Genomic DNA, 57098 nt, shown 5'->3' on the forward strand with positions numbered 1-57098 from the left:
CGCAACGGGGGCACCCAGATCGGTGTCGCCGTCCTTGAACTGCACGGTGCCACCGGCCTCAGCCGGAGCCACGTTCGCGGTCAGGTCCACCGACACGCCCGTGTTCGCGGTCGCCGGCGCGGCCAGCGTCGTGGTGGTGGCCACGTCAGCGTCGGTCACGTTGACCACACTCGCCGCCGAGGTCGAGGTGATGAACCCGGTACCGCCGCTGTACACCGCGGTGATGCTGTGCGCACCCGACGTGGTGAACGTGTGCGGCAGAGTCGCCACACCCGCGGTCACCGGCACCGGGGTACCGATGTCGGTCGCGCCGTCCTTGAACTGGACGGTGCCGCCGGCCTGGTTGGGGTCGACGTTGGCGGTCAGGTCCACGGACACGCCCGTGGTCGCCGTCGCCGGCGCGGTCAGCGTCGTGGTGGTGGCAACGTCAGCCGCGACCACGTTGACGGTGGCCAGGGGGCCACCGCCCGCGTTCAGCGGGCCATTCTTGGTGTCCGAGGGGACGCAGCGGGTGGGTGCCCACTGGGTGCCGAGGAGGCTGGCCTTGGCGAGCAGGGTGTACCAGTTCTCGTTGTTGTTGTACAAGGCGGCATTGCCGGCGGTCCGCACCTTCGGCTGGATGACGCCGGGGGCTCCGGCCACGACCGTGATGTCGACGGCGGGCAGCTGGAACCAGCTGTCGCCAGCCGTATTGGGGGTGCCGTTGAGGTTCAACTTGGTCTTCGGCGCGACGATGCCGCCCTCGGAGTTGGTGCTGTTTTGCGCACCGTTTGCGATCACCGCGTTGTTTCCGGACAGGCGGATGATCGTACCGTTCGCATCGGCGGCGCCGGCGGTGTTGACGCGCAGCACGTTGGGGGCGACGCCAGACAAGTTAAAGCTGGTGCCGGGCACGACCGCGGCGCTGACGAAGGTGGAGTTCGCCGGGATCGCGTAGTCGGCCTTCAGGCGCGTGATGTTCGTCGTGGTGGCGCCCGAGTCCTTGTCCGGGTAGGCCGACGCCAGGTTCTGAACCCGGTAGGTGAAGGTCTGCCCTGCGTTGACCTGCGCCGGCGCGTCGACACTGACCGAGTACGCCGTCGGCTTGTCCACGTTGCCGATGATCGACGTGGCCGCGCAGAAGTCGGTAAACGGCACGACGGTGACAACAGCGGAGGCGGGGCTGCCAGTCAAGGCAAGCCCCGCGGCTACAGCGACGGCCCCGGTGCATGCCACCGTCCGTCGAATTACTGGTCGATTCATAGGGAGAGGGTCTTTCGTCAGGGGTTCGCCGATGTCGGGCTTTTGACCAACATCGGCGGCGCGGGGGGGCGCGCCGGAAACTTAACAGGATCGTAACGAGGATCACAAGACCTTCTTAAAGACGAATGATTCACATTCGCGAAGTGCCACATAGGTCTTCGCCGATCGAGAGAACGTGTTACAGAAATGAATCGGCGAGCGACCCATACGCAGCGCCGATACTCGCAGTAACACGTATCCACACCCATTTCCGACGGGGTGAACGTGTTACAGAAAACGAGTCGGCGAGCGACATAGCACTTCGCGATCGCGACACGCTGCACACTGGTTCCGGATCCGTCGGCCGCATCAACCGGCGCCCAGGGACTCATCGGAGCCGATGGCTGGTAGCGGATTTCCTATCCGTAGAGTATAATGCGCGCTCGGTTGCGAGCCGCGCCCGTACCGCCGCAAGCCGGCGTTCGCACAAGAACGAAATACTCCGCGAGACCGAAGAATCGACGGGCACCGCCTGGCACTGGCTCAACCCCCGCCCGAATTACTAAGCATCACAACGAGATGCAGTCGACGCCGGGAACCGCCCGTAGCGGAAGCGTCCGCACAGCGGGGCTACGCCCGGTTAACGTGGCGATACGGCAAACGCCACAGGAAAGCGCGCACGCGCCACCGCCCTACACAAGTTGAAGCGGATCTCCACCGGAATCTGTCGCGAAACAACGTCTACGAATCCCACCGGCGGCCAACACCCATGGCTTCTCGTTCGAACGACGTTCCTCATTGGCGTCAGGGGTGGTGCACACGGACACCTTGGGCGCAGTAGGCGGTCCCTCGCTGACAGTGCGGTACGGCCTCACCAAGGACATCCACACCTACAACGTCGCGAAGATCAACTCGCACGAGATCGTCGCGATGTGGCACGACGCCAAAACGCGACGAAACTATCGGACAGCGTCGGCTACATATTCCGTGGTCCCGGTTGGCGGCCTCAACCGACCTTGGAAACCCTCAGCAGTCGCATTCTTCGAACTGACGCTAGAAGATTGCGACCCGCGACATACGCCGCGCCCTAAACGTTAAACCTGAACTCCACCACGTCGCCGTCCTGCATGACGTACTCCTTGCCCTCCATCCGGACCTTGCCGGCGGCCTTGGCCGCATTCATCGACCCCGCCGCGACGAGGTCGGCGTAGGAAACGACCTCGGCCTTGATAAAGCCGCGCTCGAAGTCGGTGTGGATGACGCCGGCCGCCTTGGGTGCGGTGTCACCCTTATGGATGGTCCAAGCGCGTGCTTCCTTCGGTCCGGCCGTCAGGTAGGTCTGCAGGCCGAGGGTGTGGAACCCGGTGCGGGCGAGGGCGTGCAGACCCGGCTCGGTCTGCCCGATCGAGTCGAGCATCTCCTGCCGGTCCTCCTCGTCCAGCTCGAGCAGTTCCTGCTCGACCTTGGCATCGAGGAAGACCGAATCGGCGGGAGCGACGGAGGCCCGCAGCTCCGCGACCTTCGCCTCATCGGTCAACACCGCCTCGTCTGCGTTGAACACATAAAGGAACGGTTTGGTCGTCAGCAGGTGCAGCTCACGCAGCAGCCCGAAATCCAGCTGGTCCTTCACGCTGAACAGGGTCGTACCCGCTTCGAGGAAAACCTGAGCCTTGACGGCTTCCTCGTGCTGGGGCTTGAGTTCCTTGTTCTTCTTCGCTTCCTTCTCGAGCCGCGGCAGCGCCTTCTCGAGAGTCTGCATATCGGCGATGACCAGCTCGGTCTCGATGATCTCGATGTCCGACGCCGGGTCGACGCGGCCGTCAACGTGCACAACGTCGTCGTCGGAGAACACCCGGACCACCTGGCAGATCGCGTCGGCCTCGCGGATGTTCGCGAGGAACTTGTTGCCCAAGCCCGCGCCCTCCGAGGCACCCTTGACGATGCCGGCGATGTCGACGAACGACACCGTCGCAGGGAGGATCCGCTCGGAACCGAAAATTTTGGCCAGCTCCTCCAGCCGTGGATCCGGCAGCTCCACCAGGCCGACGTTGGGCTCGATCGTCGCGAACGGATAGTTCGCGGCGAGCACGTCGTTGTTGGTCAGGGCGTTGAAAAGGGTGGACTTGCCGACGTTGGGCAGGCCGACGATCCCGAGGGTAAGGCTCACGGTATTCGGATTCTACGGGCACGCGAATCCTCCACCCACCACGATGGTCGTTATGGCGGATTGGGACGGCACGGCGTACGGCGATATCAGCGAACTTCAGCGCGCGATGGCGGCCGAGTCGCTATCGCTCGTGAGCCTCAACGGGAACGAACAGGTGCTCGACGTCGGCTGCGGCGACGGCTATGTGACCGCCCAGATCGCGGACCTGCTGCCGGAGGGTTCGATCCTCGGAATCGACCCAAGCCCGCGGATGATCACCGCCGCGCGGGCACGCTCCGCGCCTCCGGACCAGGGGCTACGGTTCGAGACGGGCGACGTCACGACGATGACCTTCGACGCCCAGTTCGATGTGGTCGTCTCGTTCAACGCGCTGCACTGGGTGCACGACCAGCCGGCGGCGTTCGGCCGTATCGCTGCAGCGTTGCGACCGGGTGGCCGGGCCCTCGTGGTGTTCGTGTGCTCCGGAGACCGCCGCACTGTCGAGCAGGTCGGCATGATCGTCGCCGAGGATCCGCGCTGGTCGACGGCGTTCAATGGATTCGAAGCGCCGTTCGAGCACCCGAATCCGGATATGTTCGACGCGATCGTCGACACCGCCGGACTGCGGGTCGTCGAGAAGAAGGTGATCGACCGCAGCTGGGATTTCGGTTCGCGCGAGGCTTTCGAGCGCTGGTGCCGGGTCGGCTTCTCGGACTGGACCGCGCGGATTCCACAGCAGGACGTGGACGATTTCATCGGGGCCGTCGTGGACGAATACGAGAAGGTCATCGGCCATCCGGGTCGGTTCGGGTTCATGCAGTTGCGGGCGTCGCTGCAACGTGCCTAGGGCATCGCCGTCTCCCCCTACGCTGAGCACGTGCGCCTACTCATTGCCAACCGCGGCGAGATCGCGCTGCGGATCATCCGCACCGCTCATGATCTCGATCTCGACACCGTCGCCGTGCACAGTGAAGACGATCTGGACAGCCCGCACGTGCGCGCCGCGACCGAGGCGATCGCACTGCCGGGCACGGGTGCTTCGGCCTATCTGAACATCGCCGCAGTCGTCGACGCGGTCAAGCGCAGTGGGGCCGATCTGGTGCACCCCGGCTACGGCTTCCTCAGCGAGAACGCAGCCTTCGCCCGCGCGGTCCGCGACGCCGGCGCGACCTTCGTCGGACCCGATCCCGAGCACCTCGAACTGTTCGGCGACAAGTCTGCGTCCCGCCGCGCCGCTATCGCCGCCGAGGTGCCAGTGCTGGCGGCCACCGATGGCCCGAGTAGCGCCGATGCGATTCGCGCGTTCTTCGCCGACCACCCCGACGGAATCATGGTCAAGGCACTCGCTGGCGGCGGTGGACGCGGGCTCCGCGCGGTGCGCGCCGCGGACGCCGTGGATGAAGCGATCCGGGCGTGCGCGGCCGAGGCGCGCGCGGCCTTCGGCAGCGACGAACTATTCGCCGAGGCACTAGTCCCCCACGCCCGCCACATCGAGGTACAGATCGCCGCCGATGCCCGCACCGTTGTGGCCCTGGGCGACCGCGACTGCAGCGTGCAGCGCCGCAATCAGAAGGTCATCGAGATCGCGCCCGCACCACAACTCGACGAGACCCTGCGGCGCGCACTGCACGACGCCGCGATTGCCGTGTGTGCCAGCACGAACTACCGCGGTCTGGCCACCGTGGAGTTCCTGGTCTCCGGTACCGGCGCGAGCGCCGCATCCGAAACCGGTTTCACGTTCCTCGAGGTGAACCCGCGGCTGCAGGTCGAACACACCGTCACAGAGGCAGTCACCGGCCTGGACCTGGTCGCGGTCGGCCTGCGCATCGCCATGGGCGAACCGCTCGACGGCATCGCCCTCGCCGGATACGAAGCCCGCGGCACCGCGATCCAGGCGAGGGTCAATATGGAGACGATGTCGGCGGACGGATCCGTTATCGCGACAACCGGCACGCTGCACGCCTTCACACCGCCCAGTGGTCCGGGCGTGCGGGTGGACACCTTCGGCCGACCGGGCCTGTCACCGAGCCCGCGGTTCGATTCGCTGCTCGCCAAGGTCATCGTGCACACCGCGAGCGATTCACTCGCCGCCGCCGCACGCAAGGCAGACACCGCGCTCGCGGAGTTTGTGATCGATGGTGTGCCAACCAATCTCGAGTTCCTGCGGGCGATCCTTCGCGACGACGAGTTCCGCGCCGGCGCTGTCGACACCGGCTACCTCGACCGCCGCGGCAAGGACTTCGTGTCCGAGGTCGCGATGCCGGCCGCGATCTCGGCAACCGAGATCGATCTCCGGCCAGGTGAATTCGCGCTGCGTGCCCCGATGGCGGGGACAGTTTTCGAGGTCGCGGATGAGGGCGCGGAACTGGCCGCGCACGAACCCATCGTCGTGCTCGAGGCCATGAAAATGCAGCATGTGCTCACCGCCGGAACCGGCGCGCGAGTGCTTCGCATCCTCGTCACCCCGGGCCATACCGTTCGGCCGGGCGCTCCATTGGCGCTGTTCACCGCTACCACTGGTGACACCGAAATCGATGCGGTGCAATCGGATCTGGACGACGTGCGGCCCGATCTCGGCGAGATACACCGACGGCACGAGGTCACGCTCGATGCCGCCCGACCCGACGCGGTCGGGCAGGTGCACGCGCGCGGCAGGCGTACCGCCCGCGAGAACATCGCGGATCTGGTGGACGAGGGCAGCCTTGTCGAGTACGGCGCGCTGGCCATCGCCGCTCAGCGTGCCCGCCGCAGCGAGGAAGACCTGATCGCCAATACCCCCGGCGACGGCATGGTCTGCGGTATCGCGACGGTCGGCGCAGACGAATTCGGCCGCGACAAAGCACAGGTCGCCGTGCTGTCCTACGACTACTCGGTGCTGGCTGGGACGCAGGGCGCACGCAACCATGCGAAGACCGATCGCATGCTCGAACTGGCGGCCCGCAAACGACTCCCGTTGGTGTTCTTCCCCGAGGGCGGCGGCGGGCGGCCCGGTGACACCGATATCCCGCCGGGCGCGTCGCTCGACGTGCCGACCTTCCGGGCCATGGCCGCGCTGCAGGGTCTGGTCCCCACGGTCGCTGTTGTCTCGGGTCGCTGCTTCGCCGGCAACGCCGCGCTGGCCGGCGTATGCGACGTGCTGATCGCCACCCGCGACGCCAATATCGGAATGGGCGGTCCGGCAATGATTTCCGGTGGCGGGCTCGGCGAGTACCGGCCCGAGGAGATCGGCCCGATCGACGTGCAGCGCAACAACGGTGTCGTGCATGTCGTGGCCGATGACGAGGCACACGCGGTCGCGGTCGCCAAGCAGTACCTGTCGTATTTCCAGGGCTCGGTTGCGGATTGGCAGGCGCCCGATCCCCGGCTGGCACGCCATGCCATTCCTGAGAACCGCCTGCGCGCCTACGACATTCGTCGTGCCATCGAGGCGATCGCGGACGTCGGCTCGGTCCTCGAACTGCGCGCCGACTACGGGGTCGGCATCGTCACCGCGCTCGTCCGTGTGGAGGGCGCGCCGATCGGTCTCGTCGCCAACAGCAGCCACCACCTCGGCGGTGCGATCGATGCCGAGGGCGCCGACAAGATGACCGATTTCGTCGCACTGTGCGAGGCATTCCGGCTACCCATCGTGTCGCTGTGCGACACACCGGGTTTCATGGTCGGCCCGGACACCGAGCGGACGGCGGCGGTACGCCGGTTCGGCCGGCTGTTCGTCACCGGCGCACGCGCCACGGTGCCGTTCGGCATGGTCATCCTGCGCAAGGCCTACGGACTCGGCGCGATGGCCATGGCCGCCGGGTCACTGCGCGCCCCCGATTTCACCATCGCCTGGCCCACCGGAGAGCTCGGGCCGATGGGCCTCGAGGGAGCGGTCCGGCTCGGGTTCCGCAAGGAACTCGCCGCTGTCGCCGACCCCGCCGAACGGGACCGACTGTTCGACAGCCTCGTCGAACAGGCCTACCACCACGGCAAGGCACTCAACGCGGCGACGAACTTCGAACTCGACGACGTTATCGATCCGGCCGACACCCGCACCTGGATCGCCAGACTGACGACGCCTAGGTAGCGCCCGGCGAGATCACGCGTAGCCCGTACATGTAAGTCGTGAGGTATTCGGCGATCATCGGCGCGCGCATTGCCTTGTCCTCCGGGATCGTGATCAGCAGTGCGTACAGGCCGACGAGGAATGACACTCCGTTGTGCATGACGTCGACGTCGGCAGGGATCTCGCCGCGTTCCTTGGCGCTCTGCAATTCCTCGACAACTGCGACAATCACCGGGTAGTTGGCCCATTCCTCCGACGGCGGCCTCGTGGTGGAAAAGTGCAGGGCCAGAAAGTCTTTGAATAGTTTGCGGCCGAGGCGCCGCTCCAGCTTCTCCAGAACCCGCACAGCCTCGGTCAACGTCGCCCGGACGTCATGCGGGCGGGCGAAGAACCGCGTCAACTCGACCGCCATACGTTCTTGCTCGCGCCGCTCGAGCTCGAGCAGAACATGTTCCTTCGTCGGAAAGTGAAAGAAGAAGGTCCCGTGCGCGACTCCCGCGGCCGCGACGATTGCCGCGGTGTCGGCTCCAGCCAAGCCGTTGCGCTTGAATTCTGCGATCGCTGCACCCATTAGGCGCTCACGCGTCTGAGTCCCTTTGGTGCGCCGCTCGGGTGTCGTCGCCTTCAGTTGCCCGTCCGTCCTCTTATTTGCCGGCACCGCGCCGGACGCCGGGCCCCATCCTACGCCAGATTACTGACTCGACTCAGTTTTCTTCTTCCCATCCGACGGATCGAGCGATATCGTGCGAGTCGAGCAAGGGTGCAGGCCGAGGACACAACTCATCGGTCCGTCATGGCTAGTAGGCAGGCTATGACTCAGCGCCCCACGTCCATAGCAACCTGACTGAAGTCAATTCTTGGAGGTGTGGAGTGCAGATCTTGGAAGAGGTCCAGGACCTGCCCAAGGCGGGCAACATCAAAGCCCAATGGGTGAGCTTGTGGACCGGCCCCGCGGTGGGCGCCGTGCTCCTCGTGGCAACGCTGGCGTTTCCGGGTTTCTGGCCACCCATGTCACCGACGATGTCGGCGGACCAAGTGGCAGCGTTCTACGCCGACCACACCGCGTGGATGCGGTTCAGCCAGGTGACCTTCAACCTGTGCGGGATCATGGTGCTGCCGTTCTTCATGGTGATCTGCGTGCAGATGAAGCGCATGAAGAGCCAGAGCCACATCTTCGCCTACTGCTACCTGACCGCATTGGTCAGTGGTGCAACGATTTTCGCGTTGTCGAACATCTTGTTCCTGGTAGCGGCGTTCCGCCCGGACCGCAGGCCCGAACTCGTCATGCTGCTCAACGATCTGGCGTGGATCGTGCTGATTGCGCCGATCGGCATGGTGGTGAGCCAGTTCCTGCTCATCGCCGTGGCCGTCTATTTCGACAACGGCCCGGATCCGGTGTTCCCGCGGTGGGTCGGCTACTACTCGTTGACCACCGCCGTCGCGATGGTTCCCGCCGCGGGCGCGGCCGTCGTGCAGACCGGCCCGCTTGCGTGGGATGGCTTCCTGTCGTTCTGGGTACGCAACGGCGCGTTTGTCCTGTTCATCATCGTCATGTTCTTCGTACTGCGCCGCACGATCATTCGGCAGGCGGTCGACGAAGGCGTGGTGGCCAGTTGAGCACCTTCACACCCGACCGGAGCGCCGAAGCGCCGGTGCAGCCGCCGGGCGGCAAGCCGGACGTCAGGTTGATGACGTGGTTCTTTCCGGCCTGGTACGGCGTCTTCGGGGTCATCATCTGCCTATTGGCGAGGGTGACACCGCCGCCGCGGCCGGATGTGAGCGATGCCGAGAAGGTCGAGTTCTTCACCGCCCACGGGCTGACCATCCAGATCGGTTTCTGCCTCCTGCTGATCCTGCTCGGCGGCGCCGCGATGACAAACGGACTCGTCGCGTATCACATGAAGCGCATGTCGGTGGGATCGGTTTTTGCCTACGGCTACATCGGCGGGATGGCCGTCGGCGCACTGCCCGGCTTTCTGCTCGTCGCGGTGTGCTTCCTGACAGCGACGTTCCGCGCCGATCGAGAGCCCGAACTGGTCGGACTGCTCTACGACCTAGGCCTGCTGTCCTACAACGGATCACTCGGCTGTTTCACCGCCGCGTACTTCGTGCTCGCGGTCGCCATCCTCTACGACAAGAACGACATCTTTCCGAAATGGTTCGCCTACGTGACGATCTGGCAGGTCATCACCGAGGTCATCGCCACCCAGATGTTCGTGTTCGAATCCGGCCCGTTCGCCTGGAACGGTTCGATCGCCTTCTGGTGGGCGGTGGTGGTGTTCTCCGTCTGGCTGTGTGCGCTGATCTTCATACTCCGGCAGGCGGCCGCGAACGAACCTGTCGACGAACCGGCACTGGACTGAGGCAATCGAAATGACGCAATCAGACGCTCTGCCCGTTCCGGCACCGACGCCGTCGGACGAGCCGGAGGCAGCTCCCCGCGCACACCTTCCCGGCGACGGAAACATGTGGGTGATGGTCCTCGGCGACCTGATCATCTTCGGCGGCTACTTCATCATCTACATGATCTACCGGAACATGTATCCGGACGAGTTCCTGGAAGCGCAGCAACATCTCGTCATCAACCTCGGTGTGCTCAATACGGTTGTCCTGCTGACGAGTTCATGGTTCGTGGCCCGCGCCGCGTTCGCGGCGCGATCGGACCGGCATGAACACGCTGTGCGGCTCCTCTACGCCGGCGGACTCCTCGGCCTGCTGTTCATGGCGGTCAAGGGCTACGAGTGGTACACGAAAATCAATGCCGGGCAGACCAATTCCGAGGTCTTCTACTCGTTCTACTACGTGATCACCGGTGTTCACCTGGTGCATGTGCTGATCGGCCTGATCGTGCTCGGCGTCCTCGTGCGCGAGCTGCGAAACCCGTCGCGGCGACGGGTGTCGGTCATCGAATCAGGCGCGGTCTATTGGCACATGGTCGATCTGCTCTGGGTGATCATCTTCGCTCTTCTGTATGTGATGAGGTAGCCATGACGAACCAAGCGAACGCCTCGCCCCGCCCCATTTCGCAGCGGAGCATCACCTGGGCCTGGCTGGCACTGGTCGCGATCACGATCGGGTCGGGTTGGCTCGCACCGGCGCATGTCGCAGGTCCAGTGCAGCCCAGCACGGCCATCACCTTCGTGGTCGTCGTTCTGGCCGCGATCAAATCGCGCGTGATCATCCAGTACTTCATGGAAGTGCGCGCGGCACCCCGGTGGCTCATACGAGCCACCGACGCTTGGCTGACGGTGCTGGTCGTCGCGATTCTCGGGATCTACCTCAGCTAGCCGCGATTACGAGGCACCCATCGCGCCAGCCGATGCCGCGGAGATGAGCGCCACCGCCTCGTTGCGGCTCAGAGACCCCAGGAACCCTGCGGCGGCACGCATTTGTTCGCCGGCCATCAACGTCGGACCGTTGCCGAGGTTCTCGATTGCCTCGGCAACCACGTCCTCGACGGCGGCCGCGCCTTCGGGAACCGCGTCTTCACTGGAGAGTTGGCCACGGCTGTGTTCGAGTCGGCGTAGCGCCGGGGTGTTCGTCTTGCCAAGGATCACCCCGAGCACATCCACGCCCTCGCCGTGCAATTCGGCCCACAGCGATTCGGCGAACACCATGTCGAAGGCCTTCGAGGCGCCGTAGGCCACCATGTTCGGCCCACCGGCCAGTCCGGCGCCCGACCCGAAGATCACGATGCCGCCCCGGCCGCGCGCCACCATCGGCTGTGCAAGCTGGTGGCACAGCTGCATTGGTACGACGCAGTTGCGCTGCACCATCGATTCAGCGGTCTCGATCGAATTGGACAGGAACGGCGCGAAATTCGGGTCGGCCCCCGCGCAGTACACGAGCATCCCGATCTCGAGATCGGCCACGCCCTCGAGGATCTGCGCCGCGGCCTGTGGCTGTGCGAGATCCAGTGCCAGCACGCGAGTCCCCACACCATGTCGCTCGGCGATGCCGGACGCGACGTCGTTCAGCACCTCGGCGCGACGCGCAATCAGCACGACGTCGACACCACGCGCCGCGAGTGACTCGGCAAACGTCGCGCCGACACCGTCGGACGCACCGGCGACGAGCGCCCACGGACCGTACTTGCGCGCGAATTCCGTTGTGCTAGTCACGGGTTCGACACCACCACAACGCGCACCGAGGTGAACACCCGGTTCGCGATGCGCCAGCCGTCGCCGGTGCGGAGGAGGTCGTCGTCGTAGAAGCCGACCGCATTCACGCCCGATGCATTGTCGGCAGACATGACGAAGGCGTCTACGTAGGTCCGTGCCTGTGCTCGGTCACCGTCGACGGTGACGACGTGATTGCTCATCCGGTGCATGGTGTGACCGGCCGGCGCATGTACTGCCTCCATGAATTCGGTGACCGCGCCGACGCCGTTCCACTTTCCGATGTCGCCGTAGTCCAGCACGCAGTCCTCGGTGAACACGGTCCGGAACAGCGGCCAGTCCCGCCGATCGATACCGGTGGCGTAGCGCAACAGCAGATCGTTGATGTCCTGGCGGTCTTCTCGCTCGGTCATGATGCAGCTCCATTGGGATGAACGATGATTCGGGGTGGTCCCTCGCCGCGGCGGGCGAAGTCGATTGCGGCGGGGACATCGTCGAGATCGATCACCCTGCCGATACTCGGCGTCGGGTCGAGCCGACCTGCGGCGATCGCGTCGAGCGTGCCGTACCAGTCCTGTGGCATCGGGCCGCCACCGAACTGAATCGTCACACCCTGCCGCGTCGCGGTGGTGATGTCCAGGGTGTCACCGGTGTACCAGCCTCCGGCGCAATAGATTCGGGTGGCCATGTCCGCGGACTCGACGAGTTTCTGGATCAGCCCGGAAGCGCCGACGCACTCGAACACCACCGCCGGACCCCACAGATTTCGTTCGGCGCGGAGTTCCCGCCAGACATCGAACGGCGATTCTTGCGCGGGGTCGACGACGACATGCGCGCCGAAGCAGTCGCGCGCCAGTTCGCGTCGCTCGGGATTGAAGTCGGACACGACGATCGGGTCGATGCCCCGGGCCGCGAGCGCCGCTACCGCGGACAGGCCGATCGCGCCGGCGCCAATCACGATCGGGATCTCGCCGGGCGCGAGAGCGGCTGAGCGAACATAGAATTCGCCGACCGCAAAGGCATCGACCAGTGCGACCGCATCGCTTGCGACATCGCTCTCGACCCGTCGGGCAATCCCTTCGGCGACCACGACCAATTCACCGAAGCTGCCCTGTGCGTCGGGATGCTGACCGATGATCCGGGCTCCGTCGGCACCGCCGTTGACGAGCCGGATGGGGATCGAGGTCACCCGAGTGCCGACCGGGAAGTTGTCGGTCGTGCCCGGTCCGTGCCCGATGACCTCACCGACGAATTCGTGGCCGAGCACGATGTCGCGATCGGCGTCATAGAGCGATCGACCGGTTGGATCATCGACACCCATTTCGGGATGGTCCATGAAGTGCACATCCGAGGCGCAGATCGCCGTGCTCAGCGTCCGCAGGAGGAGTTCACCCTCGCCCGGCACCGGGTCCGCGGTGTCGCGGACCTCGAGCTTTCCCTCACGCAGCACAACCGCACGCATTCGGACCTCCGATTAGGTGATCTCTAATATTCGAGATACTCTCTCGATATTTCGAACGGACTGTAAGCGGCAGCAGCGAGAGGAGTCAACGATTCCCACATCGGCACCCACAAAACGCGTGCTCGACGTGCTCGAGTTGGTCGCCCGGGGCGATTCACTTCGCTTCTCCGATATCGCGCGCCGCCTCGACCTGACACAGGGCACCGCGCACGCGATCCTCGCCACGCTGTCCGACCGCGGCTGGATCACCCGCGATCCGTTGGACAAGTCGTATTCGCTCGGACCGGCAATGGCTGTCGTCGCCGCCCGCATGAGCACGGCTCGCCCACTGGCACACTCCGCACAGGCCGTCGCCGCGCAACTGTCGGCAGACACCGGTTACGCGGCCTCGGTCGTGGAGCGGGTCGATGATTCCCTCGTGATCACCGCATTCGAGGGCGGTGGCCCTGCCCCTGCCGGAGCGCCCGGTGAGCGCATCCGCTTCGCGCCCCCCTTCGGAGTCGCCTTCGCGGCCTGGGACTCCCCCGCTGGACGCCGCGCATGGATCGATCGCGCCCCCGCCGATAGCCCGGAACTCGTCCGCCGGCTCGACGAGATCCTCACGCGTACCCGCGAGCGGGGCTACGAAGTGGACTGGACGACACCGGCATTGGTGCAGGCCGCGCATCTGATGAGCACACTGCCCAACGAGGGTTTGCCCGATCACGTCCGCGAGATCACCGATCAACTCCTCGTGGAATTCACCACCATCGGCCTGCTCGGCAACGACGATCCCGCGCGGGACGCGCAGTCGGTCGCCACCATCGCGGCGCCGGTGTTCCGCGATCATCGCGTCGCACTGATCGTTGCTGTCCACCCGCTGCGGGCGCTCACCTCGGCCGAGGTCGACGAGGTCGGCAGCCAACTCGTCCGGGCGACGGCCGGAATCAGCGACCGGTAGCGACCGCTTCCGGGGCGGGCAGGACCGATTGGGCTCTCATCGCGAGGTTCAGGTGATAGGTGACGATCGCGAGTGTGAACAACCCGATCGCCATGTAGGTCACCGCGCCGAATCCTTCGACGGCAAAATCGACGAGCGCGTTCAGGAACGTGAAAACCAGTGCGGCATAGCGCAACCACTGCAACGGCCACACCTTCGTAGTGCGCGTTCGAGCGATCATCGCCGGCAGCGAGAGCGCAAAGGTGATCGTCGCGCTGACGAGCAGGATCACCGATGAGATGGAGGCGCCCTCGAGTTCGAGCTTGACGTTGTCATCGTCGTAGTAGACGCCGCCCATCGAAATGCCGGTCACGCCGAGCGCGAACGACAGGAACGACGTGACCACCGTCAGCCAACCGACCACCGGTATCCAGCGCGGGCTGCGGAAGAAGTCCGGGATCAGCCGCTGGGCCCGCACCTGCACCGCACGCAACCTCGCAGGCGCGGTAGGGGCCGCGTCGACGAGTGCCCGTACATGCGCGGCCTTTTCGGCGTCGGCGCCGCCGGCGAGTGCACGGTCGATCAGATGCCGCGCCTCGACTCGGCGATGGGGTGCGATCCCCCGCGCGACCCCATCCGCGGCGATCGACGCCGCCGACGCGAGGCACTCGTTCGCGCTGAGCGGCCGGATGTCGCGCGTGATGCGCGAGGCAATGAGCAAGATGAACACCGAGATGTACATGATCTCGGCCGACGGTCCGTAAAAGTAGTCGTTGTCCTTCGTGACGAACTTGCCGACCTCATCGAGGAACAACCCGAATCCGACGCCGCCCACGATGACGGCGGCCACCCGAACCCCCGCTCCCAGCAGCAGCCAGCAGATCAGCAACGCGACCACCATTGCCGCACCGCCGTACAGCGCGTGCGCGATGTGCAGACTTCTGCCACCGACCTGCGGATAGCCGCTGAGTTCGAGGTACGCCCGGGTGCCAAGGATGGTTGCGACGGTGATCAGGAGGAATGCCTCCGCCAGCCCCGACCCCCCGGACACGCGGGTGAGAGGCCAGCGTCGTACAGCTTGTTCGGTCATCGCCCTGCCTCCAATCGGCGTCGACTTGCCGCACATCCGCTGTACACCAATTCGGGGTCGGTCGTGTCCGATTCGCCATGTCCGATTTCCGCTAGCCTCGATGGATGTGCATCGGCACAGTGGAGGCATGACCGCAACCATCCGCACCGCGGCGCTCGACTTCGAGCGGTGCTATCGCGCGGCGTCCGCGCGTGACGCACGGTTCGACGGACAATTCGTCACCGCCGTGCGCACCACAGGCATCTACTGCCGCCCGTCGTGCCCGGCGATCACCCCGAAACCAGGCAATGTCTCCTTCCTGCCGACCGCCGCGGCCGCACAACGCGCGGGGTACCGCGCCTGCCGCCGCTGCCTGCCCGATGCCGCGCCCGGCTCACCGGAGTGGAACGTCCGCTCCGACCTGTCGGCGCGCGCGATGCGTCTGATCGCGGACGGCACGGTCGACCGTGTCGGCGTGGCCGGACTGGCAGCCGCGCTCGGCTATTCGTCGCGACAACTCACCCGCACGCTGACGGAGGAACTCGGGGCCGGCCCACTTGCCCTTGCCCGCTCGCACCGCGCGCAGACCGCACGCCTGCTCATCCAGCGCACCGATATGCCGCTCTCCGATATCGCGTTCGCGGCGGGTTTCAGCAGCATCCGGCAGTTCAACGACACCGTTCGCGAGGTCTTTGCGGTGACGCCCACCCGGCTGCGAGAGGAGGCGGCCAAGCGCACGTCCGCCGATGCGGCTGTTGCTGCGGGGACGATCACGCTGTCGCTGCCGTTCCGCGAACCACTCGACCGGTCGTGGCTCGAGTGGTTCCTCCGCTCGCATGCCGCCGGAGGTCTCGAGGCGTGGTCGGGCGACGGGTACGTGCGCGCCATGCGCCTGCCCAACCGCCACGCGGTAGTTCGAATCACTTTGGAGCCCAAGCATGTCCGGGCTCAGATCGCTCTTGCCGATATGCGGGACCTTGCCCCCGCGGTCGCGAAGCTGCGCCACCTGCTCGATCTCGATGCGGATCCGCGGGCTGTCGACGACGCACTGATGCGCGACGAACTGCTCGCCCCAGCCGTTGCGGACACGCCCGGCATCCGGGTACCGGGAAACCTCGACAGCACCGAACTACTGATCCGCACCATGATGGGCCAACAGGTCTCGGTGGCCGCGGCCGCGACGCACACCACCCGCCTGGTCGCCGCCCTCGGCGAACCCGTCACCTCCGACGCCCCGGGTGTCACGCACCTGTTCCCCACCGCCGAGTCGATCGCCGAGCACGGCGCAACCGTGCTCACCGGCCCGGCCCGGCGAATCGGTTCGATCGTCTCCGCGGCCGGCGCGCTCGCGGACGGCAGCCTCGCATTGCACGCCGGGCGGGAGGCCGCCGAACTGCGCGCCGACCTGCTCGCGCTGGACCATGTCGGGCCGTGGACCGCGGACTACGTCACGATGCGGATCCTCGCGGATCCCGACGTACTGCTCGGCACGGACCTCGTCGTCCGGCAGGGCGCCGAACAACTCGGCATCTCACTTCACGACTCCGCACACTGGGCGCCCTGGCGCTCCTACGTATCCATGCACCTGTGGCGCACCGCGTTGACGCGCCGCTCAGCGAGGAGGTTGGCACCATGAACGTCATGCACGCGACGCTGGAAACCCCTGCGGGACCATTCACCGCAATGGTCGACGCCGACGGCGTGGTCCTCGCCTCGGGGTGGACCGCCGATCCGGAGGCGCTGCGCGGGCTGATTCACCCGACGCTGCGACCCGCGGATTCCGCCGTCCGCGCCGAGCTCGGCGAAGCCACCCGAGCGATCGAGGCGTACCACCGGGGCGACGTCACCGCGGTCGACGCGATACCCGTGGCCCAGCGATCCGGCGAATTCCTTGAACACGCGTGGCGAGTGCTGCGCAAGGTGCCGTCCGGCACCACGGTGACCTACCAGGGCTTTGCCGAGCTCTCCGGCAGGCCCGCAGCGACCCGCGCCGCGGCATCCGCATGCGCCCGAAACGCCGCGGCGCTCTTCGTGCCGTGTCATCGTGTCGTCCGAACGGACGGCGGTATGGGTGGATTTCGTTGGGGCACGGACGTGAAGCGGTGGTTGATCGCGCACGAACGACACGAAGAATGAGACGCTGATCGCGAGTCCCCGCCAGCAGCCCCGGTTTGGGGCGGACCGGAAGGATCGCGCGTGACCGAGGAAGACTCGAAGCCCAACGGAACCACAACTTCCTCGGGAGCCGATCGCGGCGCCGTGATCGGCCAGGGCCTGATCTGGGTGGCCAAGTGGGCGCTGTGCATCGTGGCAATTGCCGCTGGTACATGGGTGCTCGGCTTCATCCTTGCCCGGCTGTGGGTGATCGTGCTGCCAGTGCTGCTCGCCATCGTCGTCTCCACCGTGCTGTGGCCACCCACCAACGGGCTGACCAGACTCGGGTTGCGCCCCGGCGCCGCCGCGGGCATCACATTGGTGGGCTTCTTTGCGATCGTGGGCGGTGTCATCGCGCTGATCGTCCCGTCGGTTGTCGACCAGGTGCCGGAATTGGCAGACAAGGCCACCGATGGCGTGAACAAGGTGCGCGAGTGGATGCAGGGCCCGCCCCTCAACATCGACGACGACCAACTCGGCTCCGCCGGGGACGCCATCGTGTCACGCGTGCAGTCCAGCGCCGACCAGATCGCGTCCGGCGTCTTCTCCGGTGTGTCGACGGCGACCTCGGTGTTGATCACGTTCTTCCTGGTGCTGGTGCTGTCGTTCTTCTTCATCAAGGACGGGCCGCGGTTCCTGCCGTGGATGCACGCGGTCGCCGGGTCGAAGGGCGGTCGGCACCTCGAGGCAGTGGCGATCAGGTCGTGGTTCACCCTTGGCGGCTTCATCCGCACCCAGGCGCTGGTGAGCCTCATCGATGCCGTGTTCATCGGCACCGGCCTCGTGATCCTCGGCGTCCCACTCGCTCTCGTGCTCGCCGTGATCACCTTCTTCGGCGGGTTCATCCCGATGGTCGGTGCGTTCGTGGCGGGCGCGCTCGCGGTCCTCGTCGCGCTGGTGGCCAACGGCCTCACGACGGCACTGATCGTGCTCGGCATCATCATCGCGGTCCAGCAGATCGAGGGGAACCTGCTGCAACCGATGCTGCAGAGCCGAACGATGAAGCTGCACGCGGTGATCGTGCTGCTTGCGGTGACCGCGGGCGGCTCGCTGTACGGCATCCCGGGCGCGTTCCTCGCCGTTCCGGTCGCCGCGGTTGCGGCGGTGATCATTCGCTACATCGGCGAGCAGATCGATCTCCTCGCACCGGACCCCGACGCACCAGAAAACGCTATCCAGTCACAGCAGGAGCCAGACGAGAGCCAGCCCGCCCCCGAATGACGTGCAGGCGGCTAGGGATTCGCTGCCGCATCTCGTCGACATGGCTGACAATGCCGACCACTCGGCCGCCGGCGCGCAGTTCGTCGAGCACGCCCATCACAGAGTCGAGAGTCTCGCTGTCGAGGGTGCCGAAGCCCTCGTCGATGAACATCGTGTCGAGCACACGTCCGCCGCAATGTTCCGCAACGGTGTCCGCAAGGCCCAGAGCGAGCGCAAGGGAAGCCAGGAAGGTCTCGCCGCCCGAGAGCGACTTCGCGGGCCGCACCTCGCCGGTGTAGTCGTCGCGCACATCGAGCCCGAGTCCACCGCGCTTGCCGCGCGGGCCCGCGGCATCGGAATGCACGAACTCGTATCGCCCGCCAGACATCCGGCGCAACCGCGCCGAGCCTGCGAGGGCGACTTCTTCGAGGCGAGCAGCCAACACGTACGAGCGCAACGACATTCGCCGGGTGTTCTCGCCGCGGCCGGCGACCAGGTCGGCCACGGCAGTGAGTTCTGCCTGCCGCTTCAGAACCGGGGCGAAACGATCCACCGCCGTCCATAGCTCCACGGTCAACGCCTCGAGCTGCCGAGCCCGACCCTGCGCCTCGGCATGGGCGGCCACCGCGGTGGTGTGCGCAGTCTTTGCCGTTGTGACGCGCTCGACAAGCGTGTCCACATCCGCGGGCTCGGTCTCGCTCAGGGCGGCGATGTCTGGTTCGGCGAGCACCGCAACGGCATGCGCACGTTGGTTATTCGCGGCCTCGATCGCGTATTCCGTGTCCTTCAGCCAGTTGGTGTCGCGATGTGCCGCGCTCACCTCGTCGGCGTCTGCGAAGCCGGCATCGCGCAGAACAGTCTCGGCGCGGGCTGCCAGCGCCGCCGCAGAATCGCAACCGCTGCGTGCCGATTCGCGGAACCGGCGCAGGTCGGTCGCGGAGCCGACGAGCTCAGCAATGCGGGCGTGCCGGTGCCGCACGCTCTCGTCGCCGCCCGCGGCCACCCGCAGCTGCTCGCGCAGTTCGGCGAGTCGGACGGCGAGTGAGTTGCCAACCGCCTCCAGCGTCGCCGACTTCTGCCCGAGAGCACGCAGCTCGTTGCCGAGTTCCTCTTCGCGACCACGCAGTTCGGTGACGCGAACAGCGCGGGGCTCCGCCTCGGCGGCGAGCCGCTTGGCTGTTGCCAGCTGTCGGCTGACCTCCTCCAGCCGCGCCGCGAGCTCTGCCGGGTCGCCGTCGCCGCCGCGCGCGGCGCAGGCTTCGATTTGCCCCCGAAGTTCGGTCACCACAGCGCCGGCGCCATCGCGCTTCTGGGCGGCCTTACGTTCGGCCGCGACCGCGGCGTGCTCCTCGGCGTCCGAAACCGGGTCACCGATCGGCGCGGCGGGCGCGGGATGCTCGGTGGCACCGCAGACCTGGCAGGGGTCGCCGTCGACGAGTCCAGCGGCCAGTTCCGCCGCCATGCCGGCAAGTCGACGCTCGCGCAAGTCGAGTTCATGCTCGCGGGCATCGCTGTGCGCGACCCTCAGCCGCTCGTATTCGACTGCTGCCCTCTCCAATTTCGCGCGCAGCCCAGCCATCTCAACTGCGGCCGCAGCGACCGCCTTGGCGCGATCGCAGTCGGCGGTGTGGGCAGGAACCGTGGCGGCAGCCTCGCGTGCCGCGCCCAGCGCGGCCTCGGCGTCGACAATCAGTTCGGGCAGCTCCGCTCGCGCCGCGCGAGCGGCGGCCATTGTTGCCTCGGCCTGCTCGGCGTCGGTGACACACTGCCGGTGTTCGGCGGCGAGCCGATCGGCTGTGTCGGCCTCAGCGACGAGGTCGCCGAGTCGACCGAGTTCTGCTGTCCACGCTTGGATCTCGTTGTCGAGCCGCAGGCTCGACTCACCCGACAGATCCGGGAGTTCCTCCACATCGAGGCCGCCCTCGATCCCGGCGAGCCGTTCCGCCTGCCGTGCAACCACATCCACGGCGGCATCGGCGGCGCGGCGTGCCTCGGCTGCCTCGGCAATAGCCGCCGAGGCAGGGACGGCCCGGTTCGCACGCGCCAGCACAGCGGCTCGCTCTGCGCGATCGGCCGTGCCTGCGTCAAAGGCGTCCAATTGCTCGCGCGCAATCCCGCGACGTCGATGCAGGTCCGCGATCCGTCGCGCGTGCGCAAGCTCGTCCGCAGCCTCGTCCGCATCGCGACCGAAGGTCTCGACCCGGCCGCTCGCGACCGCCAGCTCGGCGCGCGCGTTCGTCAATAAGCCTGTTGCCCAGCCGAACTGCTCCTCATGCGAGCCGGGCAAAGCCTCCCCGACCTCGGCGGCTTGGCACACCTTCGCGACGAGCTGGTCGATCGCTGCGCGCTCGGCGTCGAGCGCCGCCGCGCCCTTCCGGCGCTTTTCGGCTAGCCATTCCTCGGCGGTGCCGAAGCGTTCGGTGTCGAAGAGCCGCTCGAGCAACTGTTCGCGATCGTCGTTGTCGGTCCGCAGGAATCGTGCGAAATCGCCCTGCGGCAGCAATACCACCTGAAAGAACTGGTCGGCACTCATCCCCACCAGCCGGAGTACCTCGTCGCCGATCTCGGGAATTCGCGAGAGGTTCTGCCCCTCACCGTCCAGCCAGGTCAGCGTTGCCGAGGCCGGCTGCGTCCGCATCCCCGACCCATCCCGTTTGAGGCGGGCGTAGTCCGGGCTGCGCGCGAGCCGAACGCGACGACCACCGAGGGTCGCCTCCAGGGCAACCTTCGGCACAACACCAACGGGCGCGTGATCCGATCGAAGTCGCTTCGCTTCCTTGCGCGCTCCGGGAACCGTTCCGTAGAGCGCGAAGGCGATGGCGTCGAGGATCGTCGTCTTGCCCGCGCCGGTCTGCCCATGCAGCAGGAACAGTCCGTCCGCGCCCAACGTGTCGAAGTCGACCACGGCAGTCTCGGCGAACGGGCCGAATGCGGTGATCTCGAGCTTGTGCAACCTCACGCGGGGACCGCCAGCGCAGCCGGCGAATCGGAGTCGATGTCAACTCCGCGATCGGCCTTCTCGCGGACTGCGGCGGCCAGCGCCTGCGCGACCCAGCCGAGCTCGGCCTCACTGGGCTCCGTATGCACGTCGGTGAGGAAGTTGCGCGCGATATCGAGATCGCTGCGACCCTCGACCCGCTCGCGGTAGGCCAGATCGGGCCGACCGCCGGGGGGCTGCCATTCGATGTGCACCGCGTGGGGGAAACGAGTCTGTAGCCGGCGCATCGCATCCACCGGCCGCACCTCATCGGTGAGGACTGCGGAGATGTAGTGGCTCTCGCACGCGGCGTAGGCAGCCGATTCCAACAGTTCGTCCAACGTACCGTTCAACCGGCTGAGCCCTCGCACCAGCGGCAAATCGATTCGCTGCACCGACTGCAGCCCGGACTCGTCGAAATCGATGAGCCACACAGCCTTTCGGTGCGATCTCTCGCCGAACGAGTACGGCAGCGGCGAGCCCGAGTAGCGAACCCGGCTGGTGACCGTCTGCGGCGAGTGCAGGTGGCCGAGCGCCACGTAGTCCACGCCGTCGAAGCAGGCGGCCGGGACCGTCTCGACACCGCCCACCGAGATGGACCGCTCCGATCCCGTTGCGGCCGCGCCGGAGACGAAGGCATGCGCGAGAACCACCGAGCGGATGCCGTCGCGCGCTGCAATATCCGCGCGGACGCGGGCCATCGCGGCATCGACGATCTCGGCGTGCGAACGTGCCTGCGGAACACCGAGTTCGACACGGGTGAGTTCGGGCTCGAGGTAGGGCAGGCCGTAGAAGGCGACCTCACCGTGCTCGTCGGACAGCAGCACCGGCCGGTCCACACCAGCGACGGTGGTGAACAGATGCAGCCCGCCGGCCGCCGCGAAACGCGCGCCCGCGCCGAGTCGTGCGGGCGAATCGTGGTTCCCCGAGGTTGCAACGATGACCGCGCCGGCAGCGCGGATGGCCTCGAAACCGTTGTTGCAGACGACGATGGCGTCGGCACCTGGAATCGACCGGTCGTACACATCTCCCGGAACCACAACGACATCAACATCATGCGCCGTCACGAGTTCGGCGATCGCGTCGAGGCAGGCGGCCTGATCGGCAAGGAGGTCGACCCCGTGAAAGGTCCGACCGATGTGCCAATCCGAGGTGTGCAAAATCCGCATGTCTTCGACGGTAGGAGATGACACCGACAAACCCCGTTGTGTCTCGGGGCGTTTCGCGTCGCAGTTACCGAACTTGTCGGTGGCATGGGGCATTCTGCTCGCCATGACCGTCGCGACCGCTTTCGCTCTCGCCATTGCCCTGGCCGTGGGAGTCGTTGTGGGCTGGCTGCTACATGCCAGTCGCGCGGGTGATCGCGCGGCCCGCGCAGAGGCGCGGCTGGCCGCGATGCAGGAGAACGAGCGGCTGCTGCGGCAGTCGCTCAGTGCCGCGAGCGAGGACTCGGCACGGCGTCACTCTACGGCGATCGGAGATCAGGTCGAGGCATTGGTCGGTCCGCTGCGCGTCGCCGTCGGGGCACTCAATGATCAGGTCGACAATGTCGAGCGCAACCGGATGGAGGCCTACGCCGGTCTGCGTGAGCAGGTCGCAGGCATGCACCGCACCTCGCAACAGCTGACCGATCAGACCGGTCAGCTCGTCACGGCGCTGCGCGCGCCTCAGGTGCGGGGCCGCTGGGGCGAGTTGCAGCTCGAGCGCGTGGTGGAGCTGGCTGGCATGACGCGGCACTGCGATTTCGACACCCAGGTCGTGGGCGATGGTGTCCGCCCGGACATGGTCGTGCGCCTCGCGGGCGGTAAGCAGATCGTGGTGGACGCCAAGGTGCCGTTCGCCGGTTATCTGGACGCCGCGCAGGCCCGCACGGACGCCGAGCGGAACGAGCACCTGGCCCGGCACGCGCGCCACGTTCGTACGCACGTGGACCAGCTCGCGGGAAAGACGTATTGGGCGTCCTTCGACCCGTCGCCGGAATTCGTCGTGTTGTTTCTTCCCGGAGACCCGTTCCTCGATGCGGCACTCACCACCGATCCGGGACTGCTCGACTACGCCTTCGGCAAGAACGTGATCCTGACCACGCCGACAACTCTTATTGCGTTGCTGCGCACCGTTGCCTACACCTGGCGCCAGGAGGCGCTGTCCCGCGAGGCGGCGACCATCCAGCAGCTCGGTCGCGAGCTGTACAGCCGCCTCGGCACGGCGGGCAAGCATCTCGACCGGCTCGGCTCGCAACTCGGCAAGGCAGTCGACTCCTACAACCACACTGTCGCGTCGATGGAGACGCGTGTGATGGTCACCGCACGCAGGCTCAACGAGATGGACCTGTTCGATGGCGACGTCGAGCCGATCCAGCAGGTCGATTCGTGGCCACGCGCGGTTGGGTTCGCTGATCCCCGGGTTGGCGACGGACATGCCAACGACGTATTTCGAACTTGAACGGTTAATGTCGTGGGGTGCCATCCTCGCAACGTGCTCGCTCCGGAGTACCGGTTTCTCAGCGGTCGATACTCCAGGACGTGCCGGGCGTGTCGGCAATCTCCGCGGTGCTCATCGCGGGCGGTGCCACCCTCGTCGGCGTACTGCTGTGCGCGGCAGGCGGAGATGAACTCACCCGCACCTTTTCAGTGCTCTACCTGGGCGGATGCATCGTCGCGGCACTCATGGTTCGCTATCGCGGCCTGTTCACCGCGGTTGTCCAGCCACCGCTGATTTTGTTCATCGCCGTGCCCGTGGCGTATCAGTTCATGTCCGACGACAGTGGCGTCTCCCCGAAGGACATCGCACTCAATGCGGCGATCCCGTTGGTCAACCGCTTCCCGCTGATGCTGTTCACCACATTGGTCACTCTGATCATCGGTGGTTACCGGGTATATCTGAAGCGCAGTGGCCCGGTAGTCGCGAGCGAGCGCCGCAGCAAGGAACCGCGGACTGCGACGCAGCCGCAGACCTCACCGGCCACCCCCGCGCGGGACACCACCCGGGCGGAATCGACCAGCCGCCCCGAAACGCCTTCGCGCCAGCGCACCGAACCTGCGGGCACTCAGCGCCAGCGGCAGGACCCGCCCACTCAGCGCCAGCAGCAGGCGGCACCGACCCAGAGGCGACGGCAGGACGCACCGGCCCCGCGGCCGCGGCGAACCGAGCCAGAGGGCAACCCGCGGCAGGAGACACCGCCTCGGCAGCGCCAGGACGCGCCGACTCAGCGGCAGCCGCGGACGCCAACCGGACAGCAAGCCCGCACACCGCAACAGCGCGCGCAGCGACCGGCACCGACGTCAACCGTTCGCATGCCCACCGCACGATCCGCTTCGGACGTACCCGAGCACCCGATGCCGCAGGTGCGCTACCGCGACCAGTAGGGCCGCATCACCGCGCACTTTCTGCAATGACCGCGCACGCCCAGGCATGCGCGAGCGCACGAAGAGATGCGCGGGCGCGAACTGGTCCGGAGTTACTTTCGTGCGGAGGGCCGCAGCTCACGCGGCAGGGCGAAGACCAGCGTCTCGTTCGCGGTGGTCACCGGCTGAACATCGGCGAAGCCGTGGTCCGCAAGGAGATCGATCACGCCGCGCACCAGCACCTCCGGAACGGATGCGCCCGAGGTGATGCCCACCGTCTGCACACCGTCCAGCCAGGACGGGTCGACCTCGCGCGCGTAATCCACGAGATAAGAGGCCTTCGCACCGGCACCGAGGGCGACCTCGACGAGCCGGACCGAGTTCGAGGAGTTGCGCGAGCCCACCACGATGACGAGGTCGCATTCCGGCGCCATCGCCTTCACAGCGACCTGGCGGTTCTGCGTGGCGTAGCAGATATCGTCGCTCGGCGGGTCCTGCAACAGCGGGAACCGCTCACGCAGCCGGGCGACCGTGGCCATCGTCTCGTCCACGCTCAGCGTGGTCTGCGACAGCCAGATCACCTTCGACTCGTCCCGGACAATGACCGAATCGACCGCGTCGGGGCCGTCGACGAGCTGCACATGGTCGGGCGCCTCACCGGCAGTGCCCTCGACCTCTTCGTGCCCTTCGTGGCCGATCAGCAGGATGTCGAAGTCGTCGCGGGCGAATCGCTTCGCCTCCTGGTGCACCTTCGTCACCAGCGGGCAGGTCGCGTCGATGGTGCGCAGATTGCGCTCCGCGGCGGCCTCGTGCACCGCCGGCGACACTCCATGCGCCGAGAACACCAGCAGCGCACCCTCGGGAACCTCGTCGGTTTCACCGACGAAAACCACGCCGCGCTCACTCAGCGTCTCCACCACGTGCCGGTTGTGCACGATCTCCTTGCGCACGTAGATCGGCGCGCCGTGCCGTTCGAGCGCCTTCTCGACGGTCTCCACGGCGCGGTCGACTCCCGCGCAGTAGCCACGCGGCTCGGCCAGCAGCACCCGCTTGCCGCCGTTCGCAGTCGTCGGACCGGCACTCGCGGATCCCGCGATGCCGACATTCAGAGGAACAGCAGAAGACATGCCATCAGAATACGGGTCGCCCCCTGTGCAACCCCGAATCCGCAGCTCCCCTGGGCTGTGGGCTGAGATGAATCGGCGGGCCAACTACCAAAACCGATGCCGATCAGGCACTCTATGCGTTATGGTCCGTCCTCCGTATCTGGCCCGTGTCGCGACCGGAGCCGCCGTCTACGTGATCGAAGAGTCCCGCAAGCTGCCCTCGCAGGCCATCACGCTGCCCATGACGGCCATCAGCCAGGTCCTGCAAACCGCGATGCATTTCCAGCAGTTCGTCACCAGCCTCGCGATCAAGGGCGACGAGGTACTGAGCCAGTTCACGGGCGAACGCGTCGAGGAGCCCGAGTGGGCCACCTTCGACGAGGACATCGAGGCTTCGGACCTGCCCGACAACCTGGACAGCGCGGCCGGCCGATTCGCGCTGTACTCGATGCCGCCCGTGTCGCCCGCCGATGAGCCCGGCACCGTCGAGTCGACGAACGGTGGCGTGGCCGAGCCCGAGATCGCGCAGTACCTGGACTACGGCAGCCTCACCCTCGCCCAGCTGCGTGCACGGCTGCGCTCGCTGTCCGTCGAGGACCTCACCGCGCTGCTCGAGTACGAGGCCAAGACGCTGGCCCGTGCGCCGTTCCAGACCATGCTCGAGAATCGGATCGCGTCCGCGAAGGCCAAGTGACCCAGGGCACCCCCAATTCCCCGGCACCGTCCGGGTCCCCGCGCACCAAGGTGGCCAACTCACCCGAGCAGCCATGGCCGGTTCGCACGGTCTCCAACAAGGTCTCGCAGTGGATCGACAAGCTCGGCAGCATCTGGGTGGAGGGTCAGGTCACCGAGATCAAAATCCGGCCGGGCACTCGGACCGCGTTTCTCGTGCTGCGAGATCCGGTGGCGGACATGTCGCTTCCGGTGACCTGCACTCCGGAGCTGATCCGCGATGCGCCGGTGCCACTGCGTGAAGGCACTCGCGTCATCGTCTTCGGCAAAATGTCCTTCTTCCCCGGCCGCGGCTCACTTTCGTTGCGGATCACTGAGATTCGCGCTGTCGGCATTGGCGAGTTGCTCGCGCGAATCGAACGCCTGCGCAGCTTGCTCGCTGCCGAGGGGCTGTTCGATCCGCGGCTCAAACGCCCGATTCCGTTCCTGCCCGGCACCGTCGGGCTGATCACCGGGCGCGCGTCGGCAGCCGAGCACGATGTCCTCGAGGTCGCCCGAACCCGTTGGCCGGCAGTGCGATTCGAGATTCGCAACACTGCCGTGCAGGGCCCGACCGCGGTGTCGCAAATACTGTCCGCGCTCGCCGAACTCGACCGTGCCCCGCACGTCGACGTGATCGTGCTCGCCCGCGGCGGCGGCAGTGTCGAGGATCTTCTGCCCTTCTCCGACGAGACCCTGTGCCGCGCGATCGTCGCCTGCACCACTCCCGTCGTCAGCGCGATCGGGCACGAGCCGGACTCGCCACTGTGCGACCACGTCGCCGATCTGCGCGCGGCCACTCCGACCGATGCAGCGAAACGGATCGTGCCGGACGCCGCTGCGGAGGAGACGCGGGTGCGCGAGTTGCGCGACCGTGCTGCGGCGGCGCTGCGCGGCTGGGTGCAGCGCGAGTCTCGCCTGCTCGCACAGATGCGCAGCCGGCCGGCACTCGCCGACCCGCTTGGTCAGCTGCACCACCGCGAGGAGGAGATCGAGCGGCTTCGTCTGGCGGCCCGGCGCGACGTGCTGCGCAGCCTCGACAAGGAAGAGACCACCACTCGCCACCAGAGGGAACGATTGGCCACCCTCGGCCCGGCGGCGACGCTCGCGCGCGGGTACGCCGTGGTGCAGCGGGTCGGTATCGAGGATCCGCACGTGGTCCGCACCGCCGCCGACGCACCGCCCGGCGCGCAGCTGCGCATCCGCGTCGCCGATGGTGCCGTCACCGCCGCCTCGCTTGGCCCCGACAAATCTGGGAGTCGATAAACATGACCGAGATCTCCGAACTCGGGTACGAACAGGCCCGCGACGAACTCGCCGACGTGGTGCGGACGCTCGAACAGGGCGGCCTCGACCTGGATGCCTCGCTCGAATTGTGGGAGCGCGGCGAGGCGCTCGCCAAGCGCTGCGAGGAACACCTCGCTGGTGCCCGGGCGCGGATCGAGCGTGCCCTCGGAACTGCAGAAGAGGCCGAGACCAACGATTCCGAATAGCGGAGATCCCTCGGGAGTGCGCGATACCGTGAACCGGTGAGCGATCCGCGCCCGTCCGCGCCGATCATGTTCGGCATCCAGACCGAGAACACCGACCTGCTGCCGTGGTCGTGGGCGGAAGAGCGGCTGAATGCGGCACGGAACTTCTGGATCTCGAGCACCCGCCCCGACGGACGGCCGCACTCGCGGCCGATCTGGGCCGTGTGGCTCGACAACGCCCTCTGGTACAGCACGGGCTCACTGGCGCGGACCAACCTCGTAACCAATGACGCGTACGAGGTGCATATCGACGACGGCGAATCGGTGGTGATCGTCGAGGGCCGGGCCCGGCCCGTACACCACGAACCCGACGCAGTGCAGCGCATGTGCGAGGTCTACAGCACGAAGTACGACTACCCGATGACCCCGCATGGGGACGAGATTCGCAGCAGTGACGGTCAGGGCGGCCCGGTGTTCGTGCTCGATCCCGAGGTGGCGTTCGGCTGGATCGGCGAAATCGAGCGGCCCACGCGCTGGCGATTTACCTCGCCGACGTCCTGAACGCAGGCGCCTCACGGGGGCGAATTGTGTTTATACGGGAAAATTTCGCACGCAGGAACAAGGTTTGCCCCCATTGGCTTGCGCTCACAGGTGCGAATTGTGTTCGTGGGTGCGAAGTATTGCCCCCGGCTAATAGATTTGTACCCGGGAAAGGGAGCGCGAGCTACCGCTCGAGCGGCTGCGCCTGCTGGACCGCGGTCGCGAGTTCGGTGAACTCCTGCGCGGTGCCGGAGCCTCGGATCAACACCCGAACCCCGCCGAGATCGGTGACCCAGGCGGGTTCGCTGCCCCGGTGGTCGTAGACCACCCAGGTCTTGCCCGCCACCTGCTCGGTGCCCGTCGCCGCGCGCTTGCCGACCGTGGCCGGGATGAGTGCCTCTTCGGTGGCGTCGGTCTGGGTCAGCGACACGTAGCGGTCGTGATTGGTGATGAAACCAACCGTGCTGACCTCGCCACCGCCCTCGTCGGTGAGGGTGGTCCGACCGCCCGAGTTGGCCTGCCAGGTGCCCGGCACCTGCGGGTTCCGGATCGGGAAGTCCAGCTCGGAAGCGTCGGACATAAGCGCCGCGTCGATGTCGAAGTTGGGCACCGGCCCGCTCTTCGCGCCGAAGGGTGCAAAGCTGCACATGCTTGCGGCGCCGGCCAACACCAGGCAGATCAGCGCCAGCGGGATCAGGGAAAGCATCATGTCCCGTTGGTTGTGCAGAATCCGCGGTTTGTCGTTTGCCACGGGTCCAGTATCCCGTATGGCCTGGAGGCGACCCAATCCCGCACCGCGGGCAGTGACCCACAGGCGGTCCGTCGAGCGCCTGATGAGACAATCACGCTTGACTCGCCCTTGCCTTGCGCGGACGCCCCAGGAGGCCCAAGCACTATGACGACCAGCAGCACACCGAGCCGCCGTGAGGCACCAGATCGCAACCTTGCGATGGAACTGGTGCGTGTCACCGAGGCAGGCGCGATGGCTGCCGGCCGCTGGGTCGGACGCGGTGACAAGGAAGGCGGCGACGGCGCGGCCGTCGACGCGATCCGTCAGCTGGTCTCGAGCGTCTCCATGAACGGCATCGTCGTGATCGGCGAGGGCGAAAAGGACGAGGCGCCGATGCTCTACAACGGCGAGCTAGTTGGCAATGGCGACGGCCCGGACTGCGACTTCGCGGTCGATCCGGTCGACGGCACCACCCTGATGGCCAAGGGCATGCCGAACGCGATCAGCGTCCTCGCGGTCGCCGAGCGCGGCGCGATGTTCGACCCGTCGGCCGTCTTCTACATGGACAAGATCGCGGTTGGCCCGGATGCCGCCGACGCCATCGACATCACCGCCCCGGTCGCGGAGAACGTGCGCCGCGTCGCGAAGGCGAAGAAGGAACTGGTCTCCGACATCACGGTCTGCATCCTCGACCGTCCCCGGCATGCGCAGATCATTCAGGAGGTCCGTGACACCGGTGCGCGCATTCGACTGATCACCGACGGCGACGTCGCCGGCGCAATCGCTGCGGCCCGTCCGGGCGCCGGTACCGACATGCTGGTCGGCATCGGCGGTACCCCCGAGGGCATCATCGCCGCCTGCGCGATGCGCTGTATGGGTGGCGCGCTGCAGGGCCGGCTCGCTCCGAAGGACGACGAGGAGCGCCAGAAGGCGATCGACGCCGGCCACGACCTCGACCGCGTGCTGCTCACCGAGGACCTGGTCGGCGGCGAGAACGTTTTCTTCGCAGCGACCGGCGTGACCGATGGCGATCTGCTGCGCGGTGTTCGCTACAGCGGTGGCGGTGCGACAACGCAGTCGATCGTGATGCGCTCCAAGTCCGGCACCGTCCGGATGATCGACGCGTACCACCGGCTCACCAAGCTGCGCGAGTTCTCGGCCGTCGACTTCTTGGGCGACGAGACCGCCGCGCCGCCGATGCCGTAACCGAAACTCCGTTTCGACACACAGCTCACTCACCGAGACAGCCCACTCAACGAGGACGCGAGAACGTTGCCCGAATTCGCCTATACCGAACTTCTTCCGACCGGCCCGGACACCACGAACTACCGGCTGGTGACCTCGGAAGGAGTGAGCACCGTCGAGGCGGCGGGCCGCACCTTCCTCAAGGTGGAACCGGAGGCGCTGAGCAAGCTCGCCGCCGAGGCGATTCACGATATCCAGCACTACCTGCGGCCGACTCACCTCGCGCAGCTCCGCCGGATCCTCGATGACCCGGAAGCGTCGGCGAACGACAAGTTCGTCGCGCTCGACCTGCTGAAGAACGCGAACATCGCCGCCGCCGGTGTGCTGCCGATGTGCCAGGACACCGGCACGGCGATCGTGATGGGCAAGCGCGGCCAGAACGTTCTCACCGAGGGCGGTGACGAGGTAGCGCTGTCGCAGGGCATCTACGACGCGTACACCAAGCTCAACCTGCGCTACTCCCAGATGGCCCCCATCACCATGTGGGAAGAGAAGAACACGGGCTCGAACCTGCCAGCGCAGATCGAGCTGTACGCCACCGACGGGGACGCCTACAAGTTCCTGTTCATGGCCAAAGGCGGCGGTTCCGCGAACAAGTCGTTCCTGTACCAGAAGACCAAGGCGGTCCTGAACGAGAAGGCGATGCTGCGGTTCCTCGAGACCGAGATCCGCGGCCTCGGGACGTCGGCCTGCCCGCCGTACCACCTCGCGATCGTGGTCGGCGGTACCAGCGCGGAGCACGCTTTGAAGACGGCGAAGTACGCCTCGGCGCATTACCTCGACGAGATGCCCACCGAGGGCTCCCCGACCGGGCACGGCTTCCGGGACCTCGACCTCGAGGAGAAGGTCTTCGAGCTGACCAAGACGATCGGCATCGGTGCGCAGTTCGGCGGCAAGTACTTCTGCCACGACGTGCGCGTCATCCGGCTGCCGCGCCACGGCGCGTCCTGCCCGGTGGCGATCGCGGTGTCCTGCTCGGCGGACCGCCAGGCGGTCGCGAAGATCACCGCCGAGGGCGTGTTCCTCGAGCAGCTCGAGCGTGACCCGGCCCAGTACCTGCCGGAAACCACCGACGAGCACCTCGACGACGACGTGGTGAAGATCAACCTCGACCAGCCGATGGACGAGATCCGCGCCGAGCTCACCAAATACCCTGTGAAGACCCGGCTTTCGCTGACCGGCACGCTCGTCGTGGCGCGTGACATCGCGCACGCGAAGATCCAGGAGTTGCTGGACGGCGGCGGCGAGATGCCCGAGTACCTGAAGAACCACCCGGTGTACTACGCAGGTCCGGCCAAGACTCCGGACGGTTACGCGTCGGGCTCGTTCGGCCCCACCACCGCGGGACGCATGGACTCCTACGTGGAAGCGTTCCAGGCTGCGGGCGGCTCGCTGGTGATGCTGGCCAAGGGCAACCGCAGCCAGCAGGTCACCGATGCGTGTGCGAAGTACGGCGGCTTCTACCTCGGCTCGATCGGCGGCCCCGCAGCTCGCCTCGCGCTCGACTGCATCAAGAAGGTCGAGGTGCTGGAGTACCCCGAACTCGGCATGGAGGCGGTCTGGCGCATCGAGGTCGAGGACTTCCCCGCGTTCATCGTTGTGGACGACAAGGGCAACGACTTCTTCGCGAACCCCACCGAGGAGTCGGTCGTGTTCCGGAGCATCCCCGTCCGTAGCTGATCGCGCCTAATGTCGGGTTCATGAGCGAATCCGATCAGCAGTACCGCATCGAGCGCGACACCATGGGCGAGGTGCACGTTCCGATCGACGCGCTGTGGCGGGCCCAGACTCAGCGGGCCGTGGAGAACTTCCCGATCAGCTTCCGGCCGCTCGAGCGCACCCAGATCCGCGCGATGGGTCAGCTGAAGGCCGCGTGCGCTCAGGTCAACAAGGACCTCGGGCTGCTCGACGGCCCGCTGGCCGACACGATCATTGCGGCGGCCAACGAGATCGCCGAGGGCCGGCATGACGATCAGTTCCCCATCGATGTGTTCCAGACCGGTTCGGGCACCAGCTCGAACATGAACGCCAACGAGGTGATCGCCTCGATCGCCTCGCGAACCGGTATCGACGTGCACCCGAACGACCACGTGAACATGTCGCAGTCGTCCAACGACACCTTCCCGACCGCTACCCACCTCGCCGCGACCGAGGCCGCGGTGAAGGATCTTGTGCCCGCGCTGCAGCACCTGCGGCTTGCACTGCTGGATAAGGCAGTCGAGTGGAAAAACGTCGTGAAGTCCGGCCGCACCCACCTGATGGATGCGGTGCCGGTGACGCTCGGGCAGGAGTTCGGCGGTTATGCGCGCCAGATCGAGGCGGGTATCGAGCGGGTCATGGCCACGCTCCCCCGGCTCGGCGAACTGCCGATCGGCGGCACCGCGGTCGGCACCGGTCTCAACGCCCCGGATGGCTTCGGAACCAAGGTGGTTGCGCAACTCGTCGCGACCACCGGAATCGACGCGCTCACCGAGGCGAAGGATCATTTTGAGGCCCAAGCGGCGCGCGACGGTCTGGTCGAGGCATCCGGTGCGCTGCGCACCATCGCGGTCTCATTGACCAAGATTGCCAACGACATTCGCTGGATGGGATCCGGCCCGCTCACCGGCCTCGCCGAATTGCAACTGCCCGATCTGCAGCCCGGTAGTTCGATCATGCCGGGCAAGGTCAATCCCGTTCTCCCCGAAGCGGTTACGCAGGTCGCCGCGCAGGTGATCGGCAATGACGCGGCGGTGACCTTCGGCGGCGCATCGGGCGCATTCGAGCTCAACGTCTACATCCCGATGATGGCGCGCAACCTGCTCGAGTCGTTCACGTTGCTGGCCAACGTGTCTCGGCTCTTCGCCGACCGCTGCATCAGTGGTTTGGTCGCCGATGTCGACAGGCTGCGGACGCTCGCCGAGTCCTCACCGTCCATCGTCACGCCCCTGAACTCCGCGATCGGTTACGAGGAGGCTGCGGCCGTCGCGAAGCAGGCGCTGAAGGAGAAGAAGACGATCCGGCAGACCGTGATCGACCGGGGCCTGATCGGCGAGAAGCTGTCGGAGGAGGAGCTCGACCGCCGCCTCGACGTACTCGGCATGGCCAAGGTCAAGTAGCCCGGACTATCGTCGGCTGCACATCCGGATCAGGGGAGGATCACCCACATGAGCGAAGCAACCGAACTGAACGTCGATGCGGTAAGCACCGTCCGCAATTTCCTGAAACTGCTCGAACTCGGTGATGTCGACGGCGCGTTCGCGCTGGCCGATCCCGATATCGAGTGGCGCAACACCGGGATTCCGACCATCCGCGGCATCGACCGTGTCCGCAAGGCGTTTGCGTCGATGGACCGCTACAACACGTTCTTCGCGGTCGATATCCACCACATCGCCGGCGAAGGCGACGTCGTGCTGACCGAGCGGACCGACTACATGGGCAAGGGCAAGTTCAAGGCCGGCTTCTGGGCCTGTGGCACGTTTGAACTCCGCAACGGCAAGGTCGTGCTGTGGCACGACCACTTCAGCTATGCCGATGCCATCCGCGGAATCGCGGTCGGGGCGATCGCGGCTCTGCGGTCGCGATAGCCCCTAGGGTTTACGACCCGACGCCCGCGAGCAGCTCCGCGAACTCGGGACGTTCCGCGATATTCCAGCGCCGCAGTAGCGGGGCGAACACCAGCTCGGGCTCCCGGCGCGGGTCGTAGATACCCGCATCGGCGAGCTCGGCAACGGCGTCGCGTCCGGGCAGTTCGACCATCGGCACCACGAACTGCGGTATCCGGCTGGCGACCGCCGCCACCGTCTGTTCGGGCGTGAGCTTCAACGCGGCGGCGACGAGGTCCGCGAACAGCTCGCTCTGCAGCTCGTCGTCCAGGGCTATGCGATTGCAGATTGCGGCCACGACGGGGTCGCTCGTGAAGGCCGCGGTGTTGCGATGGCGCAGCGCCGACGCGGCTTCTTCGAAGGCACAGTTCGTCAGCATTTCGATCAGGTGCATCGGCTGGTGGTTGTAGCCGTCGGTCATCGCCTGCATCCGAATGCGTTCCAGCTCGACCGGATCCACCGCGCGAGTTGTCACCAGGTAGTTCCGCAGCAGCACCGCGTGCCGGAACTCCTCCGCTGTCCATCGGTTGACCCAGCGCCACCACACCCCGATGAACATGTTCCGGGCGATCTCACGGTGGTAGGACGGCATGTTGTCGGCGACCAGTACCCCGACCGTCAGCGCGAGCTTCTCGACCTCACCGAGCGTGGACTGCTCGGGCGCCCAATCCTCGCCACCCATCGCCGCGAAACTTCGCGCATCACTCCAGGGGATCAGTTCGTGCGGCTGCCAGATATCGGCGGCCTCAACGTGGCGACGTAAATTGAGCTCGATCTCGAATGCGAGCGCATCCATGAGCTCATGATCGGTTAGCGTCTGCACCCCGCCCACGGTAGCCGTCTCGGCTCGCGGATGTGCGGTAGCTCACACAAACAATAAATTGGAACGGTAGTCCCAATCAGCGGATGGCAATCACCGCACCGGGCGCGAGCCAGCGAATGATCTGCACAAGCGGCCCACGATCGAGCGCGACGCAACCGAGCGTCGGCGTGCCGTCGGTGAGATGCATGAAGAACGCCGATCCCCCGCCCGGCACGCGGCCCGGGTTTACACCCATGACCACGGAGTATTCGTACTGCGGGATCTGGAGGTTCTCGCTCGCCGACTCGTTGAACGGGCAGCGGCCCGGCGCGCAGACCTGGTGGGTGTTGAACAGCGGGCTACGCGCGTCGCCGACCCACCAGTCGTTCCCTCCGATCCGCCGGTACGGCAGCAACCCACCCGGCGGCGGGGCCGTCCCGAAGACCGGGCCGAGCGAGAACACTCCGGCCGGGGTTGCCGGGATCCCATCGCGAGCCGCAGGCGCGATGCCCCGCGACCCGACCCAGCCCGGCACCGGCCCGACCACCGGCTGCCAGCCGGTCAAGGTGCGTTGCCACGCCGTCACGTTCGCGCGGCTGCCGCCGGTGCTTTCGACAGAGACAACCTGCAGGGCTACGCCCACCTGGGGTTCGAACCACGGCCCGCCCACCGACTGGGCGGGCACCCGGTGCAGGGGCGCGGCGCTCGCGGGCAGGGCCGTGGACAGACCGAGCAGGAGGAGCGCCGGGAAGATCAGCGCTGCAAGAACACGTTTGCGCATATCTCATGGTGCGACGTTGCCGAGATGACCGTTGGCAAGTTACCTCGGCGTGTCCCGACCGTGATGCGCTTCCCGGCGCTCTCCCGTCGGGTTGGTTACGAGTTGGGGCCGAATTCCTCGAGCATCTCGGTCACGAGCGCAGCGATCGGCGAACGCTCGCTTCGGGTGAGCGTGATGTGCGCGAACAACGGGTGGCCCTTGAGCTTCTCGATGACAGCCGCCACGCCGTCGTGCCGCCCGACGCGCAGATTGTCACGCTGCGCGACATCGTGCGTGAGCACCACTCGCGATCCGGACCCGAGCCGGCTGAGCACGGTGAGCAGCACATTGCGTTCGAGCGACTGTGCCTCGTCGACGATCACGAACGAGTCGTGCAGCGAACGGCCGCGAATGTGCGTGAGCGGCAAGACTTCCAGCATGCCGCGGCTCATGACCTCTTCCATCACCTCCGGGCTGGCGAGCCCATCGAGGGTGTCGAAGACGGCTTGCGCCCACGGCCCCATCTTCTCGCTCTCGGAGCCCGGCAGGTAGCCGAGTTCTTGTCCGCCAACGGCGTACAGCGGGCGGAAGACCACGACCTTGCGGTGGGTGCGCCGCTCCAGCACCGCCTCGAGCCCGGCCGTCAGCGCGAGCGCCGACTTGCCGGTGCCCGCCTTGCCACCGAGCGAGATGATCCCGATGCTCTCGTCGAGCAGCAGGTCGAGCGCGATGCGCTGTTCTGCGGAGCGGCCGTGGAGTCCGAAGGCCTCACGCTCGCCGCGCACCAACTGCACCCGCTTGTCCGCGGTGACCCTGCCAAGCGCGCTCGACGAACTGCTCAGCAGCCGGATACCGGTGTGACAAGGCAACTCTCGCGCATCGTCGACATCCACGATCCCTTCGGCATAGAGCGAATCCACCTGGGAGGAGGCCACATCGAGCTCCGCCATCCCGGTCCAGCCCGACGGCACCACATCGTGTGCGTGGTATTCGTCGGCGGGCAGACCCACCGCACCGGCCTTCACTCGCAGCGGAATGTCCTTGCTCACCAGCGTCACGTCGTGACCATCGCCGGCAAGATTCAAGGCACAGGCCAGGATTCGGGAATCGTTTGTGTCGGTGCGGAACCCGACCGGCAGCACCATCGGATCGGTGTGATTGAGCTCGACGTGCAACGTTCCGCCTTCGGTGCCGATGGGCACCGGTTTATCGAGTCGTCCATGCAAAAGCCTGAGATCGTCGAGCATGCGCAACGCCTCGCGGGCGAACCAGCCCAGTTCGTGATGGTGACGTTTGCCTTCCAGCTCACCGATGACGACCAACGGCAGTACCACTTCATGCTCTGCGAAGCGGATGACGGCCCAGGGGTCGGACAGCAGCACCGACGTGTCGAGAACGTAGGTCTTGATGCCAGCGGCGGGGGTGGCCCCCGCGTGTCCGTTGGTGTCGGGAACGGAGCGTGTAGCAGTCACGTGAGGCTCCTTCGCCTGCGCGGCACCCGCACAAACTCAACTCGCTGGGCCGGTCCGTCCTGTTGTGTCAGCTGACACAAGGGCCGGGTGCCGGCCCCCTCGAACTGAGTAGCTCAGTCACGATCAGGACCTCCCGCACAGGCGGCTTCCCCGCTACCTGTACCGCCGACGCTAATACCTGTTCCGCGTGTCGGCCTGTTGGACAGAGGCGTGTCGAGTGAACAACTTATTAAGCGGGTGCAACACGCATGGAACGGCGCGCGTGAGGATCTGGTGGCCAGGCCTCCGACCTGCGATTTATCGCCGATACGGCAACGGCGTCGGGCCGGGGCAACTGCCCCGGCCCGACGCCGTGCGATCAGATTTCGGCTGGCTCAGCCGAGCAGGTTCCAGCTCTCCAGACCGTCGTAGAGCGGGTACTGCTTGGCCAGCGCGGACACGCGGCCGCGCAGCGTCGCGACGTCCGAGGAACCGGTCAGCGTGGCGGCGATGATGTCGGAAACCTCGGTGAACGCCGCGTCGTCGAAACCGCGGGTGGCGAGCGCCGGGGTGCCGATGCGCAGGCCGGAGGTGACCATCGGCGGGCGCGGGTCGAACGGCACCGCGTTGCGGTTCACCGTGATGCCGACCTCGTGCAGCGCGTCCTCGCCCTGCTGGCCGTCGAGCTCGGAGTTGCGCAGGTCCACCAGAACCAGGTGCACATCGGTGCCACCGGTCAGCACGGTGATGCCCTTGGCCGCGACGTCATCGGCGGTGAGCCGCTCGGCGAGGATCTTCGCACCCGAGAGCGTGCGCTCCTGGCGCTGCTTGAACTCCTCGGTGCCGGCGACCTTGAGCGAGACAGCCTTGGCGGCGATCGCGTGCATGAGCGGGCCACCCTGCTGGCCGGGGAAGACCGCCGAGTTCAGCTTCTTGGCGAACTCCTGCTTGGCCAGGATGATGCCCGAGCGCGGGCCGCCGAGGGTCTTGTGCACAGTCGAGGACACAACGTCCGCGTGCGGGACGGGCGAGGGATGCAGACCGGCGGCAACGAGACCGGCGAAGTGCGCCATGTCGACCCACAGATACGCGCCAACCTCATCGGCGATCTCGCGGAAGGCGGCGAAGTCGAGGTGACGCGGGTAGGCCGACCAGCCCGCGACGATCACCTTCGGGCGCGCCTCGAGGGCGATCTTGCGCACCTCGTCCATGTCGACGCGGTGGTCTTCCTTGCTGACGCCGTAGGCGTGCACCTCGTACAGCTTGCCGGAGAAGTTCAAGCGCATGCCGTGCGTGAGGTGGCCGCCGTGCGCGAGGTCGAGGCCGAGCAGCTTCTCGCCTGGGTTCATCAGCGCCATCAGTACCGCGGCGTTGGCCTGCGCGCCGGAATGCGGCTGCACATTGGCGAATTCGGCGCCGAACAGGGCCTTCGCGCGATCGCGGGCCAGATCCTCGACGACGTCGACGTGCTCGCAGCCACCGTAGTAGCGGCGACCCGGGTAACCCTCGGCGTACTTGTTGGTGAGGACGGAACCCTGCGCCTGCAGGACCGCGCGCGGCACGAAGTTCTCCGAGGCGATCATCTCGAGGGTGTCGCGCTCGCGGGCGAGCTCACCCGCCATCGCGACAGCAACCTCGGGATCGAGCTCACCGAGAGACTGGGAAAGGATGGAGGAGGTCGTCTGCGTCACGGGCTCAGTTTATGTGGGCGCACGTCAGTCGCTTGCAGCGGGATCGGACCGTAACAGCGCAAGCAGGTTCGCCTCGGCGTCGTCGAGCGGCACGGTGGACTTACGCGCACGGGCAACGATGATCGCGCCCTCGATAGAACTGATCACGAAACTCGCCAACGAGCGGGCCCGGTCGGCTGCGATTCCTTCGCGGATGAAGGCGCCCTCGAGCTGGGCGATCCACGCCGTGAACGCACCGGCCGCCGCGGTTTGCACGTCCGGCTCCGATCCCGCGAGTGCGGCGCCGACGATCGGGCAGCCCATGCCATAAGAGGTCGCCGGGAGCCCGCGGCGCCAATAGCTCGTGAGGGCCACCACCCAGTCCTCCGGGCCGCCGGTGCTGGTGATCTTGTCGATGATCCCGGACAGCCGGTCGCCGGCCACGACAGTGGCCGCCGCGACGAGTTCGCTCTTACCCGCCGGAAAGTGCTGGTAGAGCGAGTTTCGCGAGGTGTTCGTGCGGCCGAGCAATTCGGCAAGCCCGGTGCCGTGCACGCCCTGCTCACGGACGAGCGCGATGGTGCCGTCGATCAGCCGCTCGCGCGGCCCCTGCTCCCGGTTTGCCATTCGTTCATCCTCCTGCGCCTCAGCGCGCCTTGCGTGAACCGATCGGTCCATGTTCCAATTATGCCAGACATGGACCGATCGGTTCACCGAAAAGGAGCAACTGATGACCACTTCCGCGATCGATCTCACGAAGCTCTCCGGACTGGAACTGCTGCGGACCGCAATCGACCTCGAGGGTCGCCCGCCCTACATCGGCGACCTGCTCGGCCTGGAAATTGACGAGGTCGAGCACGGCCGCGTCGTATTCGGCGTCACCACCCGGCCCGATTTCGCCAACCCGCTCGGCACCACACACGGCGGGATCTGCGCGACCCTGCTCGACTCGGTGATGAGTTGCTCGGTGCAAAGCACGCTCGACGCCGGGGTCGGCTACACGACGCTCGAGCTCAAGGTGAACTACATCCGCGCGGTCCCGATCGACGGCCGCCGACTCACCGCGACGGGCACGACCATCCACGTCGGCCGTACCACCGCGACCGCAGAGGGCCGGGTCGTGGACGAGCAGGGCCGGCTCGTCGCGCACGGCACAACGACCTGCGCGATCTTCCGCTGACGGGCTGAGTTCTGGCCGTTCGCGGGTGCAAATTGTGTAAACGGGGCCGAAACTTCGCACCCGGGAACAAGTTTCGCGCCCGTTAGTGCCCAAACACGAGCGCTTTAGACCTGGCTGCGCAGGGCGCCGGGGGTGAGCGGCTCGTCGAGCAGGCGGCCGAACCGGTCCACGCGCTCGTCGGCATCGGCAGCGGCATCGAGCCAGCGACCGAGCAGCCGGTACCCCTCGACATACGTGCTGATGTACGCGCGCCAAAGCGGCGACGACAGGAACCGCAACTGCTGCCGGGCCCGCTCGGGCGTGGCGAGTGACCAGCGCTGGATGAATTCGGCGACGTCATCGGCGCTGCGGCCGCGGTCGTGCAGCAGCAGCGCGGCATCTTGGCGCACGCCGAGCAACTTCGCGGACGCCTTCGAAATCGCCTCGGCCCGTTCGCCATCGAACCGCAGCCCGAGATCGGCGTAGATCTCCTGCGCCCACATCCCCCAATTCGACGGCACGATCGACTTCAGCGCGAGGTCGGCGAGACCCTCCGCCATCAAGCACTGCGGGGTGTTCACCAGGAACAGCTGCTGCTCGAGTTGACCGCCCGCGACCAGGCCGGCCTCCTTACGGCAGTGCTCGGTGTGGTGGCCCGGGTACGACTCGTGCGCGATCAGGTGCGGTAGCCCCGCGAGGTACTGCTTCAGGTCCGAGTTGATCGCGACCTTGGACTGGAAGTCGCCGAGGTAGTAGTTGAAGCCCGACCAGGGCTTGTCCCCCACCACCTCATAGGTCACCCGCTCGGTCTCGGGCAGCGGGTACTGGGCGCGCACCAGATCGCGCAGCGCACTCGAGAACGCCTCCACGCACTCGGCGAGACGCTCCGGCGGAATCTCGTCGGCCTTACGGTGCGCGGCCATCCGCTCGGCGAGCGAATCGCCGGTGCCGTGCGGGAGCACCTCGTCGAGCAGTCGGTGAGCCTCGCGGTAGTCCGCCTCGTCGCCCGGCTCGATACGCACGTCGAAGTAGGCCTCGACCTCGTCGACGAAACCGATCTCGTCGCCGGCGAACTTGCGCGCGGAGCATTCCAGCGCGCGCAGGTGCACGTCGAGAAACTCGGCGCGCTGCGAAGGCAGCCCGGAACCGTCGAGCTCTCGGCGCAACGAGACGGCCCGGTGCGCCAACTCGCGCGGGTCCGGCGCGGGCGCGTTCTCCACCGCACGGCGTAGTTCCGGGTCGCCGGTGTACGCGTCGACAAACCCCTCCTCGAGGCGATCGAACGCCAGCCCAAGCTGCAGATACTCCCGAACCAGAACCTCGGACTCCATGCCCGCGACACTATCGCCACACCCGGCGGGCGGGCATCCCGACGAGCGTGCACGGACCCTGGCAGCACGCACCGACGGCGATACGAGCACAATCCGTCTATGCGACAGGTGCCGATCCGAGCGGAGCGCGCGGAGCAGCGGGTATGCGTATGCCGCGCGTGAGCGAGCCGAGTCCCTATGTCGAGTTCGACCGCAAGCAGTGGCGCGAGCTGCGTAAGTCGGCCCCGCTGGTGCTCACCGAGGAAGAACTATTCGGACTGCGCGGTCTCGGTGAACAGATCGATCTCGAGGAAGTCGCCGAGGTCTACCTCCCGCTGGCCCGACTGATCCACCTGCAGGTCGCCGCACGACAGCGGCTTTTCGCGGCCACCGCCACCTTCCTCGGCGAATCGCATCCGGACCAGCAGGTGCCGTTCGTGATCGGCGTCGCCGGCAGTGTTGCGGTTGGCAAGTCCACCACCGCTCGTGTGTTGCAGGCGCTGCTCGCGCGCTGGGAGCACCACCCACGCGTGGACCTTGTCACCACCGATGGCTTCCTCTACCCCACCGCCGAGCTGCAACGCCGCGGCATCATGCACCGCAAGGGATTTCCGGAGAGTTACAACCGGCGAAAGCTGCTCCGCTTCGTCACCGAGGTGAAATCCGGTGCCCCCGAAGTGGTTGCGCCGGTCTACTCACACGTCTCGTACGACATCGTGCCCGGGCAGTACCACCTGATCAAGCAGCCGGACATCCTCATCATCGAGGGACTCAACGTCCTTCAAACCGGTCCGCGGCTGATGGTCTCGGACCTGTTCGACTTCTCGATCTACGTGGACGCCCGGATCGAGGACATCGAAAAGTGGTATGTGCGAAGGTTTCTCGCGCTACGGGGAACGTCTTTCGCCGATCCGCAGGCACACTTCCACCACTACGCGGGCCTCACCGATCCGCAGGCCACCAGTGCCGCAGAAGAGCTGTGGCACAACATCAATCGGCCCAACCTGGTGGAGAACATCCTGCCGACCCGCCCGCGCGCCACACTCGTGCTGCGTAAGGACGCCGATCATTCGATCAATCGGTTGCGGCTCCGGAAGTTGTAGGCGCGTTGCCGGATTCGTCCGGCGCATCCTCACCAGACTCGTCGCGTTTGCCGGTCGGCGTGGACCAGGCCCGTTCGATCTGGGAGATGACATCGATCGTGCGGGCGGCCTCGATATGCGGCTTGCGGATCTCCTGTGCGATGTAGCGCGCCACGAACCGCTTGATCTCGTGATCCACGCTGCCGAGCGCGCGCAGCACATTGCCGCGCAAAGTCTCTGCCCGCACGTCGATGAGCACATCCTCGGAGGACGGCTCGTCGACGTCGATGATCACCCACAGCGGCTCGGCGGCCCGCACGGTCAGCCGGAGCACGACATCGCCGTCGACGTCGAAGCGCTGCTTGTCCACGGACAGGTCGATGAGCAAATGCAGCCGGATCGGGATGGTGAGATCAAAGGTGATGGTCTCGCCGTCGTTCCGCTTCAACTCGGGCGATCCGACATGCACCTTGGCCGAGACCTTGGCCAACCGGCCCGGCCCGGCACCGATCGGACCGAAGTCGAAGGAACTGCCGGCCAGCTCACCGAATGCTGCGGCGACCCGTTCGGGCGAAACGGCCAACTCGAAGAACCGACGGCCGAAGTTCTCGTAAGAGATATAGGCCGCGTCGTCACTGACATTCGGTTGTGCCACAAGGCGAAGGCTACGCCAGTCCCGCAATTGGTGTGACTGGGGTTACCGGCAATCCGGGCGTTCCCGGCGCGCGGCTGGTCAGGTGCCGAAGCGGCGATGCCGGGCGGCGTAATCGCGCAGTGCACGCAGGAAATCGACCCGGCGGAACTCGGGCCAGTACGCCTCCGTGAACCAGATCTCCGAGTACGCGCTCTGCCACAGCAGGAAGCCGGACAACCGCTGCTCGCCCGAGGTGCGGATGACGAGATCCGGGTCCGGCTGACCGCCCGTGTAGAGATGCGCATCGATCGCGTCGACGGTGATCTGCCCGGCCAGTTCGTCACCGCTCACGCCGGCCGCGATCCGCTCGGTCAGCAGCGACTGCACGGCATCGGCGATCTCCTGTCGCCCGCCATAGCCGACCGCGACGTTGACGTGGGTGCCGGTGCGGCCCGCCGTGCGGTCCGAGGCCTCCTTGAGGCGGCGGGCCGATTCCGAAGGCAGCAGGTCGAGCGTGCCGACGATCTTGACGCTCCAGTTCTTGCTGGGTCCGCTGATCTCCTCGACGACATCGGTGATGATCTCGAGCAGCGAGTCGAGCTCGGACGCATCGCGTCGCAGGTTCTCTGTGGACAGCAGGTAGATGGTCGCCATTTCGATGCCGGCCTGATCGCACCAGGTGAGCAGTTCGGCGATCTTGAGCGCACCCATCCGGTGCCCGTGGGTGACGTCGGTGAAGCCATTTTCCCTGGCCCAGCGGCGATTCCCGTCGCACATGACGGCGACGTGGCGCGGGTGCTCCAAACCGTCGAGCTGCGCCAGCAATCGACGCTCGTACAGCTTGTAGAGCAGACCGCGCGGCTTCACAGCTGCCGCGCCCCGGAGAGATTCAACACGGGTCTAAACCCTACGCCGACGGGATTTGCCGCTGTGCGACCCATGCCACAGTGCCGTTTCGGCGATTCGCGGACGGGTATCCGGCTGGCAACCTGCGGATTGGGGAGGACGCCGTGCCGACCACCAGCTATGAGACCGCCGCGTCGACAGATGAGGTCTGGGAGGTGCTGTCCGACGGCTGGAAGTTCCCACTGTGGGTTGTCGGGGCCTCGCGAATCCGGGCCGTCGACCCCGGTTGGCCGAAGGAGGGCAGCCGCATCCACCATTCGATCGGCTTGTGGCCACTGCTCATCAACGACACAACCCAGTCGCTCGATTGCCATCCGGGCCGGGAACTGCGCCTGGAGGCCAGGGCGATGCCGTTCGGCAAAGCCGAGGTGATCATTCGGTTGCACGACCTCGTGCGCGGCTGCAAGATCGAAATCATCGAGCACCTGAGCACGCCGCCGTTCACGCTGGTCCCGCGCCCGGCTCAGCGCGCGGCAATGCATCCACGCAACGTCGAGTCGCTGCGTCGGCTCGCCCTCCTTGCGGAGCGTTCCACCGGTGACTGACACCGTCGACGCAGTCGTGATCGGCGCCGGGCAGAACGGCCTGGTGGCCGCCGCGACGATGGCCGACGCGGGCTGGGACGTGCTGGTCGTCGAGGCGCAGCCCGAACCCGGCGGAGCGGTGCGGAGTGCAGAACTGTTCCCGGGTTACTGCTCGGATCTGTTCAGCGCGTTCTATCCACTCGCGGTGGCCTCACGGGTACTGCGCCGCCTGGACCTCGAAAGCCACGGCCTGCGCTGGTCGCGCGCACCCGCGGTGCTCGGCCACCCGCGCAGTCCGGAGGACCGCGACGCCGTCCTGCTTCACCCGGACCCGGACCGCACGGCCGACGAACTCGGCCGCTTCGACATCGACGACCGCGATGCCTGGCTGCGCACGGTTGAGCAGTGGCACAAACATCGCGAGCCGCTGCTCGGTGCGCTGCTCGACCCGTTTCCACCGGTCAAGGCCGCCACGAAGTTACTGCGTGCGACCGGTCGCAGCGACTTGTTGGCCCTGGTCCGGTTCCTGATGCTGCCCGCACGGCGGATGGCACGCGAACTGTTCGCGAGCGAGCAGGCCCGGCTGCTGATCCTCGGCAACGCGACCCATGCCGACATACCGCTCGACGCCCCCGGCAGCGGCGTCATGGGGTACCTGCTGACGATGCTCGGGCAGGACGGCGGCAATCCCGTTCCCGTCGGCGGCGCGGGCGCGCTGTCCGCGGCGCTCGTCGCTCGCGCACAGTCCGCGGGTGCCCGGGTGCGCTGCGGTGCGCGCGTCGAGACCATCGAGACGCGCTCCGGCTCAGCCACGGGCGTGCGCCTCGCGGGCGGCGAGCTGATCACCGCGCGGCGCGCTGTCGTGGCCGACGTCTCGGCCCCGGCGCTGTACACCGCACTACTGCCGAGCGATGCCGTGCCGAGCGCGGTGCAGTCGAGCCTTCGGGACTTCGAATGGGACACCCCGACGGTCAAGGTGAATTACGCTCTGTCGCAGCCTATTCCGTGGCGGTCAGCCGGGCTCGCCGACGCGGGAACCGTACACCTCGGCGCCGACGAGCGCGGCCTGGTGCGCTGGATGACCGATCTGAACACCGGCGTGCTGCCCGAGTCGCCGTTCCTGCTGTTCGGCCAGATGACCACGGCCGACCCCTCGCGCTCACCGGCCGGCACCGAAAGCGCCTGGGCCTACACCCATTTGCCGCGCGAGATGCACGACGATGGCCTCGCCGACGAGCTCGCGACACGAGTGGACCGCGTCCTGGAGGCGCACGCGCCCGGTTTCGGGGACACGGTCGTCGGCAGGCAGGTGCAGCGGCCGAGCGATCTCGAAGCGGCGAATGCGAACCTGCACGGCGGCGCGGTCAACGGCGGAACCGCCCAGCTGTATCAACAACTCGTCTTCCGGCCGGTGCCCGGCCTCGGCGGCCCGGAGACCCCGATCGCGAAGTTGTACCTGGGCAGTTCGTCGGCGCACCCTGGCGGTGGAGTGCACGGCGCGTGCGGCTATGCGGCGGCGCGGTCCGCGCTCCTCGGCGGCGCACGTCGCCGCACCCGCCGCGCGGTCATGCGGCTGCTCGCAGGCGGCTGACCTCGCACTGCGGGGAATGAACGAGAACCTACGGTACCGTAGGTTCGTCCCCGACACAGGAGCCGCAGTTGACCGTCCTTGGCCTCGACGAACTACCCGTCAAGCCGCGTATGCGGGGCTGGATTCACGCCTGGGCCTTTGCGGTCTCGGTGGTCACCGGCATCGCTCTCGTGGCGACGGCGGTCGTCGTGCACTCGGCAGCGGCTGGCTGGGCTACCGCCGTCTACTCGGCCACGGTGTGCGGAGTCTTCGGGGTCAGTGCGGCGTACCACCGAATTCACTGGCACAACCCGCGCCACCGGATCTGGATGAAGCGCGCCGACCATTCGATGATCTTCCTGTTCATCGCGGGCAGCTACACGCCCTTCGCGGTGCTCGGGCTGCCTCCCGACACCTGCAAGATCCTGCTCACCGTGGTCTGGTCCGGCGCCGCCGCGGGTGTCGCACTGAAGATGCTGTGGCCGGGCGCGCCGCGCTGGGTCGGTGTCCCGCTGTACCTGCTGCTCGGCTGGGCGGTGCTACCGGTTGTTGGCGAGATAACCCATCAGGTGGGGGTCGCGCCGATGGTGCTGCTGGTCATCGGCGGCCTGCTGTACAGCGGCGGGGCAATCCTCTACGCCACCCAGTGGCCCGATGTCTGGCCGCACACCTTCGGGCATCACGAGTTCTTTCACGCCGCAACGGTTCTCGCGGCGCTATGCCACTACTTCGCGGTGTGGCTGATCGTGCTCGGCTGAGCACTGCCTTCGAGCCGCACTGCCGAGCCGAGTGCGGTGCCACCAAGATCGGGTAGGTCAGCGGGCCAGTGCCTCCCGCAGATCCTCCACGGTCAGCACCGGGCGGTCGCACACGAAGCCCCGGCAGACGTAGGCCGCGGCGGCATCCTCGACTAGCGGACGGTCCACGAGCAGCGGCGTCGAATCGGCACGGCCTCCGACGATGACCGCGCCACCCGGCGCGTAACTGCGTGCCTCGGCGAGGAGTCCGGTGTCCCCGTCCTCACCCAGCGACACCGCGACCTGCAGCGGACCTCGAATTGCCGCCTCCGCCACGGCGAGCCACTGGCCGGCCGAGCGCGGCGCCCGCGCGAGCACCACCGATGCCCGCCGCAGCGTCGCGTCGGCCAGTTCGCCGTAGCGAGCCGCCGCATCCGGGTCCGCCAGACACGACGCGGTCAGCAGCGCCTCCGCCAGCGACGATGCCCCGGCGGGCGTCGCGCCGTCGATCGGGTCGCGCGGACGCAGGACGAGTACTTCGGCGTCGTCGGCGGTGTCGAACCAGCCGCCCGGTTCGTCGGGGTCGGCGAAATGGGAGATCGCGGCGTCCAGGATTTCCTGCGCCTGAGCCAGCCAGTCGGATTCGCCCGTGGCCTGATGCAGTGCGAGCAGTCCGGTCGCGAGCCAGGCGTAGTCCTCTAGCACACCGTCCGCGGTCCCGACGGTGCCGCCGAGCGAGGCTCGGCGCACCCGGCCGTCGGTGACGTGCACGTCGAGCAGGTGCCGGGCGCATCGTGCCGCGGCCTGCACCCATTCGGCGTGCCCTAGCGAGGCACCGGCCTCGGCGAGTGCGTTGACGGCCATGCCGTTCCAGGCGGCGATCACCTTGTCGTCACGCGCGGGTTGCGGGCGCCGGTTGCGCACCTCACGCATCGCCGCACGCACCCGGGCCATTCGCGGCGCGTCGGTTGGATCGACCGGCAGCTGCAGCACCGAGGTGCCGTGCTCGAAGGTGCCTGCGGTGGTCACGGCGAAAAGCTCTGCGGCCCAGTTGCCGTCGGCCGGGCCGAGTTCACCGGCCAGCTCCCCCGGCGTCCAGACGTAGGTCGCGCCCTCGACACCCTCGGCGGCCGGGTCCACGACGGTGTCGGCATCCAGCGCCGAGGCGAAGCCTCCGGCCTCCGTGATCAGGTCCGTCAGCAGGAACTCGGCGGTCTCCTCCGCGACCCGATGCGCGAGCAGGGATCCGCTGCGCCGGGCGAGATGCCCGTACACGCGCAGCAACTGCGCGTTGTCGTAGAGCATCTTCTCGAAGTGCGGCACCGTCCATGTGGTGTCGACGGCGTATCGCGCGAACCCGCCGGCGAGCTGGTCGTAAATACCGCCGCGCGCCATCGCCTCGGCGGTGCGGTGCACAGCCTCCCACACCTGCGGAGCACCGGTTCGTTCGAAGTTGCGGATCAGGCCCTCGAGCAATGCGGACGGCGGAAATTTCGGTGCGCCACCGAAACCGCCATGAGTCCGGTCCTCGTCACGCAGCACAGCAGCAACGGCGTGGTCGAGAAGTTCGGCGTTCACCTCGAACTCACCCGCGGGCAGCGCGTCGGCGTTCTGCCGCAACGCATCCACCGCGCCGGTCGCGGCCTCCTGCACATCTTCGCGTCGGTCTCGCCAGGTCTGCGCGATCGCGAGGAGCACTTGCGTGAACGACGGCATCCCGCCGCGCGCCGTCTTCGGGTAGTACGTGCCGCAGTAGAACGGTTCGGCGGCGGGCGTGAGGAAACACGTCATCGGCCAGCCGCCCTGCCCGGTCATCGCGACGGTCGCGTTCATGTACAGCGCGTCGATGTCAGGGCGTTCCTCGCGGTCCACCTTGATGCACACGAAGTTGTCGTTCATCACGAGGGCGGTGTCGTCGTCTTCGAACGACTCGTGTGCCATCACGTGACACCAGTGGCACGCTGCGTAACCGACCGAGAGCAGGATCGGCACATCGCGTTCGCGCGCCCACGCCAGCGCGTCCTCGCTCCATTCCTGCCAGTGCACCGGATTGCCAGCGTGTTGACGAAGGTAGGGACTCGTCGCCGCGCCGAGCGCGTTCGCGTTACGCAGTGTGGCTCCTAACGATCGGTGCCGTGCCCCGCCGTGTCGTTCCCATTCGGCTTCTGCTCGGCGGTGCCACCGGACTTCGGCTGCCCCGTGTCATCGGTATCCGAAAAGCGATCGGTGCCCTCATCGGCGGCCTGGTCCTGTTCGGGATGGTCCGGTTCGAAGGTATCCGGGAGCTTGCGCAGCTGCTTGTTCATCGAGCGGATCAGCAGCACCAGCCCGACGAGCAGCAGCAGCACAATGACGAGCCCGATCGGCGATGCCTTGCCGAACTCCGGCCCGGTCGGGTTCTGCGCGAGAATCTGAGTGATCATTCCGCGCCGTCCGTGTTGATTCCGGCGAACAGGTCGGTCTCGGGAATCCCGGTATGCACCCGGGTCTTGGCGAGCTCGAACTCCTCAGTGGGCCAGACGCGCTGCTGCAACTGCAGCGGGATCGCGAAGAAGGCGCCATTCGGGTCGATCTGCGTCCGATGCGCGCGCAGCGCGTCGTCGCGGTTGGTGAAGTACTTGCCGCACTGGATCTGGGTCGTCACGCGGGCCATGATGTCGCCATGCTCGGGCCGCCAGCGGTCCAACCACTCCTGCATGGGGAACGCATCACCGTTGCGGTCGTACTCCTCTTTGAAAAGCTCGAGGCGACGCCGGATGAAGCCGTGCGTGTAGTAGATCTTCTGCGGTTCCCACGGCTCGCCGGCCTCGGGGAACAGCGCCGGGTTGCCGGCCGCCTCGTACGCGGCCATCGAAACCTCGTGGCAGCGAATGTGATCCGGATGCGGATAACCGCCGTTTTCGTCGTAGGTGATCATCACTTGCGGACGGAACTGGCGCACGACGCGGACCAGCGCCTCGGTCGCCTCGTCGAGCGGAACGGTCGCGAACGATCCCTCCGGCAGCGGCGGCAGCGGATCGCCCTCGGGCAATCCCGAGTCGACGAATCCGAGCCAGTGCTGCTGCACCCCGAGAATCCGGGCGGCCTCCGCCATCTCCTCGCGGCGGATCTCGATCATCCGATCCTCGACGCCGGGCATGTCCATCGCCGGGTTGAGCACCGAGCCCCGTTCGCCCCCTGTGAGGGTGACGACCAGAACCTCGTGCCCCTCGTCGGCGTACCTGGCCAGCGTGGCCGCGCCCTTGCTCGACTCGTCGTCGGGATGGGCGTGCACCGCCATGAGCCGCAGTCCGCTCACGTTTTCCTTCACCTCAGCTTTGGTTCGCTACACCAGCGCCCGCCTGAAACAGCGGCGCGTCACCTCCCTATAGTTCCACTCGTCGCACTGTGCGCTCAGCCTCACCCCCGCCACCTCCCCGTCCGGAGCTTTCATGACCCACGTCGGCCCAGCCGATCGCTACCCGTCCGCAACGGGTCGCCGACGTTCCTCGCGTTGGGTGATCGTGCTGCTCGGCGTGCTCGTGGTGGCACTCGGTATCGGGATCGCCTACGTCGGCTACCGGGAGTTCGGGGTCAAGGAAATCGAGGGGAAGCAAGTCTCCTTCGAGGTCGTCGACGACTCGACCCTGACCATCAAGATGGGTGTGACCAGGCAGGATCCGAGCCGGCCTGCGGTGTGCATCGTGCGGGCGCGGTCGCGCCAGGGTGACGAGACGGGCAGGCGCGAGGTCTATGTCGCCCCCTCGGACAGCGGCACTGTGCAATTCGATGTGCCCATCAGGACATCGCGCCCGCCGGTCATCGGCGAGGTCTACGGCTGCTCGTTCGACGTTCCGGCGTATCTCGAGGTCAACTAAGTCGCGTTAGCGCAACCCCCAAAACGCGTCCACCGTGTGAAATCGGCAACTCGTGGTAGAATTGCCTGGTACACGGTTCCGGGCAATCGGAGCCGTGTTTGCTGCATTGGCGGCGCATGAGTAACGGCGCCAGCACGACATCTCGCACGGTGGGACCCTTGAATTGGTTCGGCCGGGCGGGTTTGTCGGCACTGTATGGGCGGGCACCATGATTGCCGCCTCGACACGATATAGGAGCTATTGAGATGACCGAGACCCAGGTGACCTGGCTGACTCCGGAATCGCACGACCGGCTCAAGAGCGAGCTCGACCAGCTCATTGCCAATCGTCCGGTCATCGCGGCGGAGATCAACGAACGACGTGAAGAGGGCGACCTCAAGGAGAACGGTGGCTACCACGCCGCGCGTGAGGAGCAGGGCCAGCAGGAGGCGCGTATTCGCCAGCTGCAGGAGCTGCTGAACAACGCGAAGGTCGGCGAGGCGCCCACCCAGTCCGGTGTCGCGCTCCCCGGTTCGGTGGTCAAGGTGTACTACGACGGCGACGAGTCGGACACCGAGACCTTCCTGATCGCCACCCGCGAGGAGGGCCTGCGCGAGTCGAAACTCGAGGTTTATTCGCCGAACTCCCCGCTCGGCGGCGCGCTCCTCGATGCCAAGATCGGCGAGACCCGCGAGTACACGCTCCCCAACGGCAACACCATGAAGGTGACGCTGGTCAGCGCGGAGCCGTACCACTCCTGATCAGCTCGAAACGACGAACGCCCCGGACCATTCGGTCCGGGGCGTTTCGTTTGTCTGGGCTGATCAGGCGAGTGCCTGCTCCAGGTCGCCGATCAGGTCGGCGGCGTCCTCGATACCGACCGACAGGCGCACGAGGTCGTTGGGAACCTCGAGCGCGGAGCCGGCCGTCGAGGCGTGCGTCATCGCGCCCGGATGCTCGATAAGCGACTCGACGCCACCGAGCGACTCGGCGAGCGTGAATACCTCGGTGCGGGCGCACAGTTCCCGTGCCGCCGCCTCACCGTCGGCGAGGCGCAGCGAGATCATGCCGCCGAATCGGCGCATCTGCTTCGCCGCGACCGCGTGGCCGGGGTGCTCGGCAAGGCCCGGGTAGATCACCTGGGCAACCTTCGCGTGGCCGGTGAGGAACTCCACAACCGCCTCGGCGTTGTCACTGTGCCGATCCATCCGCAGCGCAAGCGTCTTGATGCCGCGCAGTGTCAGGAACGCATCAAAGGGGCCCGGCACCGCGCCCGCGCCGTTCTGCAGGAACGCGAACTTGGTGTCGAGTTCCTCGTCGTCGGTAATCAGCGCGCCGCCGATGACATCGGAATGACCGCCGAGGTACTTGGTCGTCGAGTGCAGCACCACGTCCGCGCCGAGGGTGAGCGGCTGCTGCAGATAGGGCGAGGCAAAGGTGTTGTCCACCACCAGCTTTGCACCGCCGGCGTGCGCCACCTCCGCGAGCGCGGCGATGTCACCGATGTTGAGAAGCGGGTTGGTCGGGGTCTCGGTCCAGACAAGCTTGGTGTTCGGTCGCATCTGTGCACGGACCGCGTCCACGTCGGAAACGGGCGCCACCGAGTACTCGATGCCCCACTCCGTGAACACCTTGTCGATCAACCGGAACGTGCCGCCGTACGCGTCGTTCGGGATGACGAGGTGATCGCCCGGGCGCAGCGCGGCGCGGAGCATGCAGTCGGTTGCCGCCATGCCCGAGCCGAACGCCCGGCCGAAGGTGCCGGACTCGATCGCGGCGAGATTGTCCTCGAGTACGCGCCGCGTCGGGTTGCCGGTGCGGCCGTACTCGAACCCATTGCGCATACCGCCGACGCCGTCCTGCGCGAAGGTCGAACTCGCGTAGATCGGGACATTCACCGCACCCGTCTGGGCATCCGGGTCGAACCCGGCGTGCACGGCACGGGTGGAGAACCCCTGCCAGTTCGCGCGGTCGGCCTTGCTGCGCTGCTCACTCATGGCGATGAGCATATTCCCCGCCGCATGGCCTGAAATCGGCGGGACATCCAGCCACAATGAGCAAGAATCTTCTCTCAATTACCACAAGGTCCCGAAACGGACGCTCGCCAGCCGATAGCCTGCCTTCCAGGGAGGACACCATTATGAGCTTGCCGACAACGCCTATCCGACAGCCACTCCTGCGTGCAGCGACCGTGCTGTTCGTCCTGCTCGCGGGCCTGTTCGGCATGACCGCGCCGGCCCAAGCGGCCCCCACGCGCGTCACCGAACTCGGCCAGGTGCACACCCTTGCCGGCGGCAGCCTGTTCTGCGCAGGCAGCGTCCGGGTATGGGCAACGACCAATACGGACTGGGGTGATCGCTCGATCCTCAATGCGCAGGCGCTGCCGATGCAGGGGTTGGCAACTGGCTCGGTGGGGACCTCGGCCGGCTCGAGTCTCGGCGGCCCCTGCGTCGTGGGTGTGCGGGTCGGATGGCGCAATGTGACCACGGGCCAGGTCGGTGAATGGCGCTTCGCAGTCACTTCCGGTCCGTACGGCAGCATGCAGTACGCGCTGTTCCAGCCCACCGGGAAGGGACGCATAGTGACCGACGTGACCACCGACCAGTTGAACATTCCGAGCTTCAGCGCGTACGACGTCTTCTAGGTCGTAAACACCAAGGGCCGGGCAGGCATTGTCTGCCCGGCCTTCTGCTGTCCGGATCGGCTACGCGTTCCCAGCACGGCCCGGCGGGGCCTTCGCAGCAGCACCTCGGGTCCAACATTACGAACCGCTACCCTCTACTGGTCAAGCGTTCAGAAAGGAATTGTATGAGTTTGCCGAATTGGCCCAGCCGAAAGGCATTGCTCCGCGCAGTGACTGTGTTGGCAATTTCGCTTGCGGGCCTGTTTAGCACCGTCGCGCCGGCGCAGGCAGCGCCCACCCGCGACAAAGAACTCGGTCAGGTGCAGACGATCACCACCGTCGGCGGGTTTTGCGCGGGAAGCATCCGGGTGTGGGCATCGGCCAACGCGGAGTGGCATGGCCGAGCGATGCTCAATGTGCAGGCGCTGCCGTGGCAGGGCTTGAGCGGCTCGTCGAGCGGCTGGTCGTCCGGCTCGGCGGCCGGATCCTCGCTCGCAGCCAGCTGCAGCGTGGGGGTTCGGGTCGCATGGCGCAACGTGCACACCGGCAAGACGGGTGAATGGAAATTCCAGCTCACCGCCGGCCCCTCCGGCAGCATGCAGCACGCGATGTTCCAGCCCACCGGTAAGGGACGAGTCGTCACCGACGTGACCACGGACCAGCTCAATATTCCGAGTCACGGCGAGTTCGACGCCGAGTAGACCGCAACTGGCATAAAGGCCGGGCAGGCATCGCCTGCCCGGCCTTTTGCTGTTCGGATCAGCTGCTCTCGCTGAGGAAGCCGAGCAGGTCGTGGCGAGTGATAACGCCGACCGGCTTGCCATCCTCCACCACCATCAGCGCATCGGTGTCGTGGAGGGCCTTGGTCGCAGCCGATACCTGCTCGCCTGCACCGATCAGCGGGAACGGCTGGCTCATGTGCTTGGCAACGGGATCGGCGAGATGCGCACGGCCCTCGAAAACTGCCGAAAGCAGGTCGCGCTCGGTGACGCTGCCCGCGACCTCACCGGCCATGACCGGCGGCTCGGAACTGACGACGGGCATCTGCGAGACGCCGTACTCGCGGAGGATCTCGATCGCGTCGCGCAGCGTCTCGGACGGGTGGGTGTGCACGAGATCCGGCAGCGCACCGGACTTGCCGCGCAGCACATCGCCCACTGTCGGCTCGTCGGTCTTGCCGTCGAGGCGCGAGCGGAGGAACCCGTAGGAGCGCATCCAGTCGTCGTTGAAGATCTTCGACAGGTAGCCGCGGCCGCCGTCCGGCAGCAGCACGACCACCACAGCGCCCGGGCCCTCCCGCTCGGCAACCTCGAGTGCGGCGACCATGGCCATGCCGCACGAGCCGCCGACCAGTAGGCCCTCCTCGCGAGCGAGGCGGCGGGTCATCTCGAACGAATCGGCGTCCGAGACCGCGATGATCTCGTCCGGAATGGCCGGGTCGTACGCGCTGGGCCAGAAGTCTTCACCCACGCCCTCGACGAGGTAGGGCCGTCCGGTGCCACCGGAGTAGACCGAGCCCTCGGGGTCGGCGCCGACGACCTTGACCTTGCCGCCCGAAACTTCCTTCAGGTACCTGCCTGCGCCGGTGATCGTGCCGCCGGTGCCGACGCCGGCAACGAAGTGTGTGACCTTGCCATCGGTGTCGCGCCAGATCTCGGGACCGGTGGTCTCGTAGTGGCTCGCCGGGCCGCCGGGGTTGGAGTACTGGTCCGGCTTCCAGGCGCCCGGGATCTCGCGCGTCAGCCGGTCGGAGACGTTGTAGTAGCTGTCCGGGTGCTCCGGCGGCACGGCGGTCGGGCACACCACGACCTCGGCGCCATACGCCTTGAGCACGTTGCGCTTGTCCTCGCTGACCTTGTCCGGGCAGACGAAAACGCACTTGTAGCCGCGCTGCTGGGCGACGAGCGCCAGGCCGATGCCGGTGTTGCCGGAGGTCGGCTCCACGATCGTGCCACCGGGCTTCAACGCGCCGGACTCCTCCGCGGCGTCGACCATCTTCACCGCGATACGGTCCTTCGAGCTGCCGCCCGGGTTGAGGTACTCGATCTTGGCGGCGACCACGCCGGAATTCGGCCGCACTACCGACGAGAGCTTGACGAGCGGGGTGTTCCCGATGAGATCGACGACATGCTCAGCGATACGCATGACTCCATCGTCCCAGAACGGCCGGGTGAACACTTCGCTGGCTACCCCTTAGTGTGCCGACGCGCTTGCCGCTCAGCGACTAGATTCGAATCGGCTCAAGATGTCGTGGGAAACGGTGGATCGAGGGGTGAGGCGATGACTCCCCGATGGCGGGTGGCGGCGGTAACGGGCGCCGCGACGGTGGTTGCCGGATCGAGCGCCGGGACGGCGTATTGGGCGGCCTACAACTACCTGATGAATCAGGCGGCGACGGCGCGCGGTGTGATAGGCCGCGACACCGCCAAACCCCCCGCAGCGGACGGGATCTACTCCCCCGGGTGCGTCGCACCGGAAACTGCGGGAGCACCGTTCGACCTGCACCTGATGATCTTCGGCGACTCCACCGCAGCCGGGCAGGGCTGCACGATTGCCGAGGAGGTGCCGGGCGTACGCATTGCGCGCGGGCTCGCCGAGGAGACCGGGCAACGGATCCGGTTGAGCACCAAGGCGATTCCGGGCGCAACCTCGAAGGGCCTCTCCGGCCAGGTCGACGCGATGTTCATCACCGGTCCTGCACCGGACGCCGCCGTCATCCTCATCGGCGCCAATGACGTCACGAAGAAGCACTCCATCGCGGCCTCGGCGCGCCGGCTCGGCGAGGCCGTGGACCGGCTGCATCAGGCGGGCACCGTTGTTGTGGTCGGGACGTGCCCTGATCTGGGCGTCATCACCGCGATCCCGCAACCGCTGCGCACGGTGGTACGGAACTGGGGGCTCCGGCTGGCGCGCGCCCAGGCCGAGGCGACGCGTGCGGGCGGCGGGCATCCGGTGGCACTGGCCGACCTGCTCGCGCCGGAGTTCCTCGCCGCACCCGACCGTATGTTCTCCCCCGATCAGTTCCACCCGTCCGCCGCGGGATACGAACTTGCTGCGGAGGAACTGCTGCCGGTGCTCGCCGCGGCACTCGGCGAATGGCGGGGCGGTCCGATCCCCGACGCGCCCGAGTTGTCCGAGGCTGCGGAGAAGCGCCGAACCAGTGCCCGCGCGGTCGATGCGCTCAACCGTTTCCTCCGCCGCCACGACGACACGGCCACGGCGCAGACGGTGCTCGCGGCGGCAGATTCCGGACGGCACCGAAGCGCCGCCGCCCGCGCGACGTAATGTTGCCCGCGACCATAGTGATTTGACCCACGAATAGGGATCAGGTTCCACAGAGGAGTTTTGCAATGCCCGAGGCAGTAATCGTTTCTGCTGTGCGCTCGCCGATCGGTCGCGCCGGCAAGGGATCGCTCAAGGACGTTCGGCCGGACGATCTGGCCGCTCAGATGGTCGCCGCGGCGCTCGCGAAGGTGCCCGAGCTCGACCCGACCGAGATCGACGACCTGATCATGGGCTGCGGTCAGCCCGGCGGTAAGTCCGGCTTCAACATCGCCAAGGTTGTCGCCACGACCCTCGGCTACGACTTCGTGCCCGGCGTCACGGTCAACCGCTACTGCTCGTCGTCGCTGCAGACCACCCGGATGGCGATGCACGCCATCCGCGCTGGTGAGGGCGATGTCTTCATCTCCGCCGGTGTCGAGTCGGTCTCGAGCTTCCCGTCCGGCAACGCCGACGGCTGGCCCGACACCAAGAACGACCGCTACGCCGATGCGCAGGCGCGCACCGCGCAGTCCGCGCTTGGCGGCGTCACCTGGACCGACCCGCGTGCGGACGGCGTGCTGCCCGACATCTACATCGCGATGGGCCAGACCGCGGAGAACGTCGCGACCTACACCGGTATCTCCCGCGAGGACCAGGACCGCTGGGGCGTGCGCAGCCAGAACCGCGCCGAGGACGCGATCAACCGCGGCTTCTTCGCCAACGAGAT

Annotated in this window: 55 protein-coding genes (1 of these 55 running past the window's edge); 31 read left to right on the forward strand and 24 right to left on the reverse strand. The window is 66.9% G+C overall.

The window, feature by feature from the left end:
* Together A8G08_RS25710 and ychF are read right to left on the reverse strand one after the other, a co-directional pair.
* Positions 1–1173: Ig-like domain-containing protein (locus A8G08_RS25710; RefSeq protein WP_245673005.1), on the reverse strand; the 1173-nt coding region annotated here is incomplete at its 3' end.
* A gap of 1135 nt (positions 1174–2308) precedes the next feature.
* On the reverse strand, positions 2309–3388 hold the full coding sequence (ychF, locus tag A8G08_RS25715) for a redox-regulated ATPase YchF (protein WP_068280723.1): 1080 nt from the start codon (positions 3386–3388) through the stop codon (positions 2309–2311).
* A 52-nt stretch (positions 3389–3440) separates the two neighbouring features.
* Between ychF and A8G08_RS25720 the strand changes: the two genes are divergently transcribed.
* On the forward strand, positions 3441–4214 hold the full coding sequence (locus tag A8G08_RS25720; protein WP_068280870.1) for a class I SAM-dependent methyltransferase: 774 nt from the start codon (positions 3441–3443) through the stop codon (positions 4212–4214).
* A 30-nt stretch (positions 4215–4244) separates the two neighbouring features.
* The gene (locus tag A8G08_RS25725; RefSeq protein WP_068280724.1) at positions 4245–7433 is read left to right on the forward strand and encodes an acetyl-CoA carboxylase family protein; all 3189 of its coding nucleotides are present in this window, start codon (positions 4245–4247) and stop codon (positions 7431–7433) included.
* Here A8G08_RS25725 and A8G08_RS25730 read toward each other — a convergent pair.
* Positions 7426–7983 carry a TetR family transcriptional regulator gene (locus A8G08_RS25730; RefSeq protein ID WP_068280729.1) on the reverse strand — a complete coding sequence of 186 codons (558 nt, stop codon included), beginning with the start codon at positions 7981–7983 and terminating at the stop codon, positions 7426–7428. The two genes, A8G08_RS25725 and A8G08_RS25730, sit on opposite strands and share 8 nt — an antisense overlap.
* A gap of 299 nt (positions 7984–8282) precedes the next feature.
* Between A8G08_RS25730 and A8G08_RS25735 the strand changes: the two genes are divergently transcribed.
* The 4 genes from A8G08_RS25735 to A8G08_RS25750 are packed head-to-tail and all read left to right on the forward strand — an operon-like array spanning position 8283 to position 10699.
* Entirely contained in the window at positions 8283–9029 is a 747-nt protein-coding gene (locus tag A8G08_RS25735) for a hypothetical protein (RefSeq protein ID WP_068280732.1), read from the forward strand.
* Positions 9026–9775 carry a hypothetical protein gene (locus A8G08_RS25740; protein WP_068280735.1) on the forward strand — a complete coding sequence of 250 codons (750 nt, stop codon included), beginning with the start codon at positions 9026–9028 and terminating at the stop codon, positions 9773–9775. Before A8G08_RS25735 ends, A8G08_RS25740 begins: the two co-directional genes overlap by 4 nt.
* A 10-nt stretch (positions 9776–9785) precedes the next feature.
* The gene (locus A8G08_RS25745; protein ID WP_068280741.1) at positions 9786–10397 is read left to right on the forward strand and encodes a cytochrome c oxidase subunit 3; all 612 of its coding nucleotides are present in this window, start codon (positions 9786–9788) and stop codon (positions 10395–10397) included.
* 2 nt (positions 10398–10399) lie between these two features.
* Positions 10400–10699, forward strand: a complete 300-nt coding sequence (locus A8G08_RS25750; RefSeq protein ID WP_068280743.1) for a cytochrome C oxidase subunit IV family protein — start codon at positions 10400–10402, stop codon at positions 10697–10699.
* Between the two features lie 6 nt (positions 10700–10705).
* Here the strand turns inward: A8G08_RS25750 and A8G08_RS25755 are convergent, their stop codons facing one another.
* The 3 genes from A8G08_RS25755 to A8G08_RS25765 are packed head-to-tail and all read right to left on the reverse strand — an operon-like array spanning position 10706 to position 12992.
* On the reverse strand, positions 10706–11533 hold the full coding sequence (locus A8G08_RS25755; RefSeq protein WP_068280750.1) for an SDR family NAD(P)-dependent oxidoreductase: 828 nt from the start codon (positions 11531–11533) through the stop codon (positions 10706–10708).
* Positions 11530–11943: a nuclear transport factor 2 family protein gene (locus A8G08_RS25760; protein WP_068280752.1), complete on the reverse strand. Its 414-nt coding sequence runs from the start codon at positions 11941–11943 to the stop codon at positions 11530–11532. Before A8G08_RS25760 ends, A8G08_RS25755 begins: the two co-directional genes overlap by 4 nt.
* A complete protein-coding gene (locus A8G08_RS25765; RefSeq protein ID WP_068280753.1) occupies positions 11940–12992 on the reverse strand; it encodes a zinc-binding dehydrogenase in 1053 nt (350 codons plus the stop codon). Before A8G08_RS25765 ends, A8G08_RS25760 begins: the two co-directional genes overlap by 4 nt.
* Before the next feature lie 118 nt (positions 12993–13110).
* Between A8G08_RS25765 and A8G08_RS25770 the strand changes: the two genes are divergently transcribed.
* Positions 13111–13932 carry a helix-turn-helix domain-containing protein gene (locus A8G08_RS25770; RefSeq protein WP_068280759.1) on the forward strand — a complete coding sequence of 274 codons (822 nt, stop codon included), beginning with the start codon at positions 13111–13113 and terminating at the stop codon, positions 13930–13932.
* Here A8G08_RS25770 and A8G08_RS25775 read toward each other — a convergent pair.
* Positions 13919–15001, reverse strand: a complete 1083-nt coding sequence (locus A8G08_RS25775) for a hypothetical protein (protein WP_068280760.1) — start codon at positions 14999–15001, stop codon at positions 13919–13921. The genes A8G08_RS25770 and A8G08_RS25775 overlap by 14 nt on opposite strands.
* Before the next feature lie 127 nt (positions 15002–15128).
* On the opposite strand from A8G08_RS25775, the gene A8G08_RS25780 reads away from it, so the two are divergent.
* From A8G08_RS25780 to A8G08_RS25790, 3 genes are read left to right on the forward strand one after another with little or no spacing between them, the layout of a single operon-like run.
* Positions 15129–16616, forward strand: coding sequence for an AlkA N-terminal domain-containing protein (locus A8G08_RS25780; RefSeq protein ID WP_068280761.1), 1488 nt, complete (start codon positions 15129–15131; stop codon positions 16614–16616).
* Positions 16613–17116, forward strand: coding sequence for a methylated-DNA--[protein]-cysteine S-methyltransferase (locus A8G08_RS25785; RefSeq protein WP_068280763.1), 504 nt, complete (start codon positions 16613–16615; stop codon positions 17114–17116). Before A8G08_RS25780 ends, A8G08_RS25785 begins: the two co-directional genes overlap by 4 nt.
* 60 nt (positions 17117–17176) lie before the next feature.
* Positions 17177–18355 carry an AI-2E family transporter gene (locus tag A8G08_RS25790; RefSeq protein WP_068280764.1) on the forward strand — a complete coding sequence of 393 codons (1179 nt, stop codon included), beginning with the start codon at positions 17177–17179 and terminating at the stop codon, positions 18353–18355.
* On the opposite strand, the gene A8G08_RS25795 is transcribed toward A8G08_RS25790, so the two are convergent.
* Both A8G08_RS25795 and A8G08_RS25800 read right to left on the reverse strand, forming a co-directional pair.
* Complete coding sequence (locus tag A8G08_RS25795; RefSeq protein ID WP_068280765.1) at positions 18306–21293, reverse strand: AAA family ATPase; 2988 nt, start codon at positions 21291–21293, stop codon at positions 18306–18308. The two genes, A8G08_RS25790 and A8G08_RS25795, sit on opposite strands and share 50 nt — an antisense overlap.
* The gene (locus A8G08_RS25800; RefSeq protein ID WP_068280766.1) at positions 21290–22480 is read right to left on the reverse strand and encodes an exonuclease SbcCD subunit D; all 1191 of its coding nucleotides are present in this window, start codon (positions 22478–22480) and stop codon (positions 21290–21292) included. The genes A8G08_RS25795 and A8G08_RS25800 overlap by 4 nt, the downstream gene beginning before the upstream one ends.
* 103 nt (positions 22481–22583) lie before the next feature.
* Here A8G08_RS25800 and A8G08_RS25805 point away from each other — a divergent pair, with 103 nt between their 5' ends.
* Together A8G08_RS25805 and A8G08_RS25810 are read left to right on the forward strand one after the other, a co-directional pair.
* Positions 22584–23753 (forward strand): DNA recombination protein RmuC, encoded by a 1170-nt coding sequence (locus A8G08_RS25805; protein WP_068280767.1) that lies wholly within the window; start codon positions 22584–22586, stop codon positions 23751–23753.
* Positions 23754–23842: 89 nt separating this feature from the next.
* The gene (locus tag A8G08_RS25810) at positions 23843–24676 is read left to right on the forward strand and encodes a DUF6542 domain-containing protein (protein WP_157108809.1); all 834 of its coding nucleotides are present in this window, start codon (positions 23843–23845) and stop codon (positions 24674–24676) included.
* A 92-nt stretch (positions 24677–24768) separates the two neighbouring features.
* On the opposite strand, the gene A8G08_RS25815 is transcribed toward A8G08_RS25810, so the two are convergent.
* Positions 24769–25782 carry a 4-hydroxy-3-methylbut-2-enyl diphosphate reductase gene (locus A8G08_RS25815; protein WP_068280770.1) on the reverse strand — a complete coding sequence of 338 codons (1014 nt, stop codon included), beginning with the start codon at positions 25780–25782 and terminating at the stop codon, positions 24769–24771.
* 121 nt (positions 25783–25903) lie between these two features.
* On the opposite strand from A8G08_RS25815, the gene A8G08_RS25820 reads away from it, so the two are divergent.
* Genes A8G08_RS25820 through A8G08_RS25835 form a run of 4 tightly spaced genes read left to right on the forward strand, consistent with a single transcriptional unit; the run spans position 25904 to position 28505 of the window.
* On the forward strand, positions 25904–26455 hold the full coding sequence (locus A8G08_RS25820; protein WP_068280775.1) for a lipid droplet-associated protein: 552 nt from the start codon (positions 25904–25906) through the stop codon (positions 26453–26455).
* The gene (gene xseA / locus A8G08_RS25825; protein ID WP_068280778.1) at positions 26452–27738 is read left to right on the forward strand and encodes an exodeoxyribonuclease VII large subunit; all 1287 of its coding nucleotides are present in this window, start codon (positions 26452–26454) and stop codon (positions 27736–27738) included. Before A8G08_RS25820 ends, xseA begins: the two co-directional genes overlap by 4 nt.
* 2 nt (positions 27739–27740) lie before the next feature.
* A complete protein-coding gene (locus A8G08_RS25830; protein WP_068280780.1) occupies positions 27741–27965 on the forward strand; it encodes an exodeoxyribonuclease VII small subunit in 225 nt (74 codons plus the stop codon).
* A gap of 36 nt (positions 27966–28001) precedes the next feature.
* A complete protein-coding gene (locus A8G08_RS25835; RefSeq protein ID WP_068280782.1) occupies positions 28002–28505 on the forward strand; it encodes a pyridoxamine 5'-phosphate oxidase family protein in 504 nt (167 codons plus the stop codon).
* Positions 28506–28668: 163 nt separating this feature from the next.
* Here the strand turns inward: A8G08_RS25835 and A8G08_RS25840 are convergent, their stop codons facing one another.
* Complete coding sequence (locus A8G08_RS25840; protein ID WP_068280783.1) at positions 28669–29235, reverse strand: DUF4245 domain-containing protein; 567 nt, start codon at positions 29233–29235, stop codon at positions 28669–28671.
* 144 nt (positions 29236–29379) lie between these two features.
* Between A8G08_RS25840 and glpX the strand changes: the two genes are divergently transcribed.
* The 4 genes from glpX (at position 29380) to A8G08_RS25860 (ending at position 34025) form a co-directional block, all read left to right on the forward strand.
* Complete coding sequence (gene glpX, locus A8G08_RS25845) at positions 29380–30420, forward strand: class II fructose-bisphosphatase (RefSeq protein WP_068280784.1); 1041 nt, start codon at positions 29380–29382, stop codon at positions 30418–30420.
* A 66-nt stretch (positions 30421–30486) separates the two neighbouring features.
* The gene (locus A8G08_RS25850; protein WP_068280786.1) at positions 30487–32139 is read left to right on the forward strand and encodes a fumarate hydratase; all 1653 of its coding nucleotides are present in this window, start codon (positions 30487–30489) and stop codon (positions 32137–32139) included.
* Between the two features lie 20 nt (positions 32140–32159).
* The gene (locus tag A8G08_RS25855) at positions 32160–33557 is read left to right on the forward strand and encodes a class II fumarate hydratase (protein ID WP_068280789.1); all 1398 of its coding nucleotides are present in this window, start codon (positions 32160–32162) and stop codon (positions 33555–33557) included.
* Between the two features lie 48 nt (positions 33558–33605).
* Complete coding sequence (locus tag A8G08_RS25860; RefSeq protein ID WP_068280790.1) at positions 33606–34025, forward strand: limonene-1,2-epoxide hydrolase family protein; 420 nt, start codon at positions 33606–33608, stop codon at positions 34023–34025.
* Positions 34026–34035: 10 nt separating this feature from the next.
* Here the strand turns inward: A8G08_RS25860 and A8G08_RS25865 are convergent, their stop codons facing one another.
* The 5 genes from A8G08_RS25865 to A8G08_RS25885 all read right to left on the reverse strand — a co-directional run bounded on the left by A8G08_RS25865 (position 34036) and on the right by A8G08_RS25885 (position 39353).
* The gene (locus A8G08_RS25865) at positions 34036–34839 is read right to left on the reverse strand and encodes an acyl-ACP desaturase (RefSeq protein WP_068280794.1); all 804 of its coding nucleotides are present in this window, start codon (positions 34837–34839) and stop codon (positions 34036–34038) included.
* 103 nt (positions 34840–34942) lie between these two features.
* Complete coding sequence (locus A8G08_RS25870) at positions 34943–35626, reverse strand: L,D-transpeptidase family protein (protein WP_068280795.1); 684 nt, start codon at positions 35624–35626, stop codon at positions 34943–34945.
* 95 nt (positions 35627–35721) lie between these two features.
* Complete coding sequence (gene phoH2 / locus A8G08_RS25875) at positions 35722–37077, reverse strand: RNA 5'-3' helicase PhoH2 (protein ID WP_425394598.1); 1356 nt, start codon at positions 37075–37077, stop codon at positions 35722–35724.
* Between the two features lie 374 nt (positions 37078–37451).
* On the reverse strand, positions 37452–38747 hold the full coding sequence (glyA, locus tag A8G08_RS25880; protein WP_068280797.1) for a serine hydroxymethyltransferase: 1296 nt from the start codon (positions 38745–38747) through the stop codon (positions 37452–37454).
* Between the two features lie 24 nt (positions 38748–38771).
* Positions 38772–39353 carry a TetR/AcrR family transcriptional regulator gene (locus A8G08_RS25885; RefSeq protein WP_084436885.1) on the reverse strand — a complete coding sequence of 194 codons (582 nt, stop codon included), beginning with the start codon at positions 39351–39353 and terminating at the stop codon, positions 38772–38774.
* A 103-nt stretch (positions 39354–39456) separates the two neighbouring features.
* Here A8G08_RS25885 and A8G08_RS25890 point away from each other — a divergent pair, with 103 nt between their 5' ends.
* Complete coding sequence (locus tag A8G08_RS25890) at positions 39457–39906, forward strand: PaaI family thioesterase (RefSeq protein ID WP_068280876.1); 450 nt, start codon at positions 39457–39459, stop codon at positions 39904–39906.
* 104 nt (positions 39907–40010) lie between these two features.
* Here A8G08_RS25890 and A8G08_RS25895 read toward each other — a convergent pair whose 3' ends face one another.
* On the reverse strand, positions 40011–41216 hold the full coding sequence (locus A8G08_RS25895; RefSeq protein WP_068280803.1) for a DUF885 domain-containing protein: 1206 nt from the start codon (positions 41214–41216) through the stop codon (positions 40011–40013).
* Between the two features lie 149 nt (positions 41217–41365).
* On the opposite strand from A8G08_RS25895, the gene coaA reads away from it, so the two are divergent.
* On the forward strand, positions 41366–42298 hold the full coding sequence (coaA, locus tag A8G08_RS25900) for a type I pantothenate kinase (RefSeq protein ID WP_068280806.1): 933 nt from the start codon (positions 41366–41368) through the stop codon (positions 42296–42298).
* On the opposite strand, the gene A8G08_RS25905 is transcribed toward coaA, so the two are convergent.
* Complete coding sequence (locus A8G08_RS25905) at positions 42270–42932, reverse strand: hypothetical protein (protein WP_068280809.1); 663 nt, start codon at positions 42930–42932, stop codon at positions 42270–42272. The two genes, coaA and A8G08_RS25905, sit on opposite strands and share 29 nt — an antisense overlap.
* Before the next feature lie 78 nt (positions 42933–43010).
* Positions 43011–43778, reverse strand: a complete 768-nt coding sequence (locus tag A8G08_RS25910) for an isoprenyl transferase (RefSeq protein WP_068280811.1) — start codon at positions 43776–43778, stop codon at positions 43011–43013.
* Between the two features lie 143 nt (positions 43779–43921).
* On the opposite strand from A8G08_RS25910, the gene A8G08_RS25915 reads away from it, so the two are divergent.
* The 3 genes from A8G08_RS25915 to trhA all read left to right on the forward strand — a co-directional run bounded on the left by A8G08_RS25915 (position 43922) and on the right by trhA (position 46669).
* Entirely contained in the window at positions 43922–44362 is a 441-nt protein-coding gene (locus tag A8G08_RS25915) for an SRPBCC family protein (protein ID WP_068280883.1), read from the forward strand.
* On the forward strand, positions 44355–45932 hold the full coding sequence (locus A8G08_RS25920) for a phytoene desaturase family protein (RefSeq protein WP_068280814.1): 1578 nt from the start codon (positions 44355–44357) through the stop codon (positions 45930–45932). The genes A8G08_RS25915 and A8G08_RS25920 overlap by 8 nt, the downstream gene beginning before the upstream one ends.
* Positions 45933–46000: 68 nt before the next feature.
* Complete coding sequence (gene trhA, locus A8G08_RS25925) at positions 46001–46669, forward strand: PAQR family membrane homeostasis protein TrhA (RefSeq protein ID WP_068280817.1); 669 nt, start codon at positions 46001–46003, stop codon at positions 46667–46669.
* 57 nt (positions 46670–46726) lie between these two features.
* Here the strand turns inward: trhA and A8G08_RS25930 are convergent, their stop codons facing one another.
* The 3 genes from A8G08_RS25930 to mca are packed head-to-tail and all read right to left on the reverse strand — an operon-like array spanning position 46727 to position 49946.
* On the reverse strand, positions 46727–48760 hold the full coding sequence (locus A8G08_RS25930) for a thioredoxin domain-containing protein (RefSeq protein WP_068280820.1): 2034 nt from the start codon (positions 48758–48760) through the stop codon (positions 46727–46729).
* Positions 48761–48768: 8 nt separating this feature from the next.
* A complete protein-coding gene (locus tag A8G08_RS25935) occupies positions 48769–49071 on the reverse strand; it encodes a hypothetical protein (protein WP_068280823.1) in 303 nt (100 codons plus the stop codon).
* Positions 49068–49946: a mycothiol conjugate amidase Mca gene (gene mca, locus A8G08_RS25940; protein WP_068280884.1), complete on the reverse strand. Its 879-nt coding sequence runs from the start codon at positions 49944–49946 to the stop codon at positions 49068–49070. Before mca ends, A8G08_RS25935 begins: the two co-directional genes overlap by 4 nt.
* Before the next feature lie 133 nt (positions 49947–50079).
* On the opposite strand from mca, the gene A8G08_RS25945 reads away from it, so the two are divergent.
* Positions 50080–50505 (forward strand): DUF4307 domain-containing protein, encoded by a 426-nt coding sequence (locus A8G08_RS25945; protein ID WP_068280826.1) that lies wholly within the window; start codon positions 50080–50082, stop codon positions 50503–50505.
* A gap of 245 nt (positions 50506–50750) precedes the next feature.
* Positions 50751–51245, forward strand: a complete 495-nt coding sequence (greA, locus tag A8G08_RS25950; protein ID WP_068280829.1) for a transcription elongation factor GreA — start codon at positions 50751–50753, stop codon at positions 51243–51245.
* Positions 51246–51308: 63 nt separating this feature from the next.
* Here the strand turns inward: greA and A8G08_RS25955 are convergent, their stop codons facing one another.
* On the reverse strand, positions 51309–52481 hold the full coding sequence (locus tag A8G08_RS25955; protein WP_068280885.1) for a cystathionine gamma-synthase: 1173 nt from the start codon (positions 52479–52481) through the stop codon (positions 51309–51311).
* Between the two features lie 143 nt (positions 52482–52624).
* On the opposite strand from A8G08_RS25955, the gene A8G08_RS25960 reads away from it, so the two are divergent.
* Both A8G08_RS25960 and A8G08_RS25965 read left to right on the forward strand, forming a co-directional pair.
* A complete protein-coding gene (locus A8G08_RS25960) occupies positions 52625–53128 on the forward strand; it encodes a hypothetical protein (protein ID WP_157108810.1) in 504 nt (167 codons plus the stop codon).
* A gap of 164 nt (positions 53129–53292) precedes the next feature.
* A complete protein-coding gene (locus tag A8G08_RS25965) occupies positions 53293–53808 on the forward strand; it encodes a hypothetical protein (RefSeq protein WP_068280832.1) in 516 nt (171 codons plus the stop codon).
* A gap of 58 nt (positions 53809–53866) precedes the next feature.
* Here A8G08_RS25965 and A8G08_RS25970 read toward each other — a convergent pair whose 3' ends face one another.
* Positions 53867–55252 carry a cystathionine beta-synthase gene (locus A8G08_RS25970; RefSeq protein WP_068280892.1) on the reverse strand — a complete coding sequence of 462 codons (1386 nt, stop codon included), beginning with the start codon at positions 55250–55252 and terminating at the stop codon, positions 53867–53869.
* A 135-nt stretch (positions 55253–55387) separates the two neighbouring features.
* On the opposite strand from A8G08_RS25970, the gene A8G08_RS25975 reads away from it, so the two are divergent.
* Positions 55388–56392, forward strand: a complete 1005-nt coding sequence (locus A8G08_RS25975) for an SGNH/GDSL hydrolase family protein (RefSeq protein ID WP_084436883.1) — start codon at positions 55388–55390, stop codon at positions 56390–56392.
* A 65-nt stretch (positions 56393–56457) separates the two neighbouring features.
* Positions 56458–57098, forward strand: the 5' portion of a protein-coding gene (locus tag A8G08_RS25980; protein WP_068280835.1) for an acetyl-CoA C-acetyltransferase. 577 nt of this gene lie beyond the right edge of the window; 641 of the gene's 1218 nt are visible here — the first part of the coding sequence; the start codon lies at positions 56458–56460; its stop codon lies beyond the right edge, outside the window.

This window comes from Aldersonia kunmingensis, assembly GCF_001646865.1.
Classification (GTDB): Bacteria; Actinomycetota; Actinomycetes; order Mycobacteriales; family Mycobacteriaceae; genus Aldersonia; species Aldersonia kunmingensis.

Coding starts and splice junctions, on each gene's coding strand:
- A8G08_RS25820 (WP_068280775.1), top strand. CDS start 25,904: ATGGTCCGTCCTCCGTATCTGGCCCGTGTCGCGACCGGAGCCGCCGTC.
- A8G08_RS25800 (WP_068280766.1), bottom strand. CDS start 22,480: ATGCGGATTTTGCACACCTCGGATTGGCACATCGGTCGGACCTTTCAC.
- A8G08_RS25975 (WP_084436883.1), top strand. CDS start 55,388: ATGACTCCCCGATGGCGGGTGGCGGCGGTAACGGGCGCCGCGACGGTG.
- A8G08_RS25885 (WP_084436885.1), bottom strand. CDS start 39,353: ATGGCAAACCGGGAGCAGGGGCCGCGCGAGCGGCTGATCGACGGCACC.
- A8G08_RS25935 (WP_068280823.1), bottom strand. CDS start 49,071: ATGATCACTCAGATTCTCGCGCAGAACCCGACCGGGCCGGAGTTCGGC.
- A8G08_RS25830 (WP_068280780.1), top strand. CDS start 27,741: ATGACCGAGATCTCCGAACTCGGGTACGAACAGGCCCGCGACGAACTC.
- A8G08_RS25805 (WP_068280767.1), top strand. CDS start 22,584: ATGACCGTCGCGACCGCTTTCGCTCTCGCCATTGCCCTGGCCGTGGGA.
- A8G08_RS25765 (WP_068280753.1), bottom strand. CDS start 12,992: ATGCGTGCGGTTGTGCTGCGTGAGGGAAAGCTCGAGGTCCGCGACACC.
- A8G08_RS25785 (WP_068280763.1), top strand. CDS start 16,613: ATGAACGTCATGCACGCGACGCTGGAAACCCCTGCGGGACCATTCACC.
- A8G08_RS25945 (WP_068280826.1), top strand. CDS start 50,080: ATGACCCACGTCGGCCCAGCCGATCGCTACCCGTCCGCAACGGGTCGC.
- A8G08_RS25720 (WP_068280870.1), top strand. CDS start 3,441: ATGGCGGATTGGGACGGCACGGCGTACGGCGATATCAGCGAACTTCAG.
- A8G08_RS25970 (WP_068280892.1), bottom strand. CDS start 55,252: ATGCGTATCGCTGAGCATGTCGTCGATCTCATCGGGAACACCCCGCTC.
- A8G08_RS25855 (WP_068280789.1), top strand. CDS start 32,160: ATGAGCGAATCCGATCAGCAGTACCGCATCGAGCGCGACACCATGGGC.
- glpX (WP_068280784.1), top strand. CDS start 29,380: ATGACGACCAGCAGCACACCGAGCCGCCGTGAGGCACCAGATCGCAAC.
- A8G08_RS25890 (WP_068280876.1), top strand. CDS start 39,457: ATGACCACTTCCGCGATCGATCTCACGAAGCTCTCCGGACTGGAACTG.
- A8G08_RS25965 (WP_068280832.1), top strand. CDS start 53,293: ATGAGTTTGCCGAATTGGCCCAGCCGAAAGGCATTGCTCCGCGCAGTG.
- greA (WP_068280829.1), top strand. CDS start 50,751: ATGACCGAGACCCAGGTGACCTGGCTGACTCCGGAATCGCACGACCGG.
- coaA (WP_068280806.1), top strand. CDS start 41,366: ATGCCGCGCGTGAGCGAGCCGAGTCCCTATGTCGAGTTCGACCGCAAG.
- A8G08_RS25960 (WP_157108810.1), top strand. CDS start 52,625: ATGAGCTTGCCGACAACGCCTATCCGACAGCCACTCCTGCGTGCAGCG.
- A8G08_RS25760 (WP_068280752.1), bottom strand. CDS start 11,943: ATGACCGAGCGAGAAGACCGCCAGGACATCAACGATCTGCTGTTGCGC.
- A8G08_RS25865 (WP_068280794.1), bottom strand. CDS start 34,839: ATGGATGCGCTCGCATTCGAGATCGAGCTCAATTTACGTCGCCACGTT.
- A8G08_RS25745 (WP_068280741.1), top strand. CDS start 9,786: ATGACGCAATCAGACGCTCTGCCCGTTCCGGCACCGACGCCGTCGGAC.
- A8G08_RS25895 (WP_068280803.1), bottom strand. CDS start 41,216: ATGGAGTCCGAGGTTCTGGTTCGGGAGTATCTGCAGCTTGGGCTGGCG.
- A8G08_RS25860 (WP_068280790.1), top strand. CDS start 33,606: ATGAGCGAAGCAACCGAACTGAACGTCGATGCGGTAAGCACCGTCCGC.
- A8G08_RS25780 (WP_068280761.1), top strand. CDS start 15,129: ATGACCGCAACCATCCGCACCGCGGCGCTCGACTTCGAGCGGTGCTAT.
- A8G08_RS25955 (WP_068280885.1), bottom strand. CDS start 52,481: ATGAGTGAGCAGCGCAGCAAGGCCGACCGCGCGAACTGGCAGGGGTTC.
- A8G08_RS25775 (WP_068280760.1), bottom strand. CDS start 15,001: ATGACCGAACAAGCTGTACGACGCTGGCCTCTCACCCGCGTGTCCGGG.
- A8G08_RS25750 (WP_068280743.1), top strand. CDS start 10,400: ATGACGAACCAAGCGAACGCCTCGCCCCGCCCCATTTCGCAGCGGAGC.
- A8G08_RS25815 (WP_068280770.1), bottom strand. CDS start 25,782: ATGTCTTCTGCTGTTCCTCTGAATGTCGGCATCGCGGGATCCGCGAGT.
- A8G08_RS25730 (WP_068280729.1), bottom strand. CDS start 7,983: ATGGGTGCAGCGATCGCAGAATTCAAGCGCAACGGCTTGGCTGGAGCC.
- A8G08_RS25870 (WP_068280795.1), bottom strand. CDS start 35,626: ATGCGCAAACGTGTTCTTGCAGCGCTGATCTTCCCGGCGCTCCTCCTG.